Genomic DNA, 55,297 nt, shown 5'->3' on the forward strand with positions numbered 1-55,297 from the left:
GCCGGGTCGACGTAGAAGCGGTCCGGTTCGTGCCAGGAGTGCTCGGCCTGGGCGCGCGGGTCCAGCGCGAAGACGCCCCTGAAGGGGCGCGGGGAACTGGCGACCAGCCCCCGCTCAGCCGCGCATGCCAGGGCGAGGGGGTGTCAGTGGCTCGCCAGGAAGTTCACCCGCTCCCGGACGACGGGGTAACCGGCCTTGGCGAAGTGCGCGGCCATGGGGGTGTTGCCCTGGTCGGTGGCGGCGGCGATGAAATCCGCGCCGTGGCCGACGAGGAAGTGCGTGCATTCCACGAGCAGGTCGTAGGCGTAGCCGTGGCCGCGCTGCTCGGGCAGCACGCCGATGAACCCGACACAGGGCCCGCCCGGGTTGCGCCCGGGGATGTGGATGCCGACCGGCTCGCCGTCGGGGGTGCGGGCGATCTGCCACCACGCGCGGGGCGAGGGCATCCAGTGGAAGAAGTCCATCTCCTCCTGGGCCGCCCGGTCCACTCCCCCCTGTTCGATGGCGCGGCGGGCGTGGGCGTCCAGGGTGACGGAGTGGATGCGGCGCAGGGCGTCGAAGAACACCCCGTCGTCGGGTTCGGGGGTGAAGACGAGCCGGCCGGGCCGTTCCGGCAGGCCGCACTCGGGCGTCCAGCGGTAGTTGTAGCGCTCCACCAGGAGTTCGAAGCCCGCCTTGCGGGCGGCGGTGAAGCTGGTCTCGGCGGCGGTGCGCACGGCGGCGTTCTCGCGCCAGCCCGTGGGCAGGTCGAGTTCCAGTTCGTCGACCCGCCAGGGCGCGCTCCGCAGCAGTTCGGCGCCGGCCTCCTCCTCGCCCTCGGCCACGTCGAACCAGTTGATCAGGATCGGTTCGGTGGCCCCGGGAGCGCCCCACCAGGCGGCCCGGGCGACCACGCGCCCGTCGCGCAGGGCGACGCGCTTCCAGTCGGCACGGAACCCGGCCGTCCGGTGCCGCTCCCGCATGCGCAGCGGGTCGGGCAGGGCGTCGAAGAGATGGTCGGTGCTGTCGTCGATCGTACGGATGACCGGATCGGTCACGGATTCCTCCGGGATACGTGCTACTGGGAGCGCTCCCGGGGTCAGCTCTGACCTGTCACGCCCGGGAAACGGGGAGGGAGCGCGGGATGGGTGTGACGTACATCGCACTCGCCTCCTTCCGTCCGGTCTCGGGCGTGCGCTCATACGTTAGGGGCCGGTGCCGAAGGCGTCCACGGGTTTTCCCGGCGGGGCTTTTCAAGATCGGCACAGGTGCGGTGACCGGTCACGGGCGTAGCTTAGGGATGTGACTTCGGTGCGCGGCTGGTCGTCGCGTGGCTACCGGGACGGTCGTGGCTGGTTGCAGGGTGCGCCGCCGCCACGCTGGGTGCGGGTGCTGCCCGTCGTCCTGCTCGGGGTCGTGACGGTGGCGACGCTGGTCAGCCCGGACGGACACGACTTCGGCTTCCTGCTCGGCGCCATCCCGCCGCTGGCGGTCCTGTCCTACGGCCCGCTGGCCACCGCCGTCCTCAGCTGCCTGGTGGTGCTGCTGCTCAACGTGCCCGCCACCCACCTCAACCATCCCGGCGACACCGACCTCCTCACGGTCACCTTCGTGGCGCTGCTGAGCGTGTTCGTCTCCTACGTCCGCAGTCACCGCGACGCCCAGCTGCTGACCGAGCGGGCGGTGGGCGAGGCGGTGCAGCGGGCCGTGCTGCCGCCGCTGCCGGAGCGGGTCGGCGCGGTGGGGTGCGTGGGGCTGTACCGGGCCGCGCAGCACGGGACGCTGGTCGGCGGGGACTTCTTCGACGTGCGCGACGGCCCCTACGGGGTCCGGGTGGTGATGGGGGACGTACGGGGGCACGGGCTGGCCGCCGTCGCCACGGTGGTGTCGCTGCTCGGCTCGTTCCGGGAGGCGGTGCTCGACCTGCCGGACCTGGAGTCGGTGGCGACGCAGATGGACCGCAGGCTGACGGTGGACTCGGCCGACGTGCCGCACGCGGAGCTGTTCGCCACGGCCCTGCTGCTGGAGTTCTCCGCCGACCTGCAGTCGGTGCGGATCGTGGCCTGCGGTCATCCGGCGCCCGTGCTGCTGCGCGACGGGCAGGCCCAGGAAGTGATCGTCACGCCCGGGGCGCCGCTGGGGCTGGGGCTGGCGGGCGTGGACCCGGCGAAGGAGGTCACGGTGGAGCTGGACCCCAGCGACCGGCTGTTCCTCGCCTCGGACGGCGTCTGGGAGGCCCGCGACAGGTCCGGGAGCTTCTATCCGCTCGCGGAGCGGCTGGCCGGGTTCGCGGGCGTCGACGCGGACGCGCTCACCGAGCTGGTGTGGGCGGACCTGGCCGGCCGTTACGAGGTGCGTGACGACGCCACCATGCTGGTCCTGACACCGGCCATCGGCTGAGGTCGGGGACTTTGCCGCCGGCCGGGCTCTCAGCCCACCTCCCACAGGAACCGGTGCGTGTGGATGCCGAAGTACGGGAAGGGCCGGACCTCGCGCACGCCCTCGATCGGCCGGACCACGTCGTTGACGAAGTCGAGCAGGTCCTTCGGCCCGGGGGTGACCACCTCGGCGAACAGGTCGAAGCCGCCGGAGGTGAAGACGGAGTACACCACCGCGGGGTGTCCGGCGAGCGCGTCGGCCACGGCGCGGGGGTCGCCGTCCACGCCGATACCGAGCAGGGCCATCGCCTGGCCGCCCATGGCCATCGGATCGGTGACGCCGACGACCTGCACGGCCCGGGTGTCCAGCAGCCGCTGCAGCCGCTGCCGGGCCGCGGAGGCGGAGAGGCCGACCTTCGGGCCCAGGTCGGCGTAGGCGATACGGCCGTCCGTCTGGAGTTCGCGCAGGATGGCCCGGTCGATGTCGTCCATGTGCACCACGTTCTCCCGCCCTCTTCCTCGTCCTGCCCTCAGCCGGCCAGTTCCTGCAGGGCGGCGCCGAACACCGCGGTGTGGGCGTCGACGTCCTGCTCGGTGGTGTCGGGGCACATCAGGGCCATGTTGTGGAACGGGGTGAGGAGGATGCCCCGGTTCGCGAGGTAGAGGTGCAGGAAGTCCTCGAGGTCGGGGTCGGCTGCGGCCTCGGACGCGGTGCCGGTGCGCGGGGCCGGGGCGGCGAAGCGGTACTCGGTGCGGGCGCCGAGGCGGCTGACCGACCAGGGCAGGCCGTGGGCCTCGACGGCCGCCCGGACGCCGGTCTCGAAGCGCGCGGAGAGCCGGTCCATGTGGCCGAAGGCCTCGTCGGTGAGCACGTGCTCCAGGGTGGCCCGGGTCGCCGCCACCGAGAGCGCGTTCCCCGCGAGGGTGCCGCCGACCCCGCCCATGTCCACCAGGTCCAGGTCGTCGCGGGCGAGGAGGCGCTCGGCGAGGCCGGCGGAGAGACCGTAGGCGCCCGCCGGGATGCCGCCGCCGATGGCCTTGCCGATGGTCAGCAGGTCGGGCTCCAGCTCCCAGGCGGCGGTGCAGCCGCCCGGGCCCGCCGAGAAGGTGTGCGTCTCGTCGTTGATCAGCAGCGTGCCGTACTGCCGGGTGAGGGCGCGCACGCCCGCCAGGTAGCCGGGTTCGGGCAGCACGATGCCGATGTTGGTGAGGGCGGGTTCCATGAGGACGGCGGCCACGTCGCCGTGGGCGAGTTCGCGCTCCAGCTGGTCCAGGTCGTTGAACTCGGCGACCCGGCTGGTCAGGGTGACGTCGCAGGGGGCGCCGACGTTCCCGGGGCGGGGCGCCCCCTTGCCGTCGGGGCCGACGACGATGAGGGACTCGTCGACGCTGCCGTGGTAGCTGTAGCTGTTGACCAGGATCTTCGGGCGTCCGGTGACGGCGCGGGCGAGCCGGATCGCCCACCGGTTGGCGTCCGTCGCGGTCAGCGAGAAGCTCCAGCGGGCGAGTCCGAAGCGGCGGGTCAGCTCGGCGCCCACCCACTCCGCGTCCTCCGTCGGGAGCATCGCGGTGGCGCCGCCCAGTTCGGTGAACCGGCGGTGCACCGCCTCGGTCACCGCGGCCGGCGAGTGACCGGCCATGGCACCCGTGTCGCCGAGGCAGAAGTCGATGTAGGTGTGCCCGTCGACGTCGGTGACCGTGGCGCCGCGGGCGGTCGCCAGGTACCGGGGGAAGGCGCCGGCGGTCTTGTTCATCCAGGTCATCGGGACCCGGCCGAAGAGGTGACCGGCGTCGGCATATGCCGCTCGGGAGCGGGGGTTTCGCCGCTCGGCCTCGGCGCTCTCGCGGGCCAGGAGGGCGTGCAGTCGGGTGCGGTCCATGGAGTACCCCTGGTCGAGCGGAGACGACGGAACAGCGTGAGCGTACGACTGATATCTGCTCCACAGCAAGAGATCACGGCTGAATCGATCGTCGTCACGACGGAATCGAGTGTGCATCGCGGTCGGGGAAAATCCGCCACTTTGGGCAACACTCGTACACCTGCGCCATGTTCGAACATTCGCCCTTAAACGCCATGGTTCGCCACCCCTTCCGCCAGTTAGAAATATCTACCAGCATGCATATGCCGGGTTGGCGTGCGAAGGCGCCGAGTGCCCGGTGCCGATCGCTCCCCACGTGCGGAACGGGTGAGCGGGATATCGCGGAGCGGTGCATGACGAACAGGATGTGGATGCAGGGCGTGGAATGGCTCGCGGCGGCCTCGGCGGATCCCCGGGCGTGCAAGTGGGAGTGGGACCACGGCGAGGGCGTCTCGCTGCTGGAGGCGGGCCGCTTCTGGGACGTGCTGAGCGTGCCGGACCGGCTCGGTCTGCTCACGCTCGACCTGCTGTGGCGGCCGCCCCTGCCGGTGCCGGGACCGACGCTGGTGGACACCGCGGCGCACCGGGTCGGGTTCTTCCTGCCGCCCGACCCGTCCGGCGGCTGGATCGGGGCCGGGCTGCGGTACACGACCAAGGGGGCGTGGGTGGCCGCACCGCCGCCGTACCGGCCCACGCGATTCCTGGAGTGGCTGGTGCCGCCCGACGGCAGCGGGGCGCTGCACCGGCCGGCCACGCTGGAGTCGGCACTGCGCGAGGCCAACTGCACGCTGGCGGTTCTGCGGCCGGTGTGCGACGAGCCGTGAGGACGGCGGCGGGGCGGCCGAACGCGGTCGGCGGGGCGGCCGAACGCGGTCGGCGGCCCGGCGGCCGCTCCGGCTCGGCAGGCGGCCGGGCGGCCGTACTCGTATTCTGTGAGCTCAGGGCTCTGACGCCCGACCCCGCCGCACGTTGCGCCCACGTGGTTGGAGTCAGCCCATGCCGCACACGTCCGCCATGCTGCGCCGGGGGGCCGCGATCGCCGCCGTGCTGGGGACGCTGACCGTCCCCCTCGTCGCGGCGCCCGCCGCCGCACCCGCCGCGTTCGCCGCGTCCTCGCCCGCCCCGTCGCCGTCCGGCGGCTCCGGCGTCCGTGCGATGACCCCGGCGGTGGCCCGCCAACTCGACGCGGTCGTCCAGCACGTGCTGCGCGAGGCGGACGTACCCGGCGTGACCATCGGCGTCTGGACCCCGACATCGCCCACGGGGGCGGCATCGAGCCCAGCACCCTGTTCGGCGAGGCGGTCACCCGGATCATCTCCCCGGCCCACGTCTTCGCCTTCCCGGCACCGACCTCCGCCACGCGCTGACGCACGTGGGCCACGGAGCACCAACTCACCTGTCCCGTACGGCATTTCAGACACTTGACACAGAAGCGAACAGTCACCGAACGGATTCGCAGTGATGTAACGATTCACCGTGCGAGGCCGGTCAATGACGGTGTGTACTGTGCAGCGAGCGCCACATGGGAGGGCCCCGGGCTCCCCCCTGCCCACTGCTGCCCTACTCCCCTGGAAACCGATTCCATGATCGAATTACCGGAACTGGTGGCCGGTGGTCTCGCCGCCGGAACGCTCTCCGCGCTCGCCCTCGGCGGCGGCCTGCTCAGGTCCCGGCGCCAGAAGGCCGCGCTGCGGGCCGAGGCGGCGGAGCTGCGGGCCCGGCTGGAGGGCACCGAGGGCGCGTTCATCACCGAGGTCGAGCATCTCGCCGCCCGCCGGATGCCCGCGGCCGCGGCCCAGCTCGCGCACCCGCACCTGAGGGTGCCGGGCCCGGCCGGGCAGCACACGCCGGGGACCCCCACCGGGATCGCCCTGGAGTACGTGCTCACCGCGCTACGGGAGGAGCTGACCGCGCAGCGCACCCGGATCGACGCGGCCGCGCAGGCCGGACTGCGCGGCGCCACCAGGGAGATCCAGGCCGCCCTCTACCGGCTGCAGGACGCCCTGCGGGGACTCCAGCAGCGCTACGACGACCCGGAGCTGGCGCAGACGCTGTTCGCGCTGGACCACGAGAACGAGCAGTCGCTGCGGCGGGCGCAGGTCGCGGCGGTGGTGTGCGGGGCCTGGGTGGGACTGGCCCGCGAGGAGTCCCACGTGGTGGACGCCGTCACCGGCGGCCAGGCCCGGCTCTCGGGCTACCACCGGGTCCGGGTCAACAACCACCTGGAGCCGGGCACCGCCCTGGTGTCGCACGCGGTCGAGCCGGTCGCGGTCATCGTCGCCGAACTCCTCGACAACGCGCTGCGCCACTCGGCTCCGGACACCGACGTCGTGGTCAACCTGGAGCACGTCCACCACGGGGTGTGCGTGACCGTCGACGACGCGGGCCTCGGCATGACGCAGGACGAACGGGCCCGCGCCCAGCGGCTGGTGGCGGGCAGCGACCCGATCCTGCTGACCGACCTCGGCGACCCCCCGCGCATGGGCCTGGCCGCGATCGGCCGGCTCACCCGCCAGTTCGACCTGAACGTCGACGTCTCCTCCCCCTCGCCGTACGGCGGGGTGCGCGCCGTGCTGCGGGTGGACAGCCACCTGCTCGGCCGGATCGACCCGGACGAACGGCCCCCCTCGGCCAGCGCACCGCGCTCGACCCGGGAGCGCGCGGTGCGCGGGGAAGCGGTCCCAGAGGCCGCGGTGCGCGCGACGCCCCGGCGCGAGGAAGCCGTACCCGAGGCACCCGCGCCCGCGGTCGGGCCGCCCGAGTCCCCGGCCGTCGCCGGACCGGCACCGGACCTGCCGCCGGCCGAGTCCCCGGCCTTGGCCGGAACGGCATCCGGCCGGCCCGGACCGGCCGCCGAGCACGAGCGCACCCCGGCCCCCGGCGGCGAGGGCCCGGGCGACCTGGGCGGTCTGCCGCAGCGGCGCCGCCGGACCCCGGCCGCCGCCTCCGACCTGCCGCGGCCGACGCCGGCCGCGCGCCGGCCCGAGGAGGCGGCGGCCGCGCTCGCGGCCCTGCAGTACGGCACCGCGGCGGCGCGGGCCCCCAAGCGGGCGAGCGCGCCCGAACCCCAGCGGACCGACGACGAAGGAGGGGCGGCCGGATGACCAGCCGCGAAGTGGGCGAGACGGCGTGGGTACTGGACCCCGTCCTGCAGGTTCCGCATGTACTGGCCGCCGTCCTGCTGACCCGGGACGGTCTCGCGACCGGCTACACGGACGGCCTGACCCGGGCCGGTGCCGAGCGGGTCGCCGCGATCACCAGTACCGTGCAGGGCGCCTGCCGGGCCGCGGCGGCCGCGTTCGCGGACCGGGACCGGGCCGACGTACGGCAGGTGGTCATCGAGTCGGACCACGGCTACGTGCTGATCGTGCCGACCGACCACGGCACCTGTGTCGCCGCGTACGGCGACCCGGAGGTACGTCTGGACCTGCTGGCGCACCGGGTGCACTCACAGGTGGCCCGGCTGGGCGAGAAGGCGATGGCGGCTTCGCCCAGAGGCTCCGACGGCGGCGCGCCGGCATGACCGGCCGCCGTGGCGGCCGTCCCCTGGTCCCCGCGTACCTGTCGACCGGTGGGGTGGCCCGGCCCAGCCGTCCGCACCTGGAACGGCTGACGGTGCTCAGCCGTGACGGGACTCCGCTGCCCGCCGGTCTGCCGGCGGCCGAACTGGCCCTGCTGGAGCTGTTGTCCGGCGGCGCGCTGACGGTGGTGGAGGCGGCGGCGCTGCTGCGGCTGCCGTTCTCCGCCGTGCGGGTGCTGGCCGCCGACCTCGTCGACCGGGACCTGGTCCTGGCCCGCGCGCCGATCCCGCCCGCCGAACGGTTCGACCCCGACCTGCTGAAGAGAGTGGCCGATGGCCTCCGCGCCCTCAAGCACCCGTGAGCTGCCCCGCCCGGGCGGCACCCATCTCCCCGACGGCGCCCACGACCTGGTGAAGATCCTGGTCACCGGGCCGTTCGGGGTGGGCAAGACGACCCTGATCGACTCGGTGTCGGAGATCCGCCCGCTGCACACCGAGGAGCACCTCACCGAGGCGTCCGTCCACGTCGACGACCTCGACGGGGTACGGGAGAAGGAGACGACGACCGTCGCCATCGACTTCGGGCGGATCAGCCTGTCCGGCGGGATCGTGCTGTACCTGTTCGGGACGCCGGGGCAGGACCGGTTCCGGACGCTGTGGGACGACATCGCGCACGGGGCGCTCGGCGCCCTGGTCCTGGTCGACAGCCGCCGCGTCGACGCCTCCTTCGACGTGCTCGGTCTGGTGGAGGAGGCGGGGCTGCCGTACGCGGTCGCCTTCAACGCCTTCCCCGACGCGCCGAGCCACTACACGGGCGACCAGCTGCGCGCCGCCCTGGACCTGGCGCCGGGCACCCCGATGGTGACCTGTGACGCCCGGGACGCGCACTCCTCGGTGGACGCGCTGCTCGCCCTCGTCCAGCATCTGATCGACGACCGGCCGGCGGAGGCCCGATGACCGCGCAGCAGTCCTTCACCGTCTCGGGCCCGGTGCGGCTGTGGGAGGACGGGTTCGCCCGCAACCCGCACGGCTACTACGCGGCCCTGCGCGCCCAGGGCCCGGTCGGCTGGGCGGAGCTCGCGCCGGGCACCCCGGCGTACGTGGTCACCGAACGCCGGGCCGCCCTCGACGTGCTGCGGGACGTGGAGACGTTCTCGCACGACCCGCGGGACTGGGAGGCGACCGTCCCCGGGGACTCCCCGCTGCTCGGCATGATGCGCTGGCGGCCCAACGCCCTGTTCTCCGACGCCGACGCGCACATCCGCTACCGCACCACCCTGATCGACGTGTTCGACCTGATCGAGCCGCACGACCTGCGCCAGCTGGTGCACCGGGCGGTCCGGCTGCTGGTGGACCGGTTCGGGCCCAGGGGCGAGGCGGACCTCGTCACCGACTTCACCCGGCCGCTGATGGCCCTGGTCTTCAACAACCTGTTCGGGCTGCCAGACAGCCAGGGCGACCGGCTCAACGAGGGCCTGCTGAAGATGATGGAGGGCGGCGCGCAGGCGGCCGCGGGCGAGGCGGACTTCGCCGAGTACGTGCTGCGGCTGATCGCCGCCAAGGTGGCGGAGCCCGGTGAGGACCTGCCGAGCATGCTCCTGGACCATCCCGCCCGCCTGACGCCGGAGGAGGTCACCTGGCAGGTGTTCCTCACCCTCGGCGCCGGCTACGAGCCGAGCACGAACCTCGTCTCCAACGCGCTCTCCCGGATCCTCGGCAACCCGCTCTACTACTCCACGCTGACCAGCGGCGCCCGCCCGGTCATGGACGCGGTGATCGAGGTGCTGCACCACGAGACCCCGCTGGCCAACTACGGCATCTACTACGCCCGCCGCCCGGTCTCCTTCCACGGGGCATGGGTCAGGCCGGCGATCCCGGTGGTGGTCTCCTTCGGGGCGGTCGGGCTGTTCGCCGAACGGGAGATCGCCGGCGGCCGGCACGCTTCGGACGCCTCGCACCTGTCCTGGGGCGCCGGGCCGCACGCCTGTCCGGTCCGGCACCACGCGCTGCTCATCGCGACCGAGGCGATCGAGCAGCTCACCCTGTGGCTGCCCGACCTCGACCCGGTCCTGCCCCGCGAGAAGCTCAGCTGGCGGCCCGGCCCGTTCCACCGCTCGCTGACCTCGCTGCCCGTCCGGTTCAGTCCCCGCTCCCCCGACCAGCCTGGAGGGTCGTCGTGACCGTCACCGACCGCATCGCTCTCGACCCGTTCGGCTCTGACATCCCGGCGGAGAGCGCCCGGTTGCGCGCCCTCGGCCCCGTGGTGCCCGTCGAACTGCCCGGCGGTATACCCGCCTGGGCCCCCACCGGCTACGACGTCCTGAAGGAACTCATCCTCGATCCCCGGGTCAGCAAGGACCCGCGCAAGCACTGGCGGCTGTGGCCGGAGATCGGCGAACACCCGTCCTGGGGCTGGGTGGTGAGCTGGATCGGGGTGGTGAACATGCTCTCCGCGTACGGCCCCGACCACACCCGGCTGCGCAAGCTGGTGGCGCCGAGCTTCACGCACCGCCGTACCGAGGCGATGCGGCCGCGGGTCGCGGCGATCGCCGCGGAACTCCTCGACGCACTGGCGGCCGAGGGCGCCGGCGGCTCGGTGGTGGACCTGCGGGCCGGTCTCGCGCAGCCGCTGCCCATGCGGATGATCTGCGAACTGTTCGGCGTGCCGGACGAGATGCGCGACGACACCGGCGCGCTGATCGCGGCCATCATGGACACCTCCGACCCGACCCCCGAGCACGCCGCGTTCGTGCAGGAGCGGATCGGCACGGTCCTCGGCGGGCTGATCGCGTACAAGGTGGAGCACCCCGGCGACGACATGACCACGGAGCTGATCCGGGTCCGCGACGAGGACGGCGACCGGCTCGCCGACGAGGAACTGCTGTACACGCTGCTGCTGGTGATCGGTGCCGGGTTCGAGACCACGGTCAACCTGATCGGCAACGCGGCCGTGGCGCTGCTGACGGATCCGGCGCAGCTGGCGGCGGTGCGCGCCGGGAAGACCGGCTGGGACGCGGTGATCGACGAGACGCTGCGGGTGCATCCGTCGATCGCCTCGCTGCCGCTGCGGTTCGCGGTGAGCGACCTGGAGGTCGGGGGCGTCACCGTCCCGGCCGGGGACGCCATCATCACGACGTACGCGGCGGCCGGCCTGGACCCGGCGCGCTACGGGCCGGACGCGGCCGCCTTCGACGCCGCCCGGGGCGGCGACGACCACCTGGCGTTCGGGATCGGCGTGCACCGCTGCATCGGCGCGCCGCTGGCCCGGGCGGAGGCACTGGCCGCGCTGCCCGCGCTGTTCGAGCGGTTCCCGGGGCTGCGGCTGGCGGTCGGGGCGGACGAGCTGCGGCAGGTGCCGTCGTTCATCGCGTTCGGCTGGCAGGAGATTCCGGTACGCCTGGAGGCGTGAACCGGCGTCGCGGACCGGCGCGTCAAGAACGGCGGGGGCCTCGACCGGTCCCCCGTTCCGGTCGCGCCCCCGCGCATCGTGAACATACGTCCGGATCCGGCCGTTGGGTATCGCGCCGATGCCCGTTCGTACCCGGCGAGGACTCACCCGTGCACAGGTGAGTCCGGTTGGCCCGGATTCGACCGCAGCAGGACGGGGGCGGCGAGGTCGCCGAGGGCGAGATGGGCCAGCACCACCTCGTACAGGTCGGCACCGGCGGCCAGCAGCTGGCGTTCCAGGACGGGTTCGGCGCCCCGGACGTGTTCGCGGACGGTCTGGGCGTGCACGCCCAGGTCCTGGGCGGCGCGTTCGGCGTTGCCGCCGGCCGCGATCCAGGCGCGCAGGGTGCCGCGCAGGTCGCGGCCGTCCCGGACCAGGCGGTCCAGCAGGTCGCGGGCCCAGGCGCGCAGCCCCGGACCGGCCAGCAGGTCGCCCAGGCGGACACCGGACGGCCCCGGCACCGTGGCGGCGAGCTCCTCGGTCAGGGCCGCCTGGGTGTTCAGGGCCAGGTGGGCGACGGCCCGCACGGTGAGGTCGGAGAAGTCCGCGCCCAGCAGCGCCTCGACCCGGTCCATGCGGGCGCGCACGGTGTTGCGGCTGACGCCGAGCACCTTGGCCGCGCTGACGGCGGTGAACTCCAGGCCGAGCCGGGTGGTCGCGAGGAGTTCCGCGCGGGTGTGGTGGGGCAGGGTGTCCAGCGGCCGCAGCACGGCCGCGGACCAGGCGTGCAGCGCGCCCGGTTCCATCAGCCTTTCCGGGTGGGTGCGTTCGGCGTAGACGGCGGCCTGGCCGGGGCGGAAACGGGCGACGGCGAGCGCACTGACGGCCTGGCCGTAGGCGGTGGCCGTCTGGGCCAGGTTCTGCCGCACGCTGCCGCCGAGGAAGGTGCCGGGACGGCCGCCGACGAGGGAGCGCAGCCGCTCGGCCGTCGCGGGCGCGGGACTGAGGACGATGACGTGGCCGTCCATCGCGGGGCAGCGCACGACGAGGGCCTGGCCGCGGGTCACGACGAGGCAGTCCTCGGCGAGGCCGTCGCGTTCCGCCGGGCGCCCTTCGACGATGTAGACGCAGGCGCTGTCGGTGTCGAGCAGTCCGGGCCACAGGCCGGCGGCGACGCGGCGCGCGGAGACGGTGTCCTCCACCATCAGGAGCTGCAGGATCGCCAGGCGCAGGTCGGCGGTGGCCCGCCGCAGCCGGTGCCCGGCGGCGGTCAGCTCCCGCTCGCGCAGCAGGAGTTCGACGACTCCGGCGGTGTGGGTGACGATCTCCGCGGCGCGCCGGTCGAAGGGGGCCGTACGGGCCACGGCGAGCAGTGCGGCGGCCGCCGGACGGGGATGGGGGGCGCGGACCGCGACGAGCCGCAGATGACGGTCGCCGTCCTGGACGGCGGCGGCGGAGATCCGCCCGGCGACCACGTCGGCCGCGAGCTCCGCGTCGAGGTGGACCGGGGTCCCGGCGAGCAGGGTGCCCTCGGCGTCCTGGAGGCAGACGGTCCCCTGCACGGCACCGGCGAGCCAGGCGACGACCCGGCGCGGATCGCGGGCGCCGGGACGCAGATGGTCGAGGAGCCGCTCGGCCCAGCCGTCGCCGGGGAGCGCCGGATGCTGCGGGCCCTCGCCTGCTCGGCCTGCCATCTCGCCCTGCCCCTCGTCCCTCGCGTCGGCCTCGGTCCACGGACGTTACCCGATGGCCGAGGCCCCGTCCCGACCGGCGGGCACCGCTCCGTCGGCGGCCCTCGGGGGAAGGGCCGCCGACGGAGAAAGCCTCACCCGGGGCCGGGGGGGTGGTCCCCGGGGTGGCTGATCCTTCGGGTGCCCAGGAATCCACCGCGTATGCGCCCCGGTTTTCAAGCCGCCGCCTGCTCCCCGAAGCCCGCGGTCCGACAGCGTCCCGAAGGGGCGCGGGGAACTGCGCGACCAGGCACGACGGCGCCGCGGTCGGCAGACGGCCGACGTCCGACGGCAGGTCGCGGCGCCCGAAGCCGAGCGCCCCGCCCGGCCGGAACCCGCCGTACGGCATAAGCTCGCCGGATGGCGAAGTACTTCGACGTGCACCCCGACAACCCGCAGCCCCGCAGCATCGCGCAGATCGCCGACGCGGTCCGGTCGGGGTCACTCATCGCATATCCGACCGACTCCTGCTACGCGCTGGGCTGCCAGCTCGGCAGCCGGGACGGCATCGACCGGATCCGCACCATCCGGCACCTGGACGACCGGCACCACTTCACGCTGATGTGCCGGGACTTCGCGCAGCTCGGCCAGTTCGTGCGCGTCGACAACGACGTGTTCCGGGCCGTGAAGGCGTCGACACCCGGCAGCTACACCTTCATCCTTCCGGCGACCCGGGAGGTCCCCCGCAAGCTGCTGCACCCGAAGAAGAAGACCGTCGGCGTCCGCATCCCCGACCACGTGGTGACCCAGGCGCTGCTGGCGGAGATGGGCGAGCCGCTGCTGTCCAGCACCCTGCTGCTGCCGGACGAGGACGAGCCGCTGACCCAGGGCTGGGAGATCAAGGACCGGCTGGACCACCAGGTGGACGCGGTGGTCGACTCCGGGGAGTGCGGCACCGAGCCGACCACGGTCATCGACTTCTCCAGCGGCGAGGCGGAGATCGTCCGCCGGGGCGCGGGCGACACCTCCCGCTTCGAGTGAACTCGAGGATCCCCCGTCCGCGGCTCTCCCACCTTCGCGTGCCACGATGATCGTGACATGCCGCGCCGGGTGTCCCCCACCCCGACGCCGACTCCACAGAGAGGCACTTGCGCCATGACCGCCGTACAGGGAACCGACGTGGACATCACCACCGAGGACGGCGTCGCCGACGCCTACCTGGCCCACCCCGCCGACGGGCTCCCCCACCCGGGCGTGCTCCTGTACCAGGACGCCTTCGGGATCCGTCCGCACCTGAAGTCGATGGCGGACCGGCTCGCCGGCGCGGGCTACACGGTCCTGCTCCCGAACGTCTTCTACCGCAGCGGCCGCACGCCGGTCATCGACCTCCCCGAGTTCATCGACCCCTCGACGGACCCGACGATCTGGCAGCGGATCATGCCGATCATGATGTCGCTGACGCCCGAGCTCAGCGACCGGGACTCGGCCGCCTACCTGAACTGGCTGGCCGAGAGCCCGCTGGTGGCCGACGGGCCGGTGGCGATCACCGGTTACTGCATGGGCGCCCGGCTCGCCGTGCGCACCGCCGCCGCGTTCCCGGACCGGGTGGCGGCCGCGGGCGGCTTCCACGGCGGCCGGATGGTCACCGAGGACGCGGACAGCCCGCACCTGCTGGCCGACCGGATCACCGCGGAGCTGTACTTCGGTTTCGCGGACCAGGACCAGTCGATGACCGAGGAGCAGATCGCCACCTTCGAGGCGGCGCTCACCGCCGCCGGGGTCCGCAACACCTGCGAGATCTACCGGGGTGCCGACCACGGTTACACCCAGGCCGACACCCCGGCCTACTCCGCCGAGGCCGACGAGCGACACTGGTCCGCGCTGCTCGACCTGCTGAAGCGCGCCTTCTGAGCCACCCTCTCCACCCGGTTCCCGGGGGCCCGTCGACCGACGGGCCCCCGATTTCGTCCATGTTGTTGACATGCACTCGACCGACCGGTCAACCTGAGAGCGCTCTCAGAATTGGTCCGGACCAATTTCCCGGACCAACCCCGACCCCACACGGAGGTGGAGAGTGCGCACAGGACTCGTACGCCGGACGCTGCCGCTCACGGCCGCGGCGGCACTGATCGGCGGGGCGCTCACCCTGGGCACGCCGGCACCGGCCGGCGCCGCCGTGCCGGACACCATCCCGCTGAAGATCACCAACAACTCCGGGCGCGGCGACCAGGTGTACGTCTACGACCTCGGCACCCAGCTCTCCTCGGGACGGCAGGGCTATGCCGACGCGAACGGCACCTTCCACGCCTGGCCGGCCGGCGGCAACCCGCCGACCCCGGCGCCGGACGCCTCGATCACCGGCCCGGCGGCGGGCCAGTCGAAGACGATCCGGATCCCGAAGTTCTCCGGCCGGATCTACTTCTCCTACGGCCAGAAGCTCGACTTCAGGCTGACCACAGGCGGTCTGGTGCAGCCCGCCGTGCAGAACCCGAGCGACCCCAACCGGAACATCCTCTTCAACTGGTCCGAGTACACGCTGAACGACTCGGGTCTGTGGATCAACAGCACCCAGGTGGACATGTTCTCGGTGCCGTACGCGGTCGGGGTGCAGCGCTCCGACGGCAGCACGGCGAGCACGGGACACCTCAGGTCGGGCGGCTACAACGGGTTCTTCAGCGCCCTGCGCGGCCAGCCGGGCGGCTGGGCCGACCTGATCCAGACCCGGTCCGACGGCACCGTGCTCCGCGCGCTCTCCCCGCTGTACGGCGTGGAGACCGGGGCGCTCGCCCCGACCGTCATGGACGACTACGTCAACCGGGTCTGGTCGAGGTACGCGACGTCGACCCTGACCGTCACGCCGTTCGCCGACCAGCCGAACACCAGGTACTACGGCCGGGTCTCGGGGAACGTCATGAACTTCACCAACTCGGCCGGAGCGGTGGTGACGAGCTTCCAGAAACCCGACGCGAACAGCATCTTCGGCTGTCACAACCTGCTCGACGCCCCCAACGACCAGGTGCGCGGACCGATCTCACGCACCCTCTGCGCGGGCTTCAACCGGTCGACGCTGCTGACCGCCTCCAGCCAGCCGGACACCAACCCCGCCGACTTCTACCTGGACTCGGTCACCAACCAGTACGCCCGCAAGATCCATGCCCAGATGGCCGACGGCAAGGCGTACGCCTTCGCCTTCGACGACGTCGGCAACCAGGAGTCCCTGGTCAACGACGGCAACCCGCAGCAGGCGTACCTCACGCTGGACCCGCTGAGCTGACCCGCGCGGGTGTCCCGCACCCGGCTCGCGGGTGCGGGACACTCGGCTGCCGTGCGTCAGCCGGTCGTGACGGCGGTGTCGTCGACGACGAAGCTGGTCTGGAGCGAGGAGTCCTCGACACCGCTGAACTTCAGGGTGACGGTCGAGCCCGCGTACGACCCGAGGCTGAAGGACTTCTGCACGTATCCGGAGGCCTTGTTGAGATTGGAGTACGTGGCCAGGGTGGTCGAACCGGCGGTGACCGTCAGCTTGTCGTACTGGGTGCTGGTGGTGGTCTCGGCCGTGTCGATGTGCAGGTAGAAGGTGAACGTGGTCGCGGTGCAGCCGGACGGGATCGTCACCGACTGGGAGAGCGTGTCGGTGTGAGTCGATCCGTAGCCGTCGAGCCACGCCTTGTAGGAGCCGGTGCGGGCCGCCTCGCCGCTGTCGGTGGTGATGACACCGCTGGTCGCGGTCCAGGTGGTGTTGCCCGACTCGAAGCCCGGGTTGCCGAGCAGCTGGGTCGAGGTGCAGGTGCCCCCGCCGCCGCTGGAACCGACGGTCCAGGTGAAGGAGGCCGTGCCGGTGGCGCCCGTCGAGTCGGTCACCGTGACGGTGGTGCTGTAGGTGCCGGCCGTCGTGGGCGTGCCGGTGACGGCCCCGGTGGAGCTGTTGATCGACAGGCCGGTCGGCAGGCCGGTCGCCGCGTAGCTCAGTGAGCCGCTGTTGGTGCTGCTCGCCGATATCTGCAGGCTCACCGCGGTGCCGACCGTCGAGGACTGGCTGCCGGGGTTGGTGACCGTGACGCCCGAGGTGGGCACGGTGATGTGGCTGCCGACGTTGATGCCGGCGAACGCGTTGCCGACACCCGCGTACTGGGTGGAGCCGGTGCCGTACAGCGCCGCGGCCGCGTTCAGGGCGGCGGTGCGGGCGCCCGCGTAGTTGGTGCTGGACGTCATGTACGTCGTCAGCGCCTTGTACCAGATCTGCAGGGCCGCGGCCCGGCCGATCCCGGCGACGGCGACGCCGTCGGAGGTGGTGCTGTTGTACGTGACGCCGTTGATGGTCTTGCTGCCGCTGCCCTCGGACAGCAGGTAGAACATGTGGTTCGCCGGGCCCGAGGAGTAGTGCACGTCGAGGTTGCCGACTCCGGAGTACCAGCTGTCGGCCGACGAGCCGTCCTTGCTCGGCTTGTCCATGTAACGCAGCGGCGTGCCGTCACCGTTGATGTCGATCTTCTCGCCGATGAGGTAGTCGCCGACGTCGGAGGAGTTGTTGGCGTAGAACTCCACACCGGTGCCGAAGATGTCCGAGGTCGCCTCGTTCAACCCGCCGGACTCGCCGGTGTAGTTGAGGCCCGCCGTGTTCGAGGTGACGCCGTGGCTCATCTCGTGGCCGGCCACGTCGAGCGAGGTGAGGGCGTGGGTGCCGCCGGAACCGTCGCCGTACGTCATGCAGAAGCAGGCGTCGTCCCAGAAGGCGTTGACGTAGCTGCTGCTGTAGTGGACCCGGGAGTAGGCCGCGACACCGTCGTTCTTGATGCCGCTGCGCCCGAAGGTGTTCTTGTAGAAGTCCCAGGTCATCTGGGCGCCGTAGGCCGCGTCGGCGCCCGCGGTCTGGGTGTTGGAGCCGGAACCGGTGCCCCAGACGTCGTCGGAGTCGGTCATCAGGGTGCCGGTGCCCGACGTGCCGTTGTTGAGGTTGTACGTCTTGTGGCCGCCGCGCGTGGTGTCGTACAGCTGGTATGTCGAACCCGACAGCGTGGTGTTCAGGGTGACCGTGCCGCTGTACTGGGTGTTGCCGGTGCCGGTCTGGACGGCCTGGTAGCGGTAGAGCTCCTTGCCGGTGGTGGCGTCCGTGACGACGTGCAGCTTGCTGGGCGTGCCGTCGTCCTGGAAGCCGCCGACCACGGTCTCCCAGGCAAGCTTCGGGGTGCCGCCGCCGGCCCAGATCACCTTGCGGGCGCCGTCCGCGACGGGCTGTCGGGCGTCGAGGGCCCTGGCCGCCTTCAGCGCCTTGGTCTGGGCGGCGGACTTGCTGTAGGCCGCGCTGACCGTGGGCACGGCGACGGTGTGCCTGTTGTTGTTGAAGGTCGTGCTCACGGTGCCGGCCGCGAGGGAGGCGGGCGGGGTGTGCACGATCAGGTCGCCGCCGAGGACCGGCAGACCGGCGTAGGTGCGCTCGTAACGGGTGTGCACGGTGCCGTCGTTGTCCTTGACGACGTCCTTGACGACCAGCTTCTCCTTGGCGCCGAGGCCGATGGTGCGGGCGGTCGCGGCGGTCTTCTGCTGGGCGCTCCTGAGCAGCGCGGAATGCTGGGCGGGGGTGAGCTCGGCCTCCAGACCGCCGGTGCGCACGGGGCTGGGGTGGGGGGTGGCGGGCTTGGCGTTCGCGGGGACCGACTGGATGCCGACGGCGAGGAAGGCCGCGGTGGAGACCAGGGCGGCTCCTACCGTGGCCCGTCTGTGGGGAAGGCGTCTCACTCGTACTCCTCCTGCTGCGGCCGCCGGGTCGCGGCCGATGACAGACCGGGCAGACGGGGATGTGCTGTCCGGGAAGAGCTGAGCTGTGCGGGAACCGGGATCCGGGGACCGGGGTGCGCGGTCCGTGATCCTTGGACACGCCTGGGAGAGAGCGTGTGTTGAGCGAGGATTCCAGATTTGACCCGCACATGTCAGCCACACCGGGGTCGTTCGAGGGTTTTCCCTATGCACGGCGTTCCCCGTGCACGGCGGGGCGGCCGGGACGGAACGGCGCCCACGGGGCGGCGGGCGCACCGTGGACACGTCGACCCGGTCCTTGGCCTCGGCCAGGGGGCTGTGGCGCTCGCACGGCCATGGGCCGCGCCCGGCTTCGAGCACCAGCCCGAGCCGGGCCAGGCCGGCCGTTCTATCCTGATTCAGGACGCATGGAACCGTCGGCGGCTCCCACCCCACGGAAGGGGCTCACGCATGCGGGTGTTCATCGTCGGCACGGGCAACATGGCGGGCGGTATCGCCACCCGGGCCCTGGCGGGCGGGCACCAGGTCCGGCTGGTGGGCACGGATCCGGCCAAGGCCGTGACGCTCGCCGACGCGCTGGGCGCGCGGACCCCGGGAGCGGACGTGGCGCCGGCCGTCCCGGACGCGGTCGGGTCGGCGGACGTGGTGGTGCTGGCCGTCCCGTTCGACGCGGCGAAGCAGGTGGTGAACGAGTACGGGGACCGGCTGGCCGGGAAGACCGTCGTCGACATCACCAATCCCGTGGACTTCTCGACCTTCGACTCGCTCACGGTGCCCGCGGACAGCTCCGGCGCCCAGCAACTGGCCGAGGCCGCCGCGCCGGGCACGCATCTGGTGAAGGCGTTCAACACCACGTTCGCCGGCCCGTTGGTCGCGGGCGAGGTCGGCGGGCTGCCGCTGGACGTGTTCATCGCCGGCGACGACGCGCGGGCCCGCGACCAGGTGGCCGAACTGGTCTCCTCCGGCGGGCTCCACCCGGTGGTCGTCGGGGGACTGCGGCACGCCCGGGAGCTGGAGGGCATCCAGCTGCTGCACATGGCCCTGCAGACCCGGCCCGACGGGCCCGGCTGGATGAGCGCGATCAAGATCGTCACACCCTGAGCCCACCGGGGCACCCCGCGGCGGCTGCCCGTCGCGACCGGCACCCGTCGCGCCCGGCGGCTTCGGCTCCCCCTCGGCCCCTGCGAAGGGTGGCCGGGGCCGGCCCGAACCCCCGTCCCGCGGCCACCCGTTGATCGTTGTACGGTTCCCGCGTGTCTGACTCCTCGCGCGAGACCGCAGAAGGCGCCGGCTGGGGCGCAGCCGAGCGCGGCGCCTACCGCCAACTGATGCCTGACCATGTCGAGAAGCTGTTCTGGTTCAACCCGAGAACCATGTGGGCGGCCCGTAACGGTGTGCTGGCCTCCTGGTTCGGCGACCCGACCGGCCGTACCCGCAGCCGCTGGGTGGCGCAGCGGGCGGCCGCCGGGGCGCCCGCCGACAAGGTGATCCGGCGTCATGAGGCGGACCGGTTCTCGTTCATGGTGATCGGCGACACCGGCGAGGGCGACGACTCCCAGTACGCCGTCGTGCCGGGGTTCCTGAAGGCAAGTCAGGACACCGACTTCGCGGTGATCGCGAGCGACGTGATCTATCCGGTCGGCGCCACCGACGACTACGGCACCAAGTTCTTCCGCCCGTACCGGGACTATCCGGCGCCGATCTACGCGATACCCGGCAACCACGACTGGTACGAGGACCTCGGCGCGTTCATGCGCGTCTTCTGCGACGACACCCCGGACCTCCCCGCCGAACCGAGGCCGCGCCCGCTCACCCGCGCCTGGTGGCGCGCCCTGCTGTGGCACCGCCCGCGTCCGGCGGACGAGCAACTCCTCGCCGAAGCACGGACGTTGCGGAGCAAGCAGGAGCAGGCGGCCGTGCAGCCCGGACCGTACTGGGCGATCGACGCCGGGCCGGTGCGCATCGTCGGCATCGACACCGGACTGCTCGGCACCCTCGACGCCGAACAGGGCGCCTGGTTGCGGGAGGTGTCCCGGGGGCCGCGTCCGAAGATCCTCGTCACCGGCTCCCCGCTGTACGTGGACGGCGAGCACCACCCGTGCGCGATCGCGGGCGGCGGCACGGTCGACGACATCGTGCGCGACCCGGCCCACCACTACGTGGCGGCGATCGGCGGCGACATCCACAACTACCAGCGCTACCCCGTCGACGTGGCCGGGCGCACCATCCAGTACGTGGTCGCGGGCGGCGGCGGTGCCTTCATGCACGCCACCCACACCATCCCCCCGGTGTCGGTCGCGAACGTCACCGAGGACGACTTCCGCTGCTATCCGCTGCGCGGCGACTCGCTCGCGTTCTACAGCCGGCTGTACGGCCGCCGGCTGCGGCTGCGCCGCTTCTTCACGCTCACCGAGGCGGAGGCGACGGCCGTGATCGCCGAGCGCCTCGGCATCAGGCCGGGCCGCACGCCCGCCGCGGACATCCGGGTCACCCGCCGGGCCCGCCTGGTCGCGACCCTGCTCGGCGCCGGCAGCCGCCCGGACCGCGGGCCGCGCTTCCGGCTGCCCGTGAAGAAGATCTACACCCAGCTCTTCTCCCCCGGCTCGGCCACCTACAGCCCGCCCTTCTTCAAGAGCTTCCTGCGCCTGGACGTGGGCCCGGAGGCGGTCCGGCTGCGCTGCTTCGCCGCCACCGGGAACCGCCCGCAGGAACTGGACCCGCCGGTCGAGGACGAGATCGTCATCCCGCTGCTGTGATCCGGAGCCGATCACACTCCCGCAATGTTCGGGTGCCACAATCGGGGCAGAACTGACGTACGACCGCTGGAGGACCCGTGCCGTCCACCCCTCGTCCCCTGCGCAGACTGGGCTTCCTCACCATCGGCCTGTTCGACGGCGATGATCCGGGCCGGGGGCACGAGTCCACGCTGGAGATCATCGAGCTGGGCGAGCGGCTGGGCTTCGACAGCGCCTGGGTGCGCCACCGGCACCTCCAGTACGGCATCTCCTCGCCGGTCGCCGTACTCGCGGCGGCCTCGCAGCGCACCAGCCGCATCGAGCTGGGCACCGCGGTGATCCCGCTGGGCTGGGAGAACCCGCTGCGGCTCGCCGAGGACCTGGCGACCGTCGACCTGCTGTCCGGCGGCCGTCTCAACCCCGGGGTGAGCGTGGGCCCACCCATGCACTACGAGCAGGTCAGGGAGGCCCTCTACCCGGACACCGCCGACGTCGAGGACTTCAGCTACGAGCGGGTGCGGCGGCTGCTGGACTTCGTGCGGGGCAAGCCGGCCACCGACTTCAGCGGGGTGGAGGGCTTCGAGGTGTTCTCCGACGTCGTCCAGCCGCACTCCGCCGGGCTCGGGCGGCGGCTCTGGTACGGCGGCGGCAGCCTCGGCTCGGCGCGCTGGGCGGGCGAGCACGGCATGAACTTCCTGACCAGCAGTGTCGTACGGGCCGGGGACGAAGCCGACGCGTACGACTTCGCCGGGATCCAGCTCTCGCACATCCGTGAGTTCCGCGCCCATCACCCGGACGGCGAGGCGGCCCGGGTCTCCCAGGGCCTGGTGGTCATCCCCACCGACTCCGCCACGCCCGAGCAGCGCGCCAAGTACGAGGCGTACGCGGCCAAGCGCCTGCCCCGTACCACGGCCCCGCAGGGTCCCGGGCGGCTGCTGTTCGCGCCGGACGTCGTCGGCACCTCGGCGGAGATCGTCGAGCGGCTGCACGCGCACGCCGCCTTCCGTGAGGTCGACGAGGTGGCCTTCGCCCTGCCGTTCACCTTCGAGCACGAGGACTACGTGCAGATCCTCACCGACATGGCGACCCGCCTGGGCCCGGCGCTCGGCTGGCGCCCGGCGGCCGCCGCCTGAGTCACCAGCGGCGCACCTCGGTGCCGGTCACCGGCTGCGACGGCTTGCCGTCCACGCCGACCGGCACCTCTCCGTGCAGCATCACCCGGTGCATGACCCGGGGGTGGCCGAGGTGGGCGTTGTCGCTCGGCGCGAGGTGGATGGTGGCCCTGTTGTCCCAGAACGCGACGCTGCCGGGCTCCCAGCGGAAGCGGACCGTGTACTCGGGCCGGACGGCCTGTTCGAGCAGCATCTCCAGGAGCGCGGCGCTCTCCGGGCGGGAGACGTCGGCGATCTGCTCGACGTAGTAGCCGTTGACGTACAGCACCCGCTCCCCGCTCTCCGGGTGGACGCGCACCAGCGGGTGCACCGAGGCCACCTGGTGGTCGAGGAGGTGGCGCAGGTAGGTGTCGTCACCGGGGCGCGGCTGGTAGCCGACGCCGAGGCGGTGCTCGGCACGCAGCCCGTCGACGAAGGCGCGCACGGGTGCGGAGAGCCCCGCGTAGGCGGCGGCCAGGTTGGCCCAGGTGGTGTCCCCGCCGTAGGGCGGGACGGTCTCGGCGCGCAGGATGGTCGCGGCGGGCGGGTCGATACGGGCGCCGTGGTCGCAGTGCCAGCCGCGCAGCAGGGTGTGCCGGCGCCGCTGGAGCCACTCCTCGTGCTCCATCCCGAACCGGCCGCCGAGCTCCAGCCGGTCGGCGGTGGTCTCCACCTCGGGGAAGCCCGCCGGTGAGGCGCTGCCGCGCCTGCCCAGCACGACCGGTTCCCCGAACCGGCGGGCGAAGGCGACGTGCCCGGCGTGGTCGAGCCGCTGGTCGCGGAAGAAGACGACCTTCCAGCGCAGCACGGCCTCGCGGACGAGGGCGACCACGGCGTCGTCGAGTTCCGCGGTGAGGTCGACCCCGGTGATCTCCGCCCCGATGTGCCCGGCGACGGGTCTCACCTCGGCCCCGGCGGCGCCCTGTGCCCGTCCTGCCGTACCCCGGTCGGTCGTCATGCGTGCTCCGCGTGGTCGTCGGTACCCGTCCGCAAAGATCGTGTCAGCCCGGCCCGCGCCGCGGAAGGGAGCACCCGGCCCGGGTTGATCATCTCCCGCCCGGTCGGCGACGCTGGGGGTACGACACAGTCGAGGGAAGGTCACATCGTGGTCAGCATTCCGGCGTACACGCTCAACGACGGTACGGCGATCCCCGCCACCGGCCTGGGCACCTGGCCGATGGACGACACGCAGGCCGAGCAGGCCGTCCGCCACGGGCTCGAACGGGGCTACCGGCTGGTCGACACGGCGGTGAACTACCGCAACGAGTCCGGGGTCGGCCGGGGTGTCGCGAGCAGCGGGGTGCCCCGCGAGGAGGTGGTGGTGACGACGAAGCTGCCGGGCCGCCACCACGGCTACGAGGAGACCCTCGCCTCCTTCGAGGAGTCCCGGCGGCGGCTGGGCCTGGAGTACGTGGACCTGTACCTGATCCACTGGCCCAACCCTCGGGTCGGCAAGTACGTCGACTCGTGGCGGGCGATGATCAAGTTGCGCGAGGACGGTCTGGTGCGCTCGATCGGTGTCTCCAACTTCACCGAGGAGCACCTCACCCGGCTGGAGAAGGAGACCGGGGTGCTGCCGTCGGTGAACCAGGTGGAGCTGCATCCGCTGTTCCCGCAGGACGAGCTGCGGGCGTTCCACGCGGAGAGGGACATCGTCACCGAGAGCTGGAGCCCGCTGGGCCGGGACGTCCGGCTCCTCGACGACCCGGCGGTCCTCGCCGTGGCGGAGGCGCACGGGGTGACGCCCGCCCAGGCGGTGCTGCGCTGGCACATCCAGCTCGGCGCCCTGCCGATCCCGAAGTCGGCGGATGCCGGGCGGCAGCGGGCCAACCTCGACCTGTTCGGCTTCGAACTGGACGCGGCCCAGATGGCGGCCGTCTCCGAGCGGTCCCACCGGCGGCTCGGCGGTGACCCGGACAGCCACGAGGAGTTCTGAGCGGCCCGCCGGGTACCCGGCGCGGGACCCGGCGTGGAGTCGGCGCCGAACCGGGGCTGCGACGTGGAGCAGCGGCGCGCCGCGCTCGCTCCCGTCATGCGCCGGCGGCCGGCGACGGGCCTTCGGGCAGCGGCTGTTCGGCCCGGATCGTCTTGCCGCTGACCGTCTGCCGGCTGCCCCGGCGCTGGGTGAGCTGGGCGACCAGGAGCAGGCCGCGGCCGCCCTCGTCGAAGGCGTGCGCCCGGCGCAGGTGCGGTGAGGTGGAACTGCCGTCGGAGACCTCGCGGATGAGCGTACGGTCGCGGATCAGGCACAGCTGGACGGGCGGTTCGCCGTAGCGGATGGCGTTGGTGACGAGTTCGCTGACGACGAGTTCGGTGACGAACGCCGCCTCGTCCAGGCCCCCCTCGCCGAGGCGTTCGACGGCCGCCTGCCGGAAGTGCGCCGCCGCGGCCGGGTCCGGCGGCACGTCCCAGGTGGCGACCCGGTCGGCGCCGAGGGGCCGGGTGCGGGCCAGTAGCAGGGCCACGTCGTCGGCCGGCTGTTCCGGCATGACGCAGGGGGCACCGGTGAAGCTCTCGGAGCGGACGGGCCGGCCGGTCTCGGCGACCTGGCGCAGCCGGCGGAGGAGGCACTCGCCGTGCGGGGACCCCTCGACGGTGTCCGGGAAGAAACGGCCCAGCAGGGCCTCCTCGGGGACTCCCAGGGCATGGCAGGCGACGTCGTTGGAGCGGAGGTGGCGCCGGCGGAGGTCGAAGACCGACATGGACATCGAGGCCTGCTGGAAGGCCTGGCCGGCGAGGGTGGGGTCGGCCTGAAAGGGCGGGGCGGCGGTGAGCAGGTAGCCGGTGGTGCCGCCGTCGGGGCCGAGGACGGGGCAGGCGGTCAGGGCGATCTCCGTGCGGCGGCCGTCGGCGCGCCGCAGCGCCACGGTCCCGCGGCGGGCGGCCGGCGCCTCGGCGGGTACCTGCTCGGCGAGGAGGTCGGTGGCGGGTCTGCCCACGACCTTCTCCGCCCGGTGCCCGGTGAGTATCCGCGCACCCTCGCTCCACCCCGTCACCCGGCCCAGGGCATCGATGGTCGCCGCGGCGGCGACTCGCTCCATACGCCCCAGGATGGACCTGTGTCCTTGGGCATCAAGCGCGGAAGGGCCGCGGCGGCTCAGCCCTGGTGGGCACGCAGGGCGGCCAGCGCCCGGTCGGCGTGGGTGTTCATGCGCAGCTCGCTGCGGACGACCTCCAGGACGGTGCGGTCCTGGGCGATCACGAAGGTGGCCCGCTTGGTCGGGGCGAGCGAGAAGCCCCGCTTCACGCCGAACAGCTCCCGGACGGTGCCGTCCGCGTCGGAGAGCAGCGGCATGCCGAGCGTGTGCTTCCCGGAGAACTCCTGCTGGCGTTCCACGCTGTCCCCGCTGATCCCGACCGGCCGGGCGCCGGCGGCCGCGAACTCCGCGGCGAGGTCCCGGAAGTGGCAGGCCTCGGCGGTGCAGCCGGCCGACAGGGCCGCGGGATAGAAGAAGACCACCACCGGCCCGTCGGCCAGCAGCTCCGTGAGGGTCCGCGTCGTACCGGTCTCGTCCGGCAGCGCGAAGTCCTCGATCCTGCTTCCCACCTCGACAGGTGCCGCCATCTATCGGCCCTCCTCGTTGCGTGCGACTCCGCGCGCCCAGAGCACCAGAGGGATCTGGAGCGGCAGGCGGGCGAGAGCCGCGGTCCTGAGCGGCTCGGGCCGCTTCTGCCAGTCGACGGCCATCTGCACATTGGCCGGGAACACACCTACGAAGAAGGCGGCGGCCACCCGGGCCGCCGCCCTGCGGGTACGCGGCAGGGCGATCCCCGCCGCCAGCGCCAGCTCCACGGCCCCGCTGCCGTACGTCCAGGCCCGCGGGGAACCCGGCAGCGCCTTCGGAATCGTCGCGTCGAACTGCTTCGGCACCGCGAAGTGGGCGGCACCCGCGGTGGCCAGCAGCCCCGCGAGCAGCAGGGGTGAACGTTCGGACCGGGCCACGAAGCCTCCTCTGACGACCTGCCGCCGGATATTACCGGGCGGTACCGGCCCGCTCGGCGCCGGGTCGGCCGCCGGTCCGTCGGCGGAGCCGGGCCCTCACACGGTCCGGGAGGCCGGGGGCACCGTCTCGGTGGACTCCTGGCCCGCCTCGTCCTCGACCGCGTAGGACAGGAAGTCGTCGACCATGCGGTGGAAGAGCACGGCCAGCTGCTGCAGCTCCTCGGGCTCCCAGCCGTTCAGGGCCAGTTGCATGCCCCGCGCCCCGGCGTCCCGGACCCGGTCGACGGCGGCCCGGCCGGCGTCGGTGAGCTCGATCCGCTGGGCCCGCCGGTCGTCGGGGTCGGGGACGCGGGTGACGAAGCCCGACCGCTGGAGCTGCTGCACCGTGCGCGTCACGTGGGACGCCTCGACCCCGAGCCGCTGCGCCAGCTCCCCCGGGCGCAGCGGCTCGGAGTCGGCGACCTGACGCAGCAGGGCCACCGCGGCGCGGTCCAGCGGCACACCGGCCAGGGCCATCAGCCGCTCGTGCTGGCGGGCCCGGGTGCTGAGGTAGGTGATGCGCGTCAGGGCGCGCTCGATCTCCACGACCTCCGGGGTGGCGGCGGGGACGTCTGGCAGCGGTTCTGTGGGCATACCGGCCAGTTTACCATATCGTTGCGTAACTCAAGTAAATTACCGCGCGGGTTCACCCGGCGTCCGCCGACGTGCAGGCGCCGGGCGCCGGACGCCGTGCTCGCGCAACGGCCCCACGGTGAGCCCCCGCCGGTCGCAGGTGTCCAGGAGGCGCGGCAGCGCGCCCAGGGCGGAGCGCCAGGCGCCCGGCGCCGAGGTGCAGTCGGAGTCGTGCAGCAGGATCGTGCCACCGCCGTCCAGGTCCCGGACGACCGTACGGTGGACGGAGTCGGCGGTGGCGCGGGCGGTCCAGTCCTCGCCCCAGCAGGTCCAGAGCACCGGGGTGAGACCGAGCCGGCGGGCTGCCAGGTGGGCCGCGGTGGACATCACGCCGTACGGCGGCCGGAACAGGCGCGGGAGCTGCCCGGTGAGCTCGCCGACGGTGTCCCGGGCCCGGGCGAGGTCGTCGTGGGTGGCCCGGGTGCCGCGCAGCAGGAGCGGCCGGTGGAGCCAACCGTGGATCCCCACCTCGTGGCCGGCCGCCGCGATCTCACGGACCAGGCCGGGTGCACGGCGGGCCTGGCAGCCGAGCAGGAAGAAGGTGGCCCGGACCCGCCGCTCGTCCAGGGTGCGCAGGAAGAACGGCGTCGACAGCGGGTCCGGGCCGTCGTCGAAGGTGAGGGCGACGTGGTCGGCCCGGCCCCGGCCGGCCAGGCGCGGCATGGCGCGGTTGCGCAGCGGCCCGAAGGTGGTGATCACGGGGGCCGCGTGCAGGGCGAGCGCCGGCAGGGCGGCGAGGGCGGCCGTGCGGAGCAGGCGTACGGGGGTGGTCACGAGTGGTGCTCCTCCTGGTGCGGGCCGCCGGGGTGGGCGTCGTCGTCGAGGTCCAGGGTGTGGCCGATGGCGTGGATGACGCCCGACCCGCTGCCGGTCGTGGCGACCGCGGTGCCGACCGCCCCGGCCCAGAGGGCACAGGCCACGGCCGCGCACGCGGCGAGACGCCGCACGGCCGGACGGGACCCGCGCGGGGCGGACGCGACGCCGGGAGCGCGGCCGGCCCGTTCCACCGGCGGCGAGGCCGGCCGGCCGGGGCCGGGCCCCTCCGGCGGCGGGCCGGACGCGCGGCAGGCACGGGCTATCTCGTCCGCGGGGCCCGCCCCGGCGGCGGCGAACAGCGCCCGGCCCGCCTCGCGCTGCAGCAGGCCGCGCGGGCCGTCGATCAGGTCGGCCAGTACGTCCCCGAGTTCGGCCGGGTCGCGGATCCAGGCGGCGACCCCGGCCTCGTCGAGTGCCGCGGCGTTGGTCAGACCGTGGCCCGGTATGCAGCGGTAGCTCGCGACGGGCAGCCCGGCGGCGAGGGCCTCCAGCGAGGTCAGGCCGCCCGCGTTCTGCACCAGGACGTCGGCCGCGTGCATCAGGCCCGGCATGTCGTCGACCCAGCCGTGGGTGTGCTCGATGCCGTCGGCGCGCAACCGCTCCGCGAGCGCCTCGTTGCGGCCGCAGACGACGACCGGTACGGCCGCGCCGCAGTCGCGCAGTTCCAGGGCCACCTGCCGGACCGGGCCGACCCCCCAGGACCCGGCGACCAGCAGCGCCAGGGGGGCGTCCGCGGGGAGCCCGAAGCGGGCCCGGGCCGCCCGGCGCCGCCCTGGGCCGGCGGGCCGGAAGCGCGGGTCCGCCACCGGGCCGCCGACCCGGACGTCCCGGGCGCCCAGGGCGCGGGCCTGTGCGGCGGGTACGGCGTGGGCGGCCAGGTGGACGTCGACGCCTTCGGCCACCCACAGCGGGTGCACCGAGAAGTCGGTGAGATAGGTGAACACCGGCACGTCGAGGCGGCCGGTGAGCCGCAGCCTGCCCAGGACGCGGCTGGCGCCGGGGTAGGTGGAGACGACGGCGCCGGTGTCGGCGGGGAGGACGGCGCGCAGGCGGTGCTCGGCGGTCCGCAGCAGGGCGCGGGCCAGCGGGCCGCCGCCTCCGGCGCGTTCGGTGCGGGTGTAGACGCGCTGGTAGACCCAGGGCGCCCGGACGAGCATCCGGTGGTAGGCGTCGCAGACGGCCCGGCCGAGCCGGGCGGGCAGCAGGTCGAGCAGGTCGTACCGGTCGACGGCGACACCGGCCGCCGTCAGCCTGCGTTCCAGTTCGTGTGCGGCGCCGTCGTGGCCCGCGCCGATGCTCGCGGAGACGATCACGACGCGTTCGGCCGGCGTCACGGGCCGGGGGGCGTGGGCGGGCCGGGGACGCAGGGCGGCGGCCGCGAGGGCACGCAGATGCACCGTACTTCCGAGGTGGGGCATGGGTGGGTTCCTCCGCACAGACTCCGCAGGTGGAGTGGAGCGGCGAAACTCTACAACATGTAGTAGGTGAACTCGTACAAGTTGTAGTAGACGGCTTTTGTGCGGCCGGCGGCAGGCCCGGCGGCACTGGAACCCGGTTCTACATGCCGTAGTAGCAGTCCGGGTAGGCTGTGGGCTCGAACGGTGGTTGAAGGACGGTGAACGGTGCGCGACCGGAAGATCGACGAGCCCGGCGAGGCATCCGGCCGACGGGCCCGCGGGGAGTTGGAGAGCGGGGTGCTGGCCGCCCTGTGGGCCACGTCCGGGCCGCTGACCGCCCGCCAGGTCCAGGAACGGCTGCCCGGGGACCTCGCCTACACGACCGTGCTGACGATCCTGTCCCGGCTGCACGACAAGGGCATGCTGGTACGGCACCGGGCAGGCCGGGGCTACGCGTACGCGCCGGTCCGCGACGAGGCGTCCGACACCGCCCAGCGGATGCACACCCTGCTGGAGCGCGGCTCCGACCGGGAGGCCGTGCTCAGCCGGTTCGTCTCCGAACTCTCCCCGGAGGACGAGCAGTTGCTGCAGCGTCTGCTCGGCGAACACGACAGCGGCCCCGCCGGCGAAGGACCGTGAGCCGATGACCGTCAGCGTCTACGTCCCCTTCCTGGTCACGGTGGTCCTCGCGGTGCTCGCGCCCCGGCTCGCCCGGCGGTTCGCACCGCGCCCGGCGGCCTGGGCGCTGGCCGGCGGCGCCCTGGTGACGGCACTGGGCTGGCTGGGCTCGCTGGCGCTGCTGGCGTTCACCGGGCTCGCGCAGATCCCCGAGGTCGCCGAGGAGGGCCGCTGGTCGGTGACGGCGCTGCGGGCGGACGATCCCGTGTACCTCACCGTGTCCGCGGTCGCGACGGTCACCCTGCTCGCCTCCCTCACCGGCCTCGCGGTGGCCGCCGTGCGGCAGGTCCGGCACCTGCTCTGGGCCCGCCGGGAGTGCGCGCGGCTGCCCGGGGACCTGGAGCTGGCCGTCCTCGACGACGCCTCGCCGCACGCCTTCGCGCTCCCCGGGGCACCGGGCCGGATCGTGGTCTCGCACGGGATGCTGCGCTGCCTCGGCGGTACCGAGCGGGAGGCCCTGCTGGCACACGAGCGGGCCCATCTGCGCGGCCGCCACCACCTGTTCCAGACCGCCTGGCGGCTCACCGCAGCCGCCTGCCCGCTGCTGCGGCCGCTCGCCGGGACCGGCGGGTTCGTGCTGGAGCGCTGGGCCGACGAGGAGGCCGCGGACCACGTCGGGGACCGGACGGTCGTCGCACGCGCGGTCGGCCGGGCGGCCCTCGCCGCGGCCAAGGCCCCCGCCGGTGCCTCGCTCGCGGCGACCGGGGGCGCCGTGCCGCAGCGGGTCCGGGCGCTGCTCGCCCCGCCGCCACCGCGCCGTGCGCTGCCGCTGGTCGCGGGCGCCGCGCTGCTCGCGCTGTCCTGCGCGAGCCTGGCCGAGGCCATGTCCGACAGTGAACGGATGATCGAGGGTGCCCAGTTCGCCGCGTGCGTGACCGCGCTCAGGGACACCGCGATGCCGGCGCAGCCGCCCGCACACCGCCCCTGCGGCCACCCGCCCCGCGACCACGACGAACCGGGCCGAGGCCCCCGCTGACCGCGGCGGGATCCGCCGCAGTCGTGCCCGCGGGCGGTTCATGGCGCGCTTCTCGGCGATGGCCGCCACGGCCGCTTCCGGGATGCCGGCCTCGACCGCCTGGCGCACATGGGCGTTCCAGGAGTACTGAGCGTCCCAGCTGCGGGCGGCCATCAGGAGGGTGAGTTCGCGCAGGTGTTCCGGAAGGCTGCAGTCGAAGCGGGCGAAGGCGCTGAGGGACTCCGCGCGTTCGCACATCTCCGGGCTGTGCAGCCAGACCCGGAAGGGGCCGCGGACGGCGCCGCGGCGGCCCGCGATCCGGGCGGCCAGCTCCCGCTGGCGGGGGTTCATGTCGTCTTCGCTGAGAACGGGGAGCCTCATGGGGCCGGTACCTGCCTTCGCTCGGGCGGCCGTGGATCCTAGGCGGCCGTGGATTGCCGGGGGTGGACGCTACAGTCGCTCCACGACCGCTCACACCTCCCGGAGCGCAAGGTAAAACTGCACGCCAGGGGGCACCCGATCGGGTCCGCGGGGCCTAGCGTCGGTCGGCGTGTCACGTACGTCGTAGCGGAGAGGAACCCCCGGATGACCACGATCATCAAGGCCGCGTCCGTACCCCTGCTGGACCGGGGCGGCGCGGTCGTGACGACACCGCTGATCACCACCCCGTCGGCAGGCGGCGAGAACCTCGTCACCAGCGGGATGAGCGTCTACCCGGTGGGCTCCGGGGCACCGTTGCACTCGCACAACTGCGACGAGCACGTGACCGTCCTGGAGGGCGAGGCGGAGGTGTGGGTGGACGGCGAGGTGACCCGGCTGAGCCGGTTCGACACCACGTACGTCCCGTCCCCCGTCCCCCACCTGTTCCGCAACGTCGGCGACACCCCGCTGCGGATCCTGTGGGTGTACTCGTCGGGGTACGTGACGCGGACCTTCACGGCCACGGGAAAGACGGTCGAGCACCTGTCGGCCGAGGACCAGATGGGCTGAACCGGCGGTGGCCTGGGACGTCCCAGGCGTCCCAGGGCACGCGGGGACGACATGGTGACGGTTCGGCACGGAAACGCTTCGAGTCGTGATCACGCTTCGTGGTCACCGGCACGACAGCACGGAGGTTTCCATGTCCCGTCGGATCCTGAAGAACGGCCTGCTGGCCACGGTCGCGGTGTTCGCGTTCCTGCCCACGGCCGGGGCCGCCACGGCGAGCGCCGCCACCCCGGTCCCCGCTCCGCAGGGAATCGTGCAGTACTACAACTACACCACCCTGCCCGCGCCGGCCGGCCACCGTCTGCACACCTACCGGACCGTGGGCCGGGTCACCACGCACCGCGTCCGGCTCAACGTCCGCTCCGGTCCGAGCACGCGCTACCGCGTGGTGAGCCACCGTCACAACAACCGGCTCGTCGCGCTGTCCTGCAAGACGTACGGCGGCTCGGTGCGTGGCAACCACACCTGGTACCGGCTCCCGCACCACAAGGGGTACGTCTCCGCGCACTACGTCCGGGTCGGCCACGCCGTCCCGTGGTGCTGACGGTCCGTCACCGGCGTACTCCCTGACCGCAGAGGCCTGTTCGGGAACCCGCGTTCCCGAACAGGCCTTCGACATGCACTCCCGATTCACCCTCTTCACACCTGTTCGCCGGTTGCGGGCCCGGTTCCGATGGGAAGCCATTCCGACAACAGGGGCGAAACGCCCATAGCGTAATGAAGTCGAGGCACGCAACATGCCGCACCCCGGAGGAGCGAGAACCACCCCATCGGACGAGTCGCCGGCGGCGAGGCTGCGCGAACTGAAGGAGCACACGGGACTGAGCCTCGCGGCCCTGGCCGCCCGCACCCCCTACAGCAAGTCCGCGTGGCACCGCTATCTCTCCGGCGACAAACGGCCGCCGCGGGCGGCCGTGGAGGCCCTGGCCCTGCTCGCGGGCGCCGACCCCGCCGCCGTACTGGCGTTGTGCGAGGCCCCCGAGGGGCCACCGGCCGCCGAGCCGCCCCGGGAGCGGGGGCCGGGGAGACGGTGGCCGCGGCTGCCGCTGACCGCGGTCGCGCTGCTCGCCGTGGCCGGGGTGACGGCGGCGGCCGTGACCGTCTCGGACCGGCGCGGCACACCGGGCGTACAACCGGTGTCGGCGGCGCCGCGCTGTCACGGCAGCGCCTGCCAGGGCGAGTTGCCGGACGCGTCGGCGTGCGACCGGGACGCGCGGACCAAGAGCCGCGTCACCGGTGTCGCCTACGACGTCCGGCTGCGCTGGTCCCCCGCCTGCGGCACCGCCTGGTCCGAGGTGCGGCTGCACACCCCCGTCGCGCGGGAGGTCTCGGTCCGGGCCGGCGAGGACGTGCTCTCGGCGAGCTATCCCGCCTCGGACTCGGTCGGCTACACCAGCCCGATGCTCGCGGTGCCGGCTCCGCGGGGTGTGGAGGCGTGCGCCGAGGTGGCAGGACAGCTGGCGTGCACCGGGCTGGAGGCGGAGCCCACCGGAGAACCCTAGGGAGGCGCCGCGCCCGTGGAAGGAGCGCGGCGCCGGACCGGCCCCGGGGAGACCGCTCAGTGGGCGGCGACCAGCTTCTCCCGGTCGCGGTCGGCCCGCGGCTGCCGGGCCGAGCGCAGGGCGGCGATGCCGATGAACACCATCGAGGAGACGCCAGCCAGCGCGAAGGCGGTGAAGCCCCAGTCCCCGTTGCCCGCGGCGAGGAGCTGGCCGCCGAGCCACGGGCCGAAGACCGCGCCGAAGCGCCCCATGCCGGAGGTCCAACCGACGGCGGTGGCGCGGCTGTCCGGCGTGGAGCGGATCGAGACCGTCGCGTAGATCATCGTCTGGGCACTGTTCAGGAAGACGCCGGTGAGGAAGACGACCAGGGTGGTCACCCCCATCGGCAGGTGCACGCTGAGCAGGTAGACGCCGGCGGCGGTGAGGGCGAACCAGATCGCCGCGATGCGCGGGGCGCCGAACCGGTCGGCCGCGCGGCCCGCGACCAGCATGCCCACGATGCCGCCGAGATTGAAGACGACGACGAAGGTCAGTGCGTTGGCGAGTTCGTAGCCCTCGGTGCGCATCAGGGTCGGCAGCCAGGTGGCAACGCCGTAGACCAGGAGGAGACCGCCGAAGGAGGCCAGCCAGTACAGCAGGGTCTGCAGCCGTTCGCCGCCGCGGAACAGGCCGAGCAGCGCGTCCCAGCGGTCGGCGGCGGTCCTCCGGCCGGCGACGGCGGGCAGTTCGACCTCGTAGCGGTCGGCGAGCGCGGCGGCCTCCTCGGTGCGGCCCTTGGCGACCAGGAAACTCAGCGACTCGGGCAGGAGCTTGAGCAGGACGGGCACGAAGAGCAGCGGGAGCACGCAGACCCAGAAGGCGGAGCGCCAGCCGAAGGGGTCGACCAGCCACTTGGCGATGTAGGCGGAGAGGATGCCGCCCGCGTGGTGGGCGGTCATCAGCACGCCGATGGTGAGGGCGATCCGGCCGCCCCTGGCGTAGTCGGAGACCATGCTGATCGCGGTCGGCAGCAGCCCGCCGAGGCCGACGCCGGCCAGGGTGCGGCCGAGGCCGAAGACCGCGAGGCTCCCGGAGACCGCGCAGATGCCGGAGGCGACCGAGAAGAGCGTGACACAGGCGACCATCAGCTGCTTGCGGCCGATGCGGTCCGCGACCGTACCCGCGGCCAGGGCGCCCACCAGCATGCCGAAGGTGGCGTAGGAGCCGAGGTCGCCGGCCTCGTCCGCGGTGATGCCGAAGGTCTTGGTCTCCAGCAGGTGGGGCAGCACCGAGCCGTAGATGAACATGTCGAGGCCGTCGAAGAGCACGGCCAGCCAGCACAGGCCGACCACCAGCAGGGCCAGTCTGCTGCCGCGGGCGGACAGGGCGGTTGAGGAGGACATCGTTGTTTTCCTCTCGTCCAGGATGCGTTCCCTGGAGGGGAAGCGGTGAGGGGGGTCGACGCGGCTCGTGCGGCTGACCCGTGGTGCGTAGACGCTAAGGATGGGCGGGCAAAAACGTCAACGGTTTTGTCAACAATCACAGCAACAATCAGGGTGGCCGCAGGTGGCAAAGGGGTGGGCGACGCGTCGTACCGCGTCGCCCACCCCCGGATGGCTGTGGTGACCGGATCAGCCCACCGGTGGCGTCCCGTGCGTGTGGAAGGACTCGATCGTCCTGAGACCCCAGGCCTGCCCCTTGGCGCGCTCCGCCTCGGTCCAGGTGACGAGCGGCCAGTCGGGGGCCAGCACCAGCCGGGTGAGCGGGTTGCAGAGCTCGATGCGGTTGCCGCCCGGCTCGTAGACGTACAGGAAGAACGTCTGCTGGATGGCGTGCTTGTGCGGGCCGGTCTCGATGAACACGCCGGTGTCGATGGCGAGGTCGGCCGCGCGCAGGATGTCCTCGCGGGTGTCGGTCGCGAAGGCGATGTGGTGCAGCCGCCCGGTCGAACCGGTCCAGTCGGACGTGTAGACGACGTCGTACGACTTGTGGGTGAAGGTCAGCCAGCGCGCCGCGACCGTCCCGTCGTCGAGGCGGACCTGCTCGGTCGACCGGGCCCCCAGTACCTGTTCCTGGAACTCGGCGTTGGCGAGCACGTCCGCGGCCAGGAAGTTGACGTGGTCGAGACGGCGTACGCCGACGCCCCGGTTGGGCTTGGCCTGCGGCTGGTTCTTCAGCGCGGGCTTCAGCTCGTCCGGCGCCCGGTAGTGCTCGCTCTCCCAGTAGAGGGCGTGCTCGTGGCCGTCCGGGTCGGTGGTGACGTAGAGCTTGCCGAGGCCCGGCTCGTCCTCCACCCAGCGGCCGCTGCCACCCGCTTCCTCGACCGCCCCGACACGGCGGTCCAGGGCCTCCTCGCTGGAGGTGCGCAGGGCGAGCCGGCCGAGGCCGGGCTGGTCACGGGCGGTGAGGACCAGGCTGTGGTGCTCGTAGTCGTCGTACGTGCGCAGGTAGACGGTGTCGCCGTCCCGGCCGTTGACGGTCAGTCCGAGGTAGTCGGTGAAGAAGGCGACGCTGGCGTCCAGGTCCGGGGTGAACAGCTGGGCGTGGCCGACATGGGCGATGTCACCGAGGGGCGGAGCCATCGTTGCCTCCTTGAGGTCGTACGGGAAGGGCGGCGGCGCGCGGGAAGACGGTGCCGTCGAAGATCTTGCGGGCGGTGCGGACGACCGCGGTGCGGCGGGCGGCCGGCGGGGAGCCGTCGGAGCCCGGGTCGACACTGGTGTCGATCTCCAGGAATCCGGTGGGGTGTTCGACGCGGATGCGGTCGCCGTGCTCCGGGAGCCGGGCGATGCCCTGCGCCACGCTGCCGGGCAGCCTGAGCCCCGCGGCCACACTGGCGGCGCCGAGGACGCCGATCGAGGTGTGGCAGCGGACGGGGATGAAGGTCCGGGTGGTGACCGCGCCGCCGTCACGGGGCGGAGCCAGGAGGCTGAGCTTGGGCACGGTGGCCGTCTCCACGTCCCCGAGGCCCATCAGCTTCCCCGCCGCCAGCCGGATCTCGTGGAGGCGGTCGGCGAGGGCCAGGTCCTCCTCCAGGTCCCCGGGCTCCTCGTACCCGGTGACGCCCAGCGCGCTCGCCGCGATGAGCACGGTCGGCATGCCGTTGTCGACGCAGGTCACCGCCGCGCCCGCGACGGTGTCGCGGACGTTGCCGGTGGGCAGCAGCGGGCTCTCGCCGGCCGGGAACTCGATCACCACGGGGGCGGCCGCGCCGGGCACCCCGGAGATCTCGGCGTCCCCGGTGTAGTCGACGCGCCCACCGGGGGTCGGGAAGGTGGCGACGGCCAGTTCCCCCGTGTTGAGCATCCGGATCCGTACCGACGTCTCGCCGTCGCCGGGCACCACGAGCCCCCGCTCGACGGCGAACGGCCCGACCCCGGCGAGGATGTTCCCGCAGGTCTGGCGGTCCGTCACCTCCGGCCGGTCGACGGCGACCTGGAGGAACAGGTAGTCGACGTCCGCCGCCGGGTCGTCCGGCACCGAGACCAGCGCCACCTTGCTGGTGAGGGGGTGCGCCCCGCCCAGGCCGTCGATCTGGCGCGGGTCGGGGCTGCCCATCACCCGCAGCAGCAGGTCGTCGCGGGCGGCGGGGTCCGCGGGCAGGTCCTCGGCCAGGAAATACGCGCCCTTGGAGGTGCCGCCGCGCATCAGCATGCACCGCACCTCCGCGGGCCCGGTCATGCGCCCCGCTCCTGGTGCTCCTCGTACGTCCGGTACTCGACGCCGAGCCGCTGGAGGGTCTCACGGAGCCCGTAACGGTCCAGGCCCAGCTGGCCGTCGACGAACGCGGCGCGGGTCGCGGCCTCCTTGGCCTCGCGGGCCGCGGACTGCTCGGCCGTCTCGCGGACGCGCTCGCGCGGTACGACCACGACCCCGTCGTCGTCGGCGAGGACCACGTCACCCGGGTTGACCACCTGGCCGTCGATCGCGATCGACACGTTGACCGAGCCGCCGGTGGCCTTCACCGTGCCCTGCGGGGAGACCGCCCGGGACCAGGCGGCGAAGCCCATGTCCCGCAGCTCCTGGGTGTCACGGATACCGGTGTTCAGGACCACTCCCCGCACCCCGCGCTGCTTCAGCGCGGTCGCGAACAGCTCGCCGAACAGCCCGTCCGTGCACGGCGAGGTGGTGGTGACGACCAGGATGTCGCCCTCGCCGCACTGCTCGACGGCGGCGTGGATCATGAGGTTGTCGCCGGGCCAGCCGAGCACGGTGACGGCCGTGCCCGCGACCCGCACGCCCTGCTGGACCGGACGGATCCCCGGACCGAGCAGCCCGGTCCGGCCCATGGCCTCGCTCACGGTGGCGACCCCGAAGCCGGCGAGGGCGTCCACGTCCTTCAGCTCCGCCTTCGGCGGGTTGGTGACGATCACGCCGCTCATGCCAGCTCCTTCGCGATCTGCGGGAACGGCCGCATGAACGCCTCGGCCATGGTGGTGTGCGCCAGCCCCAGGTTGGGCCCGGCGTTCCGCTTGAGCTGGACGCCCCGCCGGACGGCGAGGTCGGTGTAGTAGGTCCACAGGTGCTGCTGGGCGCCGAGGCACTCCATCGCCTTGCGCTTGGTCTCCCAGACCTCGGTGATGTCGAGCAGGACCTCGGGCCTGAAGCCGCTCATCTCCGGCTGGTGCGGCTCGAAGTAGAAGACCGGCGGGGCGCCGATGATGCCGCCCGCGCCCGGGTAGCCGATGGCCTGGGCGAGGATGCGCGCCTGAAGGGCCATCCGGTTGGCGGCCGGGTGGTCGCCGTTGTAGGGGTCCTCGACGGGGTGGGTGAGCACGACGTCGGGCTGGGTCTCGCGGTACACGGCGACCAGCCGGTCGGTCAGCTCGGCGGACGCGACCAGCGGGTAGTCGCCGGCGTCGAAGAACCGGACCTCGGCGCCGAGGGCGGCGGCGGCCTTCTCCGCCTCCTCCCGGCGTATCGCCTTGATCTCCGTCAGGTTCCTGCCCTCGCGCCACGCCTTGGCGGACTCCCCGCGTTCGCCGAAGGTCAGACAGGCGACGGTGACCTTCTCGCCGCGGGACGCGGCCAGGGCGATGGCTCCGCCCGCCCGCCACACGAAGTCCCCGGCGTGCGCGGTGACGACCAGGGTGGATCGTGGTGGGGCTGTGGCCGGCGCGTTGGCGTGCGTCATTGAAGAACTCTCCTTGGTGGACAGGGGTGCGCCCACCCGGCCCCGGGCGTGCTCAGTCGCGCAGTGCTTCGATCACGCTCGTGAGGTGGGCGCGGACGGCCGCCTCGGCCGCCTGCGGGTCCCTGGCCCTGATCGCCTCGATCATCGCCAGGTGCTCGCTCAGGGAGTGCTGCGGACGCCCCGGGCGCAGCGCCAGCTGGAATCGGTGCCGCACCAGTTGGGCGTTGAGCCGCTCCAGCAGTTCCACGGCGGTCTGCTGGCCGGAGATCGTCCGGATCCTGGCGTGGAGTTCCTGGTTGAGCTCGGAGTAGGTGACCGGTTCGCCGTCGGCGACGGCCTTGGTCATGGCCGTACCGAGGTCCGCGAGGTCGGCGAGCTGCTCGTCGCTGGCCGCGACGGCCGCCTTGGCCGCGCAGAGTCCCTCCAGGGCCATGCGGCACTCCGTGATGGCGACCGCTTCCTCCACGGTCACCACCCGCACCCGCGAACCGCGGTTGCGGATCCGCTCGACCAGTCCCTGCGCCTCCAGATCGATCAGCGCCGCACGGATGCTGGCCCGTGTCACACCGAACTCCTCGGCGAGCTCGTTCTCCACCAGCCGCTGGGCCGGGGCCATCTCGCCGTGCAGGATCGCCTGCCGCAGCAGCGTGAACGCGTGCTGCTTGGCCTGCTCTCCGGTGCTCGGACGGGCTTCCTTCGGCATTGCGCCCTCCCTGAGTGAGTGCCTGTCGAACGTAAATCTAGCCAAACAAGATTGTCAACAATTTTGTCTGCCGTATTGCCGGAACGCTTCCTCTCCCGGCGCGGTCAGCCGCCGCGGTACAGGTCGCTGAGCAGTTCGAGAACGGCCTGGTGGGCGGGGTGCGGGTCGTCCCGCCACCAGGCCAGGCGGACGGCGACGGGTGCGGCGTCCCGGACCGGCCGGTAGACGATCCCGGGCCGCGGGTACTGGTTGGCGGTCGACTCGGCGGTCACGCCGACCGCGCGGCCGGCCCCGATGGCGGTGAGCCAGTCGTCGACGTCGTGCGTCTCCTCGACGACCGGCCGCGACGGTGCCGGCCACAGCTCCGGGGTGGTGGTGCCGGTACGCCGGTCGACCAGGAGGACCCGGCCGGTGAGGTCCGCCAGCCGTACGGTCCTGCGCCGGGCCAGCGGATCGTCGGCGGCCAGCGCGCACAGCCGCCGCTCCAGTCCGACGACGGCCGAGTCGAACCGCCGGTCCTCCAGCGGCCGCCGCAGGACGGCCAGGTCACAGGCCCCTTCGCCGAGACCGGCGGAGGCCGTGTTCACGCGGACCAGATGCAGTTCGGTCCCGGGGTGCGCGGCGGTCCAGCCGCGCTGGAAGGCCACGGTGTGCCGCCCCACCGCCGACCAGGCGTATCCGATCCGCAGCCGGGACGGCCCGGCGGCGGCCTCCTGCACCAGGTCGGCCACGTCCGCCAGCACCCGCCGGGCCCGCTCCACCACTCGCGTCCCGGCCGCCGTCGGCGTCACCTCGCGCGAGGTCCGCCGCAACAGCCGCACGCCCAGGACCCGTTCGAGGCCGGCCAGGGTGCGCGAGACTGCCGCCTGGGACACCCCGAGGGCGATCGCGGCGTCGGTGAAGGTGCCCTCGTCGACGATGGCGACGAGACAGCGCAGCTGCCGCAGCTCGACCTCGTTCATACGCCCAGCGTATAGATCCGGGCACGCATGCATTTTGCGCAAGCGCCGGCCGGCCGGACTCTCCTGCCATGCGACGACGAGCCCTCGAACGCCCGCTCCCCTGCCCCGCGGTCCGGCCCGCCGCCCCGCACCGGCTCTCCGGCGTGGCGGTCATGTTCGGCAGCGGACTGTCCAACCAGACCGGCGCGGCCGTCGGCGCCCTCGCCTTCCCGGTCCTCGGCCCGCTCGGGGTGGTGGCGGTACGGCAGTACGTGGCCGCACTCGTCCTGGTGGCCGTCGGCCGGCCGCGCCTGCGCGCCTTCACCTGGCGGCAGTGGTGGCCGGTGCTGCTGCTGGCGGGGGTCTTCGGCACGATGAACCTGACCCTCTACACCGCCATCGACCGGGTCGGCCTGGGCCTCGCGGTCACCCTGGAGTTCCTGGGCCCGCTCGCCATCGCCCTCGCCGCGTCCCGCCGCCGCCTGGACGCGGGGTGCGCCGTGCTGGCGGCGGCGGGCGTGGTCGTCCTGATGCGCCCGCAGCCGTCCACGGACTACGCGGGGATGGCCCTGGGCCTGGTCGCCGCGGGCTGCTGGGCGTCGTACATCCTGCTCAACCGGGTGGTCGGCCGCCGGATACCGGGTGCGCAGGGCCCGGCCGCGGCGGCGAGCGTGTCGGCGCTGACGTTCCTGCCGATCGGCATCGTGGTGGCGGTAAGGCACCCGCCGACGGCCGGTGCGCTGCTCTGCGCGGTCGCGGCGGGTGTGCTGTCGTCGGCGGTGCCGTACCTGGCCGACCTGCTGACCCTGCGCAGGGTCCCGCCCCAGACCTTCGGCCTGTTCATGAGCGTCAACCCGGTCCTCGCGGCGGCGGTCGGGTGGGTGGTGCTGGGGCAGGGGCTGGGGGTGCCGGAATGGGTGGGGATAGGAACGGTGGTCGCTGCGAACACGGTCAGCCTGGCGCCCCGATAGGGGCGCGGGGAACTGCGCGACCGGCCACCGACCACCCGCGGGCCGCCCACCGCCGCACCCACCCTCACCCCCCGGCCTCCCCCTACCCCGCTCCCACGGCGACCGCCTGCCGCCACCCCCGCAGCACCTTCGGCGGCACCCCCACCCCGAGCACCCCGACCAGCCGCTTGCCCCTCCGGTACCCGGCGACGAACCGCCCCTCCCTCAAATCCCCCTCCACGACCCGCACTTCGTCGTGCCCGCGCAGATACCCGTACGCCTGGATCCGCATCCCGTACTGGTCGGACCAGAAGTACGGCACCGGCGCGAACGCCTTGCGGGCCTCCGGGTCGAGGAGGTTGCGGGCCGCGGCCATCCCCTGCTCCGCCGCGTTCGTCCGGTGCTCGATCCGCATCGGGACCCCGAACAGCGGGTTGTGCCAGCGGGCGACATCGCCCGCCGCGTACACCCCCGGCGCGGCCTCGCAGTACTCGTCGCAGACGACCCCGTCGGCCACCGTCAGTCCGCTGCCGGCCAGCCACTCGACGTTGGGCAGCGAGCCGATCGCGACCAGCACCTCGTCGGCCTCGATCTCCTCCCCGCCGGCGAGCCGCACCCCGTCATCGGTCACCTCGTGCACCGCGACCCCGGTCCGCAGGTCCACGCCCCGCTCCAGATGGGCCCTGGACAGCACCCGGCCCACCTCCTCACCGACCACGTGCGCGAGCGGCACCGGTGCCGGTTCCAGGAGGGTCACCCGGGCACCCAGCCGCCGGGCGACGGCGGCCGCCTCGGTGCCGAGGAAACCGGCGCCGACCACCACCAGCCGCCGGCCCGGCCCGAGCCGCTCCCGCAGGGTGAGCGCGTCGTCGAGGGTGCGCAGCACGTGCGCACCCTCCCCGGGCAGCCGGCGCGGCCGCACCCCCGTGGCCACGACCAGCCCGTCGTAGGGCACCGCCGAGCCGTCGGCCAGACGCACCGTACGGTCCGCCACGTCCAGCGCGCTCGCCGCCACCCCGAGCCGCAGGTCCAGCCCCAGGGAGTCGAGTTCGTCCGGCGCCCGCAGTGCCACCCGGTCCGGCGCCCATTCGGCCGACAGCACCTGCTTGGACAGCGGGGGCCGGTCGTACGGGGTGCGGGGCTCGTCGCCGACGAGGGTCAGCGTGCCGTGGTAGCCCTCGCGGCGGAGCGTCTCGGCCGCCGCGAGTCCGGCCGCGGACGCGCCGACGACCGCGATCCGGTTCACTCCCCGACCAGCCGGATCGCGGCGGCCGGGCAGATCGCCACGGCCTCACGGACGGCGTCGAGGGTGTCCCCGGCGGGTTTCGCGTCCAGGACGAAGGCGATGCCGTCCTCGTCCCGCTGGTCGAACACCTCGGGGGCGGCGAGGACGCACTGCCCGGATGCGACGCACTTCGGTTCGTCCAGTTCGACATGCATGGTGTTCTCCTTGCCGTGTGGGGGCCGTGCGTGGGGGTGTGGTCACCAGCTGACCGGGAGTTCGTAGACCCCGTAGACGGATCCGTCGTGCTTGAAGGGCAGTTCACCGATGCGGGCGGCGAGCCTGAGGCCGGGGACGCGGCGGTAGAGGGTGCCGTACACGACCTGCAGTTCCATCCGGGCGAGCGGCTGGCCCAGGCACTGGTGGACGCCGAAGCCGAAGGCGACATGGCGGCGGGCGTCGCGGGTGAGGTCGAGGCGGTCGGGGTCGGGGAAGGCACCGGGGTCGCGGTTGGCGACGTCGTTCGGCATGATCACGCCCTCCCCGGCCCGGATCACCTGTCCGGCGACCTCGATGTCGGCCAGGACCGCCCGGCGCCGGCCGCCGTGCACGATGCTCAGGTAGCGGAGCAGTTCCTCCACCGCCGAGGCGATCAGCCTCGGGTCGTCGGTGTCCCGCAACAGGGCGAGCTGCTCCGGGTGTTCGAGGAGGGCGAGGGTGCCGAGGGCGATCATGTTGGCGGTGGTCTCGTGCCCGGCGAGCAGCAGCAGGACGCCCATCTGCGCGGCGTCGGTGCGGGTCAGTTCCCCCGACTCCACCCGGGCAACGAGGCCGGAGAGCAGGTCGTCGCCGGGGTGCGTCGTCTTCTCGCCCATGAGCTCGTCGAGATAGCCGATCAGCCTGCCGTGGGCGGCCATGCGGTCCGCCATGGCCGCGTCCCGCCTGATGAGGATCTTGCTGTTCTGCTGGAAGAAGTCGTGGTCGGCGTAGGGCACTCCGAGCAGTGCGCAGATGACGAGCGAGGGCACCGGGAGCGCGAACGCCTCGACGAGGTCGACGGGTGCGGGGCCGGCGAGCATCTCGTCGATCAGGTCGTCAACGATCTTCTGCACGGCCGGGCGCAGCGCCTCGACGCGCTTGATCGCGAAGGGTGCGGTGACCATGCGGCGCAGCCGGGCGTGCTCGGGGTCGTCCATGAGGATGAAGCTGATGGTGTTCTTGCCGTTGCTGGGGGCCTGCAGCGGATATCCGGGGCTGGTGAGGTCGGCGCTGACCCGGGAGTCGAGCAGCACGGCACGCTGGTCGGCGTACCGGGTGAGCAGCCAGTAGTCCTTGCCGTCCCAGAGCCGGACCCTGGTGAGGGGGCCTTCCTGCTGGGCGGTGGTCAGGGCCGGGGGCGGGTCGAAGGGGCAGCCCGTGGCCCGGGGCATCGGGAACTCGGGGACCGGTGCGGACGCGGCGGGTCCGGTGCCGGTCAGGGGGTCGGCCATCGCAGTCTCCTCGGCGTGGGGGATGAGCACATGCAAACAGAGCGGGCTGACCACTTCCGGTCAGTTCCCTGACACCAAGCTGACGTGACCCAGGTCACACCACGGAGTCGTCGGCGCGACTCGCACATCGAACAGGCATCGCGAACTCATGTATCAGACAACGAACTTGATGTTGCGGGCGGTATCGCGCGCGCACCGGGAACGCCGGCCACTCCCCCACGCCGGCGCCCCCACCGGACCGGTCACGCCACACCCCGGGCATTTGCTCGGGGATCGCATCGCGAAGTGGTCACCGGGGCCCCGACAGCTCCCCCAGCCAGTAGCCGAAGCCCCGTCTGGTGTGGATCAGCGCGGGGCCGCTCCGGTCGACCTTGCGCCGGAGCCGGGAGACCAGCTGCTCGATGGCGTTGTCGCCCCGGTACTCGCCCCAGACGTGCCGGCCGATCTGCTCCTTGGACAGCACCTTGCGGGCGTGGACCAGGAGGTGGCGCAGCAGCCGGTACTCGGCGGGCGTGAGGTCGAGGGTACGGCCACCCCGGCGGGCCCGGCAGGTGCCGTCGTCCAGGACCAGGTCGGCGTGGTCCAGCGTGCCACCCCGGCGGGCGCCGCCGCCCACGCCGCGGAGCAGCACCTCGACCCGGGCGAGCACCTCGGCGATCCGGACCGGCTTGGTGACGTAGTCCCGCTCGGCGGCGCCGAGTTCGGCGACCAGTCCGGCGAGGGACTCGCAGGCGGCCAGCAGCAGGACCGGGGGCCGGTAGGCCGGCCTGAGGCGGCCACCGCGGGCCAGGTCGTCGAGGCCGGGCAGTTCGACGTCGACGACGGCCAGGTCGTACCGGTGCTCCACGAGCCGCCGCGCCACATCGGTACCGGTGACCGCCGCACCGGTCCTGTAGCCCGCCAACTCCAGTGTGGAAGTAAGAAGTTCGGCGACATCCAGGTCGCCGGCGGCGACCAGGAGGCGCTGTCCGCTGCCACGGGCGAGCACGGGAGGCGAGGGCGAGCTGCGGTTCACGGAGTGACCCATTCGTTCGAGGCGCCGGGCAATTCGATTGCTTGACTCAAGTAAGCCACATGTGCTTGCCTAACTCAAGTAATCGGGGTCGTCCTGAGCGGAGGCCGCCCCGAGGGCCTGCCCGTGGCGGGCCCGGCGCCGGACCCCGTGGGGACGGGAGCCGGCGCGGCCCTCGGGCCGGCCGCCGGCCCACTCCCCCCCCCGGTCCGGCGGCCGGCCCGAGGGCATCTCCCCGGCCGTACCGCCCCGACCGGCCGCCACCACCGGAAAGCGCACGCACCACCAGAAAGCGAGAGCTCCCCATGACCACGATGAAGTCCGTACAGACCGGTGGCGTCGGCAGGATCGAGGTCGTGGACGTCGAGCGTCCCGTGCCCGGTCCGAAGGACGTGCTGCTGAGGATCCGCGCCGGCGGCATCTGCGGCACCGACGTCGCCTTCCTGCACATGGGCGGCATGCCCGCCCGCGCCCACCTGGGCGGCGACCTGGTCCCGCTCGCCCTGGGCCACGAGCCGGCCGGCGAGATCGTCGAGGCCGGCGCCGAGGTCACGGGGCTGAAGGTCGGCGACCGGGTGGTGGTGAACCCGCAGGACGCACTCACCGGGATCATCGGCTGCGGCGGCCGGTACGGCGCCCTCAGCGAGTACCTGCTGGTCGAGAACGCCGAGGTCGGCCGGAGTGTCGCGGTGTTCCCGGACACCGTGCCGTTCGAGGTGGCCGCCCTGAACGAACCGATGGCGGTGTCCCGGCACGCGGTCAACCGCTCCCAGGCCGCGCCGGACGACAAGGTGGTCGTCTTCGGCGCCGGGCCGATCGGGCTGGGCGCGGCGATCTGGCTGAAGCTGCGAGGGGTCGGGCACGTCGTCGTCGCCGACGTGATCCCGGCCCGGCTGGAGAAGGCGCTGGCGGTGGGCGCGGACGCCGTGATCGACTCCGCGGAGGAGGATGTCACCGCGCGCCTGACCGAGCTGCACGGACGGAGCGCCAACGCGCTGGGCCAGCCCCGCCCGGGCACCGACGTCTTCATCGACGCGGCCGGCGCCCCGGCGGTTTTCGACACCGTGGTGGCCAACGCCAAGTGGCACGCCAGGCTGGTCATGGTCGCCGTGCAGAAGAAGGGCGAGATCGACCTCGGCGGCATGCTGCGCAGCGAGCTGACCCTGGTCGCCTCGCAGGGCTACCCGACGGAGATCTTCGAGGTCACGCCCGAACTGGTCGAGCACCAGGACCGGTTCGCGAAGCTGATCAGCCACCGTGTCCCGTTCGCCGACGTCCACCGCGCCTTCGAGCTGGCGCTGACGCCGGGGGCCGCGGAGAAGGTCGTCGTCACCTTCGACGCGTGACGGAGACGGGCGCCAGCCACAGCCCGAGGAGCGCGTCGGCGAGCCCGGTGGCCGCGTCGCTCCAGGTGGCGCGCGCAGTGGCGGTGCCCTCGGCGAGGGCGCGCTCCCGCTCGGCGCAGGTGTGCAGGATCAACGTCCTTGCCATCAGGCCGCGTTCGGCCCGGACCTCGGCGGGCAGTTCCGGCAGCCGCCGGTTCAGCGCGTCGACGGCCCGGCGCAGCGACGGGGAGGTCAGGGACTCCTCGACCATGATGTCGTAGAGGGCGGGGTCGGTCATGACCTGGGCGCAGAAGCGGGCGTACCAGGTGGGGCTGCCCAGGCTCGCGAGGTGCTCGGTGATCGGGCGGACCAGGCAGTCCACGCGGTCGCGGATGTCGTCGGAGTCGCCGGTCTCGGCCAGCAGGCGGACCCGGATCTCCTCGATCCGGTCGAAGTGCCGGGCGGCGACGGCGCGGACCAGGTCGGCCTTGGTGCCGAAGTGGTAGCCGACGGCCGCGTTGTTGCCCTGGCCGGCGGCCTCGCTGACCTGGCGGTTGGAGACGGCGTACACGCCCTGCTCGGCGAAGAGCCGCTCCGCCGCGTCCAGGATGGCCTCCCGCGTCGCGCTGGCCTGGTCCGCCCGCGCCGTCCTGCCCGCCATGCCCACCACCGCTCCGGGACCGGCCGCCACCCCGACCGGCCGGTCCCGCGAGCCGCACCGGGGCCCCGCCCGAAGCGGCGGGGTCCAGCCGAAGAAGCCTACGCGGCAGGGCCGCGGAGTGCGGAAACACCCCGCCAGTAAGCTAAGTCAAGCGACTGACTTAAATAATGTCCGATCGCACCATGTCCGCCCACGGAGGCCCAGTCCCATGTCCGAAACCCCTGTCCAGACCGCCGGGTCGGCGAGAGCGTCACAGCCGAGACCGAACGCCGTGGTGGCGGTGCTGGCCCTGTCCGGTATCACCGTCTCGCTGATGCAGACCCTGGTGATCCCGATCGTCCCGGAGCTGCCGACGTACCTGCACGCCTCCGCGTCCGACGCGGCCTGGGCGGTGACGGCAACCCTGCTCGCCGCCGCCGTGGCCACCCCGGTGGCCGGCCGGCTCGGCGACATGCTCGGCAAGCGGCTGATGCTGCTGGTCAGCCTGGTGCTGCTGGTCTCCGGCTCGGTGGTGGCCGCGCTGAGCGACACGCTGGTCCCGATGATCGTCGGCCGCAGCCTCCAGGGCCTCGCGGCCGCCGTGGTCCCGCTCGGCATCAGCATCATGCGCGACGAACTTCCGCCGGAGCGGCTCGCGGGCTCGACGGCGCTGATGAGTGCCTCACTGGGCGTCGGCGGCGCGCTCGGCCTGCCGGCCGCGGCGTTCATCGCGGACCACTACGACTGGCACGTGCTGTTCTGGACCTCCGCCGCCCTCGGTGTGGTCGCGTTCGCGCTGGTCCTGCTGCTGGTGCCGGAGTCCCGGGTGCGCTCGGGCGGCCGCTTCGACGCGGTCGGCGCGCTGGGCCTCGCGGTCGGCCTGGTCTCGCTGCTGCTCGCCGTCTCCAAGGGTGCCGACTGGGGCTGGGCGAGCGGCACCACGCTCGGCCTGTTCGCGCTCACCGTCGTCGTCCTGCTCGCCTGGGGCGTCTTCGAACTGCGCACCGACCGGCCGCTTGTCGACCTGCGCACCACGGTCCGCCGGCAGGTCCTGTTCACCAACCTCGCCTCGATCGCCTTCGGCTTCTCGATGTTCGCGATGTCCCTGGTGCTCCCGCAGCTGCTCCAGCTGCCGACCCGGACGGGCTACGGCCTGGGCAGGTCGATGCTGACGGTCGGCCTGGTGATGGCACCCCAGGGCCTGGTCATGATGGCCTTCGCGCCGATCTCGGCCGCCGTCACCAAGGCCAGGGGGCCGAAGGTCACGCTCATGACCGGCGCGGTGATCGTCGCCGCGGGCTACGGTCTCAACATCGTCCTGATGTCCGAGGTCTGGCACCTGATCCTGGTCTCCTGCGTCATCGGCGCGGGTGTCGGCTTCGCGTACGGTGCGATGCCCGCGCTGATCATGGGCGCGGTCCCGGCGTCGGAGACGGCCGCCGCGAACAGCCTCAACACCCTGATGCGGTCCATCGGCACGTCGGTGGCCAGCGCCGTCGCCGGGGTGATCCTGGCCCAGCTGACCATCAGCCTCGGCGGCACCACTCTGCCCTCCGAGAACGGCTTCAAGGTGGTCATGGCGATCGGCGCGGGCGCGGCCGTCCTGGCCTTCGTCCTCGCCTCCTTCCTGCCGGGCCGCCGCCCGGCGGACACGGAGGCCGCCCCGGCCCCGGCGGCGCCCACGGCCGAGTCCGTGCACTGAGCCGCGGACAGTGACGCGGCGGGGCGGCCCGCTCCCCCGGCGGACGGCCCGCCCCGCCCGCCGGGTCACCGGCCGTGGTCACGGGAGAACCGCCGGAACGGAGGCCTGTTCGGGGGAACCGGCTCCGCAGGGCGCGTGCGGCGGCCGTGCCGGGTTCACATCTCCTGCGTGACCGCCCTCCCCGTGATCCCGCCCATGCTGGCCACTCCCGGCCGGCTGCCGCCCGCCGCCCAGGACACCCGGTGGGCCTACGAGACCAAGCAGGACGGCCAGCGGGCGGTCCTCTACCTGCCCGGCGACGGCAGCCTGCTGCTGCGGGCCCGGTCCGGCGAGGAGATCACCGCCGCCTATCCCGAGCTGCACCCGCTGGCCAAGGCCCTGGGCCGGACCCCGGCGGTGCTGGACGGCGAGGTGCTGGCCGTGGACGAGCACGGGCGCGCCGACTTCCAGTTGCTGCAGAGCCGGATGGGCCTGGCCCACGCCCCGGCCAGGGCGGCCCGGATGGCGGCCCGGATCCCGGTCCACCTGGTGCTGTTCGACGCACTGCTGCTGTCGGACCCGCTGCTCACCATGGCGTACGCGGACCGCCGGGCGCGCCTGGAGTCCCTCTCCCTGGAGGGGCCGCACTGGTCGACGCCGAGGGCCGTCGTGGGGCACGGCGCCGAGGCGCTGCGGGCGACCCGGGAGCACGGTCTGGAGGGCCTGGTCTGCAAGCGGCTCGACTCGGTGTACGAGCCGGGGGTGCGGTCCCGCGCCTGGATCAAGATCCGGAACCTGCGCGCCGAGGACGTGGTCGTCGGCGGCTGGCTGCCGGGCAAGGGGCGGCTGGCCGGGCTGCCGGGCGCGGTGCTGGTCGGCCAGCGGTCCGCCGACGGGCGGCTGCGGTACGTCGGCGGGGTGGGCACCGGCTGGAGTACGGCGGAGCGGGCCGAACTGGCCGCGCTGCTGCGGGCGGCCGGTACCGACGCGTGCCCGTTCGAGCCGGTGCCGCCGGTCCCGGGCGCCCGCTGGGTGGTGCCCCGGCTGGTCGGCGAGGTCAGCTACAGCACCCGGACCCGGGCCGGGCTGCTGCGTCAGCCGTCCTGGCTCCGGCTGCGCCCGGACCTCGCGCCGGAGGAGTCGGCGGCGGATCTGCCGCAGGACACGGACTGACGGCCGGGCGGTCCGCGCACGGGGACCGGACCGCGGCGGCCGACACGATGTCGGAACCGACGGCGGGCGGGAAGGTCTATCGTGTCCCCATGCCGGTACCCGAGTTGATCCGTATCGTCTCCCGCGACTCGCCGATGGCGCTCGCCCAGGTGTCCCGTGTCCGGGCCGAGTTGGCCGCGCTGTATCCGCAGGTGCGCACCGAGGTCGTACCGGTGAAGACGACCGGCGACAAGTGGCTGGGCGACCTGTCCCTGGTGGAGGGCAAGGGGGCGTTCACCAAGGAGGTGGACGCCGCGCTGCTGGCCGGTGCGGCCGATCTCGCCGTGCACTGTGTGAAGGACGTGCCCGCGGACCGGCCGCTGCCCGCCGGGACGGTGTTCGCGGCGTTCCTGAAGCGGGACGACATCCGCGACGCCCTCGTCCATCCGGGCGGGCTGACCCTGGACGAGCTGCCGCCGGGCACCCGGATCGGCACCTCCGCGGTCCGCCGGATCGCCCAGCTGGCGGCCACCCACCCGCATCTGGAGTGCGTGCCCTTCCGGGGCAACGTCAACCGGCGGCTGGAGAAGCTGGCCGCCGGCGAGGCCGACGCGCTGCTGGTGGCGATGTCGGGGCTGGTCCGGATCGACCGCACGGACGTGATCACCGAGGTGCTGGACCCGGAGACGATGATGCCGCCCATCGGCGCGGGCATCCTCGCCCTGCAGTGCCGGGAGGGCGACTCCGATCTGATCGACGCGGTGAGCGGGCTCGGTGACCCGGCCACCCACCGGGAGGCCACCGCGGAGCGGATGTTCCTGCACGTGCTGCAGGGCCACTGCAACAGCCCGATCGCCGGCTACGCCCGGGTCGACGGCGGCGGCGAACTGTCGCTGCGTGCCTGCGTGTTCACCCCGGACGGCAAGACCCGGCTGAACGCCCACGAGTGGGCGGGCCGACTCGACCCGGCCACCCTCGGCACGTCGGTCGCGGTGGCGCTGCTGCGGCAGGGGGCCCGGGAGATCATCGACGGCATCCCCCACTAGGCGCTCCGCCGGTGGCGCCGGGCACGTGCCGTCGTTCGGCTGCGGCGCCGTGGGGGCCGGGCGCGCAGCTCCCCGCGCCCCCGACAGGGCGCGTTGTCCTCAGGGAGTGGTGGGGCCGGGCTCTGTCTGGTCCTTGAGGAAGGCTGTCACCTGGTGGGACAGGCTGCCCGGTCCTGCGGTCTGGCAGGCCGCGGCGTTGGTCGCCTCCAGGACGCCGATGCCGCCCGCCCACAGGCGGCGTTCCGTCCACTCCTCGTCGACGCGCAGGTGGACCTGGATGTCCACCTGGGTCAGGGCGGCCTCCGGGGCCGCGGCGTAGAGGACGGCGGTCGCGCGGCGCAGCGGGTAGACGTCGAAGCCCTCGATGAACTGGGAGTTGCGCCAGTCGATGAACGCGCCCTCGCCGTCGGGGCCGACCCGGACGTCGATCTGGCCGTCCTCCAGCTGGACGCCGAAGTGGCGGGAGCCGCGGTTCTCGATGGTCACCCGGGCACTGAAGTACGTCAGCCCGGCCGCGGCGTCGTCCCGGCCGCGCGGCGGCTCGGACTCCTCCAGGCGGTGGACGCGGACCCGCAGACCGGCATGCTCGTCGTACTCGTGCCAGTCCCCGACCACGTTCGGCTCGTACACAGTGCCCCTCTCGACCCCCGCTGTTTATCTGTGTGCTCAGCGCACTGTCAAATGAGTGGAATGCGCTGTGGCCAGGGGGTTCGCCCGCTTTGATCGCTGATCAAGCGTTGCGCAGCGGTTATCCCGCCCCGGGGTCCGGGGCGGGTCGCGGGCGCGTGCCGCACATCACGTCGGCGTACCCGGCGCCGTACCCGGCGCCGTGGCCGGCTCAGCGGGCCAGGCGGCCGAGCAGCGAGGAGGCCGCGGTGATGCCGAGGGCGGCGGCGACCGCCAGTACGGCGAAGTCGAGGCCCAGGTGGGCGGGGGTGCCGAGCAGCAGGCCGCGCAGCGCGTCGACCTGGTAGCTCAGCGGGTTGATCTTGCTGACCACCTGGAGCCAGCCCGGCATGATCGCCACGGGATAGAGGGCGTTGGAGCCGAAGAACAGCGGCATGGTGATCGCCTGGCCGATGCCCATCAGCCGGTCGCGGCTGAGGACGATGCCGGCGATGCTCATCGACAGGCAGGAGAAGAACGCCGAGGCCAGGACGACGGCCAGGGCGACGCCGAGGAGCTTCAGCGGGTTCCAGGTGAGCGAGACACCGAGGATCGCGGCGATGACGATCACCACGACGGCCTGGATGAGGGACTTCACGCCGGCCGCGAAGGCCTTGCCGGTGATGAGCGCCGAACGCGGGGTGGGGGTGACCAGGAGCTTGTTGAGGATGCCCGCGTCACGCTCCCAGATGATCTGGATGCCGTAGAAGATCGCGATGAACATCGCGGACTGGGCGATGATGCCGGGCGCGAGGTAGTCGATGTAGGGGATGCCGCCGGTGGGTATCGCCCGTATCCGGGTGAAGGTCTGGCCGAAGATCAGCAGCCAGAGCGCGGGCTGGATCGCACGGGTGTAGAGCTCGGTGCGGTCGTGGCGGAGCTTCTGCAGCTCCACCGCGCACATGGCGAAGACCCGGGCGGGCAGCAGCCGCCAGCCGGAGCGCGGCTGGGGCGGGGTCAGGAGCAGGGACGTGCCCGTGCGCTCAGCCGACACGGTTCGCGGTGCGGCGGGTGCTTCGGACATCGCGGAAACCTCCTGACCGGTCGTCGAGGCCGCTGCCGGCCACGTCGCGGAAGACGTCTTCGAGGGTGGGCAGGGCGTCGGTGCCCTGGCGTTCGGCGAGGCCGCGCCTGAGGTCGGCGGGGGTGCCGAGGGCGCGGATGCGGCCGCGGTGCATCAGGCCGACCCGGTCGCAGTGCTGGTCGGCCTCGTCCATGTAGTGGGTGGTGACCAGGACGGTCATGCCGGTCGCCGCGCGTACGGAGTTGATCTGGTCCCACACGCTGGTGCGGGCGATCGGGTCGAGGCCGATGGTCGGTTCGTCCAGGATCAGCAGCCGGGGCGCGCTGACCAGGGCCTGGGCCAGTTCGAGGCGGCGGACCATGCCGCCGGAGTAGGTGCCGGCGAGCCGGTCGGCGGCGTCGGTGAGGTCGACGGCCGCGAGCGCCTCGGCGACCCGCGGGGCGCGCTCGCGCCGCGGGACGTCGAAGACGCGTGCGAACAGCTCGACGTTCTCGCGTCCGGTGAGCCCGCTGTCGGCGGACAGCTGCTGCGGGACGTACCCGAGCAGCCGCCGTACGGCCATCCGCTCCCGGCCGGTGTCATGGCCGAAGACGCGGACCATGCCGGCCGGGACGGGCAGCAGGGTGGTGATGCAGCGGATGGCGGTGGTCTTGCCGGCGCCGTTGGGACCCAGCAGGCCGAAGACCTCACCCTCGCCGACGTCGAGGTCGAGCCCGTCGACGGCCCTGGTCTCCCCGAAGGAGTAGGAGAGTCCGGTGCAGGCGACTGCGGCGGTGTCCGTTGTCATGATTCCCCGGTCTCCTCGTGCAGCGTGTCGGCCAGCCTGCGCAGCGCGGGAAGCGCCGCCCTGAGCGCCTCCTGGTCCGCCTCGTCCAGTCGGGTGACATGACCGGCGACGAGTTCCGCGCGGCGGCGGTGCCAGTCGGCGAGTCGCTTCTCGGCGTCGTCGGTGAGCAGCAGCCGGGCGGCCCGGCGGTCGGCCGGGTCGGTCTCCCGGCGCAGGAAGCCGTCCGTGACGAGCTGGTTGACCAGCGTCGACACCGAGTTGCTCGCCAGGTACAGCTCCTTGGCGGCGTCCGAGATGCCGATCCCCGGCCGGGACTCGACCAGGCGCAGCAGCTCCACCTGGGCGCCGCGCAGCCGCGGCCGGGTGAGCCCGCGCCGCAGTCTGCGGCGGATCAGCCGCTGGATGCCGACCAACGCGTCGGCCAGTTCCTCCGGAAGGGTCTCCGATTCCACATCCGAAGATTACCTCTGCTACAGAGGTATCTCCCTCAAGGGATGGTCAAAGGAGGATCCGGCGGGAGGTCCGCCGGCGCGGCCATCCGAAGAATGAGAGCTATCTCACCTTTTCGTCCTAATTGTTTCTCTATACGCCGTTCAGGGCATCCGTAGGTCAGTGCTTCGGACCGGAGGCACGTGCGTGGGAGCCGGATTGCGCCGGCCGCCCCCGTGTCCTCTCCAGGGTCCGAGCGCGTTCCTCCCACGGTGTCCGAACACCAGCATCCGCCGAGGGAGGTGCGCCCGATGCGTGCCACCTGTACATCCAGGTCCCATCCTCACGACGACGCCCCGGACACGGCCCGGGCCTTCGTACGGCTCGTCGAACTCCCCGACGGCCCGGAGCGCCGGGCGCTGCGGGACGAACTGGTCGAGCTGTGGCTGCCCATGGCCGAACGGATCGCCGTACGCTTCCGCGGCCGGGGGGAGACCCTGGAGGATCTCTACCAGGTCGCGGCGCTGGGGCTGGTGAAGGCCGTCGACCACTACGATCCGGCGCGCGGCCGGGCCTTCGAGGCGTACGCCGTGCCGACCATCACCGGCGAGATCAAGCGCCACTTCAGGGACCACATGTGGACCCTGCACGTGCCGCGCCGGGTCCAGGAGCTGCGCAACCGCGTCCGGGCCGCCCTCAGGGAGCTCGACCAGACGACCCCCGGTCGCCCGCCCACCGTGGCGGAGATCGCCGCCCTGGCCCAGCTCACCGAGGAGGAGGTGCGGACCGGGACGGAAGCCCTGGAGTGCTACTCGGCGCTGTCGCTGGACGCCGAGGTGCCCGGCGGCGACGGCTACGCGCTCGGCGACACCCTGGGCGCCCCGGAGCCCGGCTACGACCTGATCGTCGAGCGCGCGGCCGCGCAGCCCTGCCTCCAGGGCCTGCCCGAGCGCGACCGGCTCATCCTCTATCTGCGGTTCTTCCGCGGTATGACGCAGAGCCGGATCGCCGAGCAGCTGGGCATCTCGCAGATGCACGTGTCCCGCCTGCTCAGCGCCTGCTTCGACCGACTGCGCGAGGAGCTCATGGCCGAGGCCGGCTGAGGGTCACGCGGTGGGCGGCGCGCCGGGGATCTGGGTGGGGCCGTACCGCTCGATGGCCTCTGCCAGCTCCACCCGGATCTCGGCGGGCATGTCGCCGGTGCGCCCCCAGACCAGGATCAGGTCCGCGACGTTGCGCAGCTTGATGTTGGTGTGCTGGGAGACCTCCTTGAGCACCTGCCAGCCCTGGTCGGGCGTCACCCGGCCGAGCGCGACGACCATCCCGATGGCCTGGTCCACGACGGCATGGGAGGCGACGGCCTCCTTGAGCTGGTCGACCTCCTCCTGCAGACGGAGGATCCGGTCCGGCTCGCTCTCGCCCATCCACCCATCGTGTCACCCGTCTGGCTCCGCGCCACCGGGGTACTCGGCAGGCACTGCGACCGCTTCCGGTTGGAGACTGGTGGCAGACCGGTCGCCCCGCCGGCCCCGACACCAGGACGCGAGTGCCATGAACGACGACACGCCTCCCCCAGGACCCGCGCAGACCGGACCCACGCAGACCGGACCGACGCCGAAGAAGCGGCCGGTGGTCTCCACGCACTCGGTCTTCGGTGCTCCGTGCTGGGTGAGCCTGACCAGCCGCGACCTGCAGACGACCGAGGACTTCTACAGCGCCGTGCTCGGCTGGC

At 73.1% G+C, this 55,297-nt stretch carries 57 protein-coding genes (1 of these 57 cut by a window edge); 27 read left to right on the forward strand and 30 right to left on the reverse strand.

The genetic code is table 11. The features are described from left to right. Positions 1-143: 143 nt before the first annotated feature. Complete coding sequence (locus tag AB0472_RS41785) at positions 144-1,037, reverse strand: GNAT family N-acetyltransferase (protein WP_366364605.1); 894 nt, start codon at positions 1,035-1,037, stop codon at positions 144-146. A 244-nt stretch (positions 1,038-1,281) separates the two neighbouring features. On the opposite strand from AB0472_RS41785, the gene AB0472_RS41790 reads away from it, so the two are divergent. Continuing rightward, positions 1,282-2,379, forward strand: a complete 1,098-nt coding sequence (locus AB0472_RS41790) for a PP2C family protein-serine/threonine phosphatase (protein ID WP_366364606.1) — start codon at positions 1,282-1,284, stop codon at positions 2,377-2,379. Positions 2,380-2,408: 29 nt separating this feature from the next. Here AB0472_RS41790 and AB0472_RS41795 read toward each other — a convergent pair whose 3' ends face one another. Then, the gene (locus AB0472_RS41795) at positions 2,409-2,849 is read right to left on the reverse strand and encodes an Lrp/AsnC family transcriptional regulator (RefSeq protein WP_366364607.1); all 441 of its coding nucleotides are present in this window, start codon (positions 2,847-2,849) and stop codon (positions 2,409-2,411) included. Between the two features lie 38 nt (positions 2,850-2,887). Continuing rightward, positions 2,888-4,237: a transaminase gene (locus AB0472_RS41800; protein ID WP_366364608.1), complete on the reverse strand. Its 1,350-nt coding sequence runs from the start codon at positions 4,235-4,237 to the stop codon at positions 2,888-2,890. 332 nt (positions 4,238-4,569) lie between these two features. Here AB0472_RS41800 and AB0472_RS41805 point away from each other — a divergent pair, with 332 nt between their 5' ends. Then, on the forward strand, positions 4,570-5,040 hold the full coding sequence (locus AB0472_RS41805; RefSeq protein WP_366364609.1) for a hypothetical protein: 471 nt from the start codon (positions 4,570-4,572) through the stop codon (positions 5,038-5,040). A 165-nt stretch (positions 5,041-5,205) separates the two neighbouring features. On the opposite strand, the gene AB0472_RS41810 is transcribed toward AB0472_RS41805, so the two are convergent. Further along, positions 5,206-5,478 (reverse strand): hypothetical protein, encoded by a 273-nt coding sequence (locus tag AB0472_RS41810; protein ID WP_366364610.1) that lies wholly within the window; start codon positions 5,476-5,478, stop codon positions 5,206-5,208. Between the two features lie 321 nt (positions 5,479-5,799). Between AB0472_RS41810 and AB0472_RS41815 the strand changes: the two genes are divergently transcribed. From AB0472_RS41815 to AB0472_RS41840, 6 genes are read left to right on the forward strand one after another with little or no spacing between them, the layout of a single operon-like run. Further along, positions 5,800-7,320, forward strand: coding sequence for an ATP-binding protein (locus AB0472_RS41815; protein WP_366364611.1), 1,521 nt, complete (start codon positions 5,800-5,802; stop codon positions 7,318-7,320). Next, positions 7,317-7,739 (forward strand): roadblock/LC7 domain-containing protein, encoded by a 423-nt coding sequence (locus AB0472_RS41820; protein ID WP_366364612.1) that lies wholly within the window; start codon positions 7,317-7,319, stop codon positions 7,737-7,739. Before AB0472_RS41815 ends, AB0472_RS41820 begins: the two co-directional genes overlap by 4 nt. After that, entirely contained in the window at positions 7,736-8,098 is a 363-nt protein-coding gene (locus AB0472_RS41825; protein WP_366364613.1) for a DUF742 domain-containing protein, read from the forward strand. Before AB0472_RS41820 ends, AB0472_RS41825 begins: the two co-directional genes overlap by 4 nt. Next, positions 8,070-8,693 carry an ATP/GTP-binding protein gene (locus tag AB0472_RS41830; protein WP_366364614.1) on the forward strand — a complete coding sequence of 208 codons (624 nt, stop codon included), beginning with the start codon at positions 8,070-8,072 and terminating at the stop codon, positions 8,691-8,693. The genes AB0472_RS41825 and AB0472_RS41830 overlap by 29 nt, the downstream gene beginning before the upstream one ends. Then, the gene (locus AB0472_RS41835; RefSeq protein WP_366364615.1) at positions 8,690-9,916 is read left to right on the forward strand and encodes a cytochrome P450; all 1,227 of its coding nucleotides are present in this window, start codon (positions 8,690-8,692) and stop codon (positions 9,914-9,916) included. The genes AB0472_RS41830 and AB0472_RS41835 overlap by 4 nt, the downstream gene beginning before the upstream one ends. Continuing rightward, positions 9,913-11,145, forward strand: a complete 1,233-nt coding sequence (locus AB0472_RS41840) for a cytochrome P450 (protein ID WP_366364616.1) — start codon at positions 9,913-9,915, stop codon at positions 11,143-11,145. Before AB0472_RS41835 ends, AB0472_RS41840 begins: the two co-directional genes overlap by 4 nt. 143 nt (positions 11,146-11,288) lie before the next feature. Here AB0472_RS41840 and AB0472_RS41845 read toward each other — a convergent pair whose 3' ends face one another. Continuing rightward, entirely contained in the window at positions 11,289-12,818 is a 1,530-nt protein-coding gene (locus tag AB0472_RS41845; protein ID WP_366364617.1) for a helix-turn-helix domain-containing protein, read from the reverse strand. Positions 12,819-13,214: 396 nt separating this feature from the next. Between AB0472_RS41845 and AB0472_RS41850 the strand changes: the two genes are divergently transcribed. The 3 genes from AB0472_RS41850 to AB0472_RS41860 all read left to right on the forward strand — a co-directional run bounded on the left by AB0472_RS41850 (position 13,215) and on the right by AB0472_RS41860 (position 16,068). Next, positions 13,215-13,835, forward strand: coding sequence for an L-threonylcarbamoyladenylate synthase (locus AB0472_RS41850; RefSeq protein ID WP_366364618.1), 621 nt, complete (start codon positions 13,215-13,217; stop codon positions 13,833-13,835). Between the two features lie 114 nt (positions 13,836-13,949). Continuing rightward, positions 13,950-14,705 carry a dienelactone hydrolase family protein gene (locus tag AB0472_RS41855; RefSeq protein WP_366364619.1) on the forward strand — a complete coding sequence of 252 codons (756 nt, stop codon included), beginning with the start codon at positions 13,950-13,952 and terminating at the stop codon, positions 14,703-14,705. A 214-nt stretch (positions 14,706-14,919) separates the two neighbouring features. After that, positions 14,920-16,068, forward strand: a complete 1,149-nt coding sequence (locus AB0472_RS41860; RefSeq protein WP_366364660.1) for a glycoside hydrolase family 64 protein — start codon at positions 14,920-14,922, stop codon at positions 16,066-16,068. 56 nt (positions 16,069-16,124) lie between these two features. Here the strand turns inward: AB0472_RS41860 and AB0472_RS41865 are convergent, their stop codons facing one another. Further along, positions 16,125-18,530, reverse strand: coding sequence for a M4 family metallopeptidase (locus AB0472_RS41865; RefSeq protein ID WP_366364620.1), 2,406 nt, complete (start codon positions 18,528-18,530; stop codon positions 16,125-16,127). Between the two features lie 468 nt (positions 18,531-18,998). Between AB0472_RS41865 and AB0472_RS41870 the strand changes: the two genes are divergently transcribed. From AB0472_RS41870 to AB0472_RS41880, 3 genes are all read left to right on the forward strand, one after another. Beyond that, positions 18,999-19,649, forward strand: coding sequence for an NADPH-dependent F420 reductase (locus tag AB0472_RS41870; protein ID WP_366364621.1), 651 nt, complete (start codon positions 18,999-19,001; stop codon positions 19,647-19,649). Positions 19,650-19,801: 152 nt separating this feature from the next. Then, on the forward strand, positions 19,802-21,304 hold the full coding sequence (locus AB0472_RS41875; RefSeq protein WP_366364622.1) for a metallophosphoesterase: 1,503 nt from the start codon (positions 19,802-19,804) through the stop codon (positions 21,302-21,304). Positions 21,305-21,381: 77 nt separating this feature from the next. Next, complete coding sequence (locus tag AB0472_RS41880) at positions 21,382-22,416, forward strand: LLM class flavin-dependent oxidoreductase (RefSeq protein ID WP_366364623.1); 1,035 nt, start codon at positions 21,382-21,384, stop codon at positions 22,414-22,416. Between the two features lies 1 nt (position 22,417). Here AB0472_RS41880 and AB0472_RS41885 read toward each other — a convergent pair whose 3' ends face one another. Continuing rightward, a complete protein-coding gene (locus AB0472_RS41885) occupies positions 22,418-23,392 on the reverse strand; it encodes a TauD/TfdA family dioxygenase (RefSeq protein ID WP_366364624.1) in 975 nt (324 codons plus the stop codon). Positions 23,393-23,539: 147 nt separating this feature from the next. Here AB0472_RS41885 and AB0472_RS41890 point away from each other — a divergent pair, with 147 nt between their 5' ends. Then, a complete protein-coding gene (locus AB0472_RS41890; protein ID WP_366364625.1) occupies positions 23,540-24,370 on the forward strand; it encodes an aldo/keto reductase in 831 nt (276 codons plus the stop codon). 94 nt (positions 24,371-24,464) lie between these two features. On the opposite strand, the gene AB0472_RS41895 is transcribed toward AB0472_RS41890, so the two are convergent. From AB0472_RS41895 to AB0472_RS41920, 6 genes are all read right to left on the reverse strand, one after another. Continuing rightward, positions 24,465-25,475 (reverse strand): PAS domain-containing protein, encoded by a 1,011-nt coding sequence (locus AB0472_RS41895; RefSeq protein WP_366364626.1) that lies wholly within the window; start codon positions 25,473-25,475, stop codon positions 24,465-24,467. 56 nt (positions 25,476-25,531) lie between these two features. Further along, complete coding sequence (locus tag AB0472_RS41900; RefSeq protein ID WP_366364627.1) at positions 25,532-25,999, reverse strand: redoxin domain-containing protein; 468 nt, start codon at positions 25,997-25,999, stop codon at positions 25,532-25,534. Then, positions 26,000-26,377, reverse strand: coding sequence for a hypothetical protein (locus AB0472_RS41905; RefSeq protein ID WP_366364628.1), 378 nt, complete (start codon positions 26,375-26,377; stop codon positions 26,000-26,002). Between the two features lie 96 nt (positions 26,378-26,473). Further along, positions 26,474-27,010, reverse strand: coding sequence for a MarR family transcriptional regulator (locus AB0472_RS41910; protein WP_366364629.1), 537 nt, complete (start codon positions 27,008-27,010; stop codon positions 26,474-26,476). A gap of 39 nt (positions 27,011-27,049) precedes the next feature. After that, positions 27,050-27,823 carry a polysaccharide deacetylase family protein gene (locus tag AB0472_RS41915; protein WP_366364630.1) on the reverse strand — a complete coding sequence of 258 codons (774 nt, stop codon included), beginning with the start codon at positions 27,821-27,823 and terminating at the stop codon, positions 27,050-27,052. After that, positions 27,820-29,283 (reverse strand): glycosyltransferase, encoded by a 1,464-nt coding sequence (locus AB0472_RS41920; protein WP_366364631.1) that lies wholly within the window; start codon positions 29,281-29,283, stop codon positions 27,820-27,822. Before AB0472_RS41920 ends, AB0472_RS41915 begins: the two co-directional genes overlap by 4 nt. 204 nt (positions 29,284-29,487) lie before the next feature. Between AB0472_RS41920 and AB0472_RS41925 the strand changes: the two genes are divergently transcribed. From AB0472_RS41925 to AB0472_RS41945, 5 genes are all read left to right on the forward strand, one after another. Further along, on the forward strand, positions 29,488-29,901 hold the full coding sequence (locus AB0472_RS41925; protein ID WP_366364632.1) for a BlaI/MecI/CopY family transcriptional regulator: 414 nt from the start codon (positions 29,488-29,490) through the stop codon (positions 29,899-29,901). A 4-nt stretch (positions 29,902-29,905) separates the two neighbouring features. Further along, entirely contained in the window at positions 29,906-30,916 is a 1,011-nt protein-coding gene (locus AB0472_RS41930) for a M56 family metallopeptidase (protein WP_366364633.1), read from the forward strand. Positions 30,917-31,480: 564 nt separating this feature from the next. Then, positions 31,481-31,885 carry a cupin domain-containing protein gene (locus AB0472_RS41935; RefSeq protein ID WP_366364634.1) on the forward strand — a complete coding sequence of 135 codons (405 nt, stop codon included), beginning with the start codon at positions 31,481-31,483 and terminating at the stop codon, positions 31,883-31,885. A gap of 130 nt (positions 31,886-32,015) precedes the next feature. Continuing rightward, positions 32,016-32,426 (forward strand): SH3 domain-containing protein, encoded by a 411-nt coding sequence (locus AB0472_RS41940; protein WP_366364635.1) that lies wholly within the window; start codon positions 32,016-32,018, stop codon positions 32,424-32,426. A 193-nt stretch (positions 32,427-32,619) separates the two neighbouring features. Then, a complete protein-coding gene (locus AB0472_RS41945) occupies positions 32,620-33,384 on the forward strand; it encodes an XRE family transcriptional regulator (protein WP_366364636.1) in 765 nt (254 codons plus the stop codon). A gap of 56 nt (positions 33,385-33,440) precedes the next feature. On the opposite strand, the gene AB0472_RS41950 is transcribed toward AB0472_RS41945, so the two are convergent. The 7 genes from AB0472_RS41950 to AB0472_RS41980 all read right to left on the reverse strand — a co-directional run bounded on the left by AB0472_RS41950 (position 33,441) and on the right by AB0472_RS41980 (position 40,162). Further along, a complete protein-coding gene (locus AB0472_RS41950) occupies positions 33,441-34,766 on the reverse strand; it encodes an MFS transporter (protein WP_366364637.1) in 1,326 nt (441 codons plus the stop codon). Between the two features lie 228 nt (positions 34,767-34,994). Then, complete coding sequence (locus AB0472_RS41955; protein ID WP_366364638.1) at positions 34,995-35,945, reverse strand: catechol 2,3-dioxygenase; 951 nt, start codon at positions 35,943-35,945, stop codon at positions 34,995-34,997. Beyond that, entirely contained in the window at positions 35,926-37,044 is a 1,119-nt protein-coding gene (locus AB0472_RS41960; protein ID WP_366364639.1) for a 4-oxalomesaconate tautomerase, read from the reverse strand. Before AB0472_RS41960 ends, AB0472_RS41955 begins: the two co-directional genes overlap by 20 nt. After that, positions 37,041-37,745, reverse strand: coding sequence for a 4-carboxy-4-hydroxy-2-oxoadipate aldolase/oxaloacetate decarboxylase (locus tag AB0472_RS41965; protein ID WP_366364640.1), 705 nt, complete (start codon positions 37,743-37,745; stop codon positions 37,041-37,043). The genes AB0472_RS41960 and AB0472_RS41965 overlap by 4 nt, the downstream gene beginning before the upstream one ends. Continuing rightward, positions 37,742-38,497, reverse strand: coding sequence for a PIG-L deacetylase family protein (locus tag AB0472_RS41970; RefSeq protein WP_366364641.1), 756 nt, complete (start codon positions 38,495-38,497; stop codon positions 37,742-37,744). The genes AB0472_RS41965 and AB0472_RS41970 overlap by 4 nt, the downstream gene beginning before the upstream one ends. A 52-nt stretch (positions 38,498-38,549) precedes the next feature. Then, positions 38,550-39,200 (reverse strand): GntR family transcriptional regulator, encoded by a 651-nt coding sequence (locus AB0472_RS41975; RefSeq protein ID WP_366364642.1) that lies wholly within the window; start codon positions 39,198-39,200, stop codon positions 38,550-38,552. Positions 39,201-39,304: 104 nt separating this feature from the next. Continuing rightward, on the reverse strand, positions 39,305-40,162 hold the full coding sequence (locus tag AB0472_RS41980) for a LysR family transcriptional regulator (RefSeq protein WP_366364643.1): 858 nt from the start codon (positions 40,160-40,162) through the stop codon (positions 39,305-39,307). A 68-nt stretch (positions 40,163-40,230) separates the two neighbouring features. Between AB0472_RS41980 and AB0472_RS41985 the strand changes: the two genes are divergently transcribed. After that, positions 40,231-41,112 carry an EamA family transporter gene (locus AB0472_RS41985; protein WP_366364644.1) on the forward strand — a complete coding sequence of 294 codons (882 nt, stop codon included), beginning with the start codon at positions 40,231-40,233 and terminating at the stop codon, positions 41,110-41,112. Positions 41,113-41,194: 82 nt separating this feature from the next. On the opposite strand, the gene AB0472_RS41990 is transcribed toward AB0472_RS41985, so the two are convergent. From AB0472_RS41990 to AB0472_RS42005, 4 genes are all read right to left on the reverse strand, one after another. Next, entirely contained in the window at positions 41,195-42,337 is a 1,143-nt protein-coding gene (locus AB0472_RS41990; RefSeq protein WP_366364645.1) for an FAD-dependent oxidoreductase, read from the reverse strand. Beyond that, positions 42,334-42,531, reverse strand: a complete 198-nt coding sequence (locus AB0472_RS41995; protein ID WP_366364646.1) for a ferredoxin — start codon at positions 42,529-42,531, stop codon at positions 42,334-42,336. The genes AB0472_RS41990 and AB0472_RS41995 overlap by 4 nt, the downstream gene beginning before the upstream one ends. A 42-nt stretch (positions 42,532-42,573) precedes the next feature. Further along, the gene (locus tag AB0472_RS42000) at positions 42,574-43,803 is read right to left on the reverse strand and encodes a cytochrome P450 (protein WP_366364647.1); all 1,230 of its coding nucleotides are present in this window, start codon (positions 43,801-43,803) and stop codon (positions 42,574-42,576) included. 289 nt (positions 43,804-44,092) lie between these two features. After that, positions 44,093-44,830, reverse strand: coding sequence for a response regulator transcription factor (locus tag AB0472_RS42005; RefSeq protein ID WP_366364648.1), 738 nt, complete (start codon positions 44,828-44,830; stop codon positions 44,093-44,095). Positions 44,831-45,120: 290 nt separating this feature from the next. On the opposite strand from AB0472_RS42005, the gene AB0472_RS42010 reads away from it, so the two are divergent. Beyond that, positions 45,121-46,161: a zinc-binding dehydrogenase gene (locus AB0472_RS42010; protein WP_366364649.1), complete on the forward strand. Its 1,041-nt coding sequence runs from the start codon at positions 45,121-45,123 to the stop codon at positions 46,159-46,161. On the opposite strand, the gene AB0472_RS42015 is transcribed toward AB0472_RS42010, so the two are convergent. After that, a complete protein-coding gene (locus AB0472_RS42015) occupies positions 46,145-46,801 on the reverse strand; it encodes a TetR family transcriptional regulator (RefSeq protein WP_366364650.1) in 657 nt (218 codons plus the stop codon). The genes AB0472_RS42010 and AB0472_RS42015 overlap by 17 nt on opposite strands. A 208-nt stretch (positions 46,802-47,009) precedes the next feature. Here AB0472_RS42015 and AB0472_RS42020 point away from each other — a divergent pair, with 208 nt between their 5' ends. The 3 genes from AB0472_RS42020 to hemC all read left to right on the forward strand — a co-directional run bounded on the left by AB0472_RS42020 (position 47,010) and on the right by hemC (position 50,659). After that, positions 47,010-48,482, forward strand: coding sequence for an MFS transporter (locus AB0472_RS42020; RefSeq protein ID WP_366364651.1), 1,473 nt, complete (start codon positions 47,010-47,012; stop codon positions 48,480-48,482). Positions 48,483-48,677: 195 nt separating this feature from the next. Further along, positions 48,678-49,634: an ATP-dependent DNA ligase gene (locus AB0472_RS42025; RefSeq protein WP_366364661.1), complete on the forward strand. Its 957-nt coding sequence runs from the start codon at positions 48,678-48,680 to the stop codon at positions 49,632-49,634. Positions 49,635-49,723: 89 nt separating this feature from the next. Continuing rightward, positions 49,724-50,659 (forward strand): hydroxymethylbilane synthase, encoded by a 936-nt coding sequence (gene hemC / locus AB0472_RS42030; RefSeq protein ID WP_366364652.1) that lies wholly within the window; start codon positions 49,724-49,726, stop codon positions 50,657-50,659. A 99-nt stretch (positions 50,660-50,758) separates the two neighbouring features. On the opposite strand, the gene AB0472_RS42035 is transcribed toward hemC, so the two are convergent. The 4 genes from AB0472_RS42035 to AB0472_RS42050 form a co-directional block, all read right to left on the reverse strand. Beyond that, a complete protein-coding gene (locus AB0472_RS42035) occupies positions 50,759-51,289 on the reverse strand; it encodes a hypothetical protein (protein WP_366364653.1) in 531 nt (176 codons plus the stop codon). 208 nt (positions 51,290-51,497) lie between these two features. Continuing rightward, a complete protein-coding gene (locus AB0472_RS42040; RefSeq protein ID WP_366364654.1) occupies positions 51,498-52,349 on the reverse strand; it encodes an ABC transporter permease in 852 nt (283 codons plus the stop codon). Next, a complete protein-coding gene (locus tag AB0472_RS42045) occupies positions 52,309-53,136 on the reverse strand; it encodes an ATP-binding cassette domain-containing protein (RefSeq protein WP_366364655.1) in 828 nt (275 codons plus the stop codon). The genes AB0472_RS42040 and AB0472_RS42045 overlap by 41 nt, the downstream gene beginning before the upstream one ends. After that, positions 53,133-53,588 carry a MarR family transcriptional regulator gene (locus tag AB0472_RS42050; RefSeq protein WP_366364656.1) on the reverse strand — a complete coding sequence of 152 codons (456 nt, stop codon included), beginning with the start codon at positions 53,586-53,588 and terminating at the stop codon, positions 53,133-53,135. Before AB0472_RS42050 ends, AB0472_RS42045 begins: the two co-directional genes overlap by 4 nt. A gap of 288 nt (positions 53,589-53,876) precedes the next feature. On the opposite strand from AB0472_RS42050, the gene AB0472_RS42055 reads away from it, so the two are divergent. Further along, positions 53,877-54,668 (forward strand): RNA polymerase sigma factor SigF, encoded by a 792-nt coding sequence (locus AB0472_RS42055; protein ID WP_366364657.1) that lies wholly within the window; start codon positions 53,877-53,879, stop codon positions 54,666-54,668. A gap of 3 nt (positions 54,669-54,671) precedes the next feature. On the opposite strand, the gene AB0472_RS42060 is transcribed toward AB0472_RS42055, so the two are convergent. Next, on the reverse strand, positions 54,672-54,989 hold the full coding sequence (locus AB0472_RS42060; protein WP_366364658.1) for an ANTAR domain-containing protein: 318 nt from the start codon (positions 54,987-54,989) through the stop codon (positions 54,672-54,674). A 127-nt stretch (positions 54,990-55,116) separates the two neighbouring features. Between AB0472_RS42060 and AB0472_RS42065 the strand changes: the two genes are divergently transcribed. Continuing rightward, positions 55,117-55,297, forward strand: partial view of a VOC family protein gene (locus AB0472_RS42065; RefSeq protein ID WP_366364659.1) — the start only. The gene runs 665 nt beyond the window's last position; 181 of the gene's 846 nt are visible here — the first part of the coding sequence; its start codon is at positions 55,117-55,119; the stop codon falls past the right edge of the window.

It is taken from the genome of Streptomyces sp. NPDC086777 (assembly GCF_040702065.1).
Classification (GTDB): Bacteria; Actinomycetota; Actinomycetes; order Streptomycetales; family Streptomycetaceae; genus Streptomyces.

Coding starts and splice junctions, on each gene's coding strand:
- AB0472_RS41795 (WP_366364607.1), bottom strand. CDS start 2,849: ATGGACGACATCGACCGGGCCATCCTGCGCGAACTCCAGACGGACGGC.
- AB0472_RS41800 (WP_366364608.1), bottom strand. CDS start 4,237: ATGGACCGCACCCGACTGCACGCCCTCCTGGCCCGCGAGAGCGCCGAG.
- AB0472_RS41805 (WP_366364609.1), top strand. CDS start 4,570: ATGACGAACAGGATGTGGATGCAGGGCGTGGAATGGCTCGCGGCGGCC.
- AB0472_RS41815 (WP_366364611.1), top strand. CDS start 5,800: ATGATCGAATTACCGGAACTGGTGGCCGGTGGTCTCGCCGCCGGAACG.
- AB0472_RS41820 (WP_366364612.1), top strand. CDS start 7,317: ATGACCAGCCGCGAAGTGGGCGAGACGGCGTGGGTACTGGACCCCGTC.
- AB0472_RS41825 (WP_366364613.1), top strand. CDS start 7,736: ATGACCGGCCGCCGTGGCGGCCGTCCCCTGGTCCCCGCGTACCTGTCG.
- AB0472_RS41830 (WP_366364614.1), top strand. CDS start 8,070: ATGGCCTCCGCGCCCTCAAGCACCCGTGAGCTGCCCCGCCCGGGCGGC.
- AB0472_RS41835 (WP_366364615.1), top strand. CDS start 8,690: ATGACCGCGCAGCAGTCCTTCACCGTCTCGGGCCCGGTGCGGCTGTGG.
- AB0472_RS41845 (WP_366364617.1), bottom strand. CDS start 12,818: ATGGCAGGCCGAGCAGGCGAGGGCCCGCAGCATCCGGCGCTCCCCGGC.
- AB0472_RS41850 (WP_366364618.1), top strand. CDS start 13,215: ATGGCGAAGTACTTCGACGTGCACCCCGACAACCCGCAGCCCCGCAGC.
- AB0472_RS41855 (WP_366364619.1), top strand. CDS start 13,950: ATGACCGCCGTACAGGGAACCGACGTGGACATCACCACCGAGGACGGC.
- AB0472_RS41870 (WP_366364621.1), top strand. CDS start 18,999: ATGCGGGTGTTCATCGTCGGCACGGGCAACATGGCGGGCGGTATCGCC.
- AB0472_RS41885 (WP_366364624.1), bottom strand. CDS start 23,392: ATGACGACCGACCGGGGTACGGCAGGACGGGCACAGGGCGCCGCCGGG.
- AB0472_RS41895 (WP_366364626.1), bottom strand. CDS start 25,475: ATGGAGCGAGTCGCCGCCGCGGCGACCATCGATGCCCTGGGCCGGGTG.
- AB0472_RS41900 (WP_366364627.1), bottom strand. CDS start 25,999: ATGGCGGCACCTGTCGAGGTGGGAAGCAGGATCGAGGACTTCGCGCTG.
- AB0472_RS41910 (WP_366364629.1), bottom strand. CDS start 27,010: ATGCCCACAGAACCGCTGCCAGACGTCCCCGCCGCCACCCCGGAGGTC.
- AB0472_RS41920 (WP_366364631.1), bottom strand. CDS start 29,283: ATGCCCCACCTCGGAAGTACGGTGCATCTGCGTGCCCTCGCGGCCGCC.
- AB0472_RS41930 (WP_366364633.1), top strand. CDS start 29,906: ATGACCGTCAGCGTCTACGTCCCCTTCCTGGTCACGGTGGTCCTCGCG.
- AB0472_RS41935 (WP_366364634.1), top strand. CDS start 31,481: ATGACCACGATCATCAAGGCCGCGTCCGTACCCCTGCTGGACCGGGGC.
- AB0472_RS41940 (WP_366364635.1), top strand. CDS start 32,016: ATGTCCCGTCGGATCCTGAAGAACGGCCTGCTGGCCACGGTCGCGGTG.
- AB0472_RS41945 (WP_366364636.1), top strand. CDS start 32,620: ATGCCGCACCCCGGAGGAGCGAGAACCACCCCATCGGACGAGTCGCCG.
- AB0472_RS41950 (WP_366364637.1), bottom strand. CDS start 34,766: ATGTCCTCCTCAACCGCCCTGTCCGCCCGCGGCAGCAGACTGGCCCTG.
- AB0472_RS41955 (WP_366364638.1), bottom strand. CDS start 35,945: ATGGCTCCGCCCCTCGGTGACATCGCCCATGTCGGCCACGCCCAGCTG.
- AB0472_RS41960 (WP_366364639.1), bottom strand. CDS start 37,044: ATGACCGGGCCCGCGGAGGTGCGGTGCATGCTGATGCGCGGCGGCACC.
- AB0472_RS41965 (WP_366364640.1), bottom strand. CDS start 37,745: ATGAGCGGCGTGATCGTCACCAACCCGCCGAAGGCGGAGCTGAAGGAC.
- AB0472_RS41970 (WP_366364641.1), bottom strand. CDS start 38,497: ATGACGCACGCCAACGCGCCGGCCACAGCCCCACCACGATCCACCCTG.
- AB0472_RS41975 (WP_366364642.1), bottom strand. CDS start 39,200: ATGCCGAAGGAAGCCCGTCCGAGCACCGGAGAGCAGGCCAAGCAGCAC.
- AB0472_RS41980 (WP_366364643.1), bottom strand. CDS start 40,162: ATGAACGAGGTCGAGCTGCGGCAGCTGCGCTGTCTCGTCGCCATCGTC.
- AB0472_RS41985 (WP_366364644.1), top strand. CDS start 40,231: ATGCGACGACGAGCCCTCGAACGCCCGCTCCCCTGCCCCGCGGTCCGG.
- AB0472_RS41995 (WP_366364646.1), bottom strand. CDS start 42,531: ATGCATGTCGAACTGGACGAACCGAAGTGCGTCGCATCCGGGCAGTGC.
- AB0472_RS42000 (WP_366364647.1), bottom strand. CDS start 43,803: ATGGCCGACCCCCTGACCGGCACCGGACCCGCCGCGTCCGCACCGGTC.
- AB0472_RS42005 (WP_366364648.1), bottom strand. CDS start 44,830: ATGGGTCACTCCGTGAACCGCAGCTCGCCCTCGCCTCCCGTGCTCGCC.
- AB0472_RS42010 (WP_366364649.1), top strand. CDS start 45,121: ATGACCACGATGAAGTCCGTACAGACCGGTGGCGTCGGCAGGATCGAG.
- AB0472_RS42015 (WP_366364650.1), bottom strand. CDS start 46,801: ATGGCGGGCAGGACGGCGCGGGCGGACCAGGCCAGCGCGACGCGGGAG.
- AB0472_RS42020 (WP_366364651.1), top strand. CDS start 47,010: ATGTCCGAAACCCCTGTCCAGACCGCCGGGTCGGCGAGAGCGTCACAG.
- AB0472_RS42025 (WP_366364661.1), top strand. CDS start 48,678: ATGCTGGCCACTCCCGGCCGGCTGCCGCCCGCCGCCCAGGACACCCGG.
- hemC (WP_366364652.1), top strand. CDS start 49,724: ATGCCGGTACCCGAGTTGATCCGTATCGTCTCCCGCGACTCGCCGATG.
- AB0472_RS42040 (WP_366364654.1), bottom strand. CDS start 52,349: ATGTCCGAAGCACCCGCCGCACCGCGAACCGTGTCGGCTGAGCGCACG.
- AB0472_RS42045 (WP_366364655.1), bottom strand. CDS start 53,136: ATGACAACGGACACCGCCGCAGTCGCCTGCACCGGACTCTCCTACTCC.
- AB0472_RS42055 (WP_366364657.1), top strand. CDS start 53,877: ATGCGTGCCACCTGTACATCCAGGTCCCATCCTCACGACGACGCCCCG.
- AB0472_RS42060 (WP_366364658.1), bottom strand. CDS start 54,989: ATGGGCGAGAGCGAGCCGGACCGGATCCTCCGTCTGCAGGAGGAGGTC.